The following is a 56,488-nucleotide window of genomic DNA, read 5'->3' as shown; positions in this document are numbered from 1 at the left end:
GCCATGCGCGGGATCGGCTACCACGCCGACGAGCAGTTCGGCCACCGCGCCGTCTATCATTTCCTCGACCAGGAAAGGCCCACCGGGCATGGTGCGTGCCGCATCGGCGACCGCCCCGGGCGTGGTCAGGCCAAGCGCCACCGCCCCGGCTTCTGTCTTGTGGGCGATGCCCTGCGCCTTCAGCACCACCGGCCCGCGCCCCTCGGCCAGCGTTCCGGCTTCTTCGGGCGTGTCGGCCAGCGCCCCGAAAGGAATATCCACCCCCTGGTGCGACAACGCACGCTTCGCCTCGGCCTCTGCCAGCAGGGCAACACCGGGCACCGCCCGCGGCACCATCACAGCGGCGGGATGGCGCAGGGGACGCCCGAGTTCGGTTACCACGCGGATCGCGCGTGTGGCGTTTTCCAGCTCTGCCATCGGGATCAGCCCGTGCCCCACCAACCGGTCAACAATATCTTCGGGCATGGTGTCGGCGATGGAGGACACGACGGCCAGAGGCAGGCCGACGGTCTTCTTGGCCTGCGCGGCGGCCTCGATCAGGCATTCCCAGGCATCGGTCTGGCACCGGTCAGAGCGCGGAAAATCGGCGATCAGGCAAGACAGGACCGCACGCCCCTTCATCATGGCGGCAAACGTATCTGCCATGGCCTGCGTGTTGCCCCAGATGTAGGTGTGATAGTCGAGCGGGTTGGAAACCGTCACACGCGGGCCCAGCACATGCTCCAGCTCTTTCCTCTGGGCCGGCGACAGTTCGGCAAACCGCAGCCCTTGCGCGGCGGCGGCATCGGCCATCAGGCTCGCTTCACCGCCGGAACAGGACATGGACGCGATTTCGCCCACTGGCAGCGGTCCGGCAAAATGCAGCAGTTTCAGCGCCTCCAGCATCACATCCAGCGAATTGACCCGCGCCATCCCCAAGCGTTTGAACAGCGCGTCGGCACCCGCATCGCTGCCCGAAATCGAGGCCGTGTGCGACACCGCCGCGGCCTGGGCCGCGTCCGACCGCCCTGTTTTCAGGACAACGACGGATTTGCCGGAACTGCGCGCGACGCGGGCCATGTCCTCGAACCCTCGCAGATCGCCGATGCCTTCGATGTGCAGGCCAAGGGCGGTCACGCAGGGATCCTCAAGGAACGCGGTGGCCAATTCCGCAAGGCTGGTCTGGGCCTGGTTGCCAGCGCTGGCGAGATAGGCAATTGGCAAGCCCCGGCGCTGCATCGACATGTTCAGCGCAATGTTCGAGGACTGGGTCAGGATCGCAACGCCTCGGTCAACCTTGACCAGCCCGTGAATATCGGGCCAAAGCGCGGCGCGCTCGACCGCGTTGATGAAGCCATAGCAATTGGGGCCGATCACCGGCATGGCGCCCGCCGCGTCCAGCAGGGCGGCGTTCAACTCTTGCCCATCCGTCGTTTCCGAAAACCCGCTGGCAAAGCAGACCGCGCCGCCTGCCCCTATCCGGGACAGTTCGCGCACCACGTCGATGGTTGCATCCCGGTTGACGCCGACAAAGGCCGCATCCGGCGCCTCGGGCAACATGGAGAGACTGCGCCTGGCGCGCACTCCCTCGATCGCCTCTGCCGTCGGATGCACGGGCCAAACGTCCCAAGCATAGCCCATGTTGCGCAAGCCGCGCACGACCGCCCTGCACCAGGCGCCGCCGCCGATCACCGCGACAGAGCGCGGCTTCAGCAGACGTTCAAGCCGCTCCATGCTCACAGCACAGCGCCTCCCATTCACTTCACCGAACTGAATTTATTCACAAAGTCTCGGGAAGGTCACGCCCCCAAAGGGCGCAAAAGCTCGCGCGCGATGATATGCCTCTGAATTTCGCTGGTTCCATCCCAGATGCGTTCAACGCGGGCATCGCGCCAAAACCGTTCCAACGGCAAATCCGCCATCAACCCCATACCGCCATGCACCTGCAAGGCCGCGTCGGTGACCCGCGCCAGCATCTCGCTCGCATAGAGTTTCGCGCTGGCGATTTCACGGTTGGCAGGCAGCCCTTGGTCCAGGCGCCAGGCGCTGGCAAGGGTCAGGTGATCGGCGGCGTCGATTTCCGTAATCATGTCAGCGAGTTGGAAGCCGATCCCCTGGAACTTGCCGATGGGCTGACCGAACTGCTGGCGCTCGGCAGCGTAGCTCAGCGCATAGTCGAAGACCCGTCGGGCGCGGCCCACGCACATGGTGGCCACGGTGATGCGGGTGGCGTAAAGCCATTCGTTCATCACCGCGAAACCGCCATCGACGGCACCCAAGACCTGCGCATCGGGCAAACGACAGTTGTCAAATTCCAGAACGCAATTCTTGTAGCCCCGGTGGCTGACGCTGTCATAGCCCTTGCGCACGGTGAAGCCGGGATGGCCCCGGTCGACCAGGAAACAGGTGATCCGCTTTTTCGGCCCGTGATGGGTTTCATCCACCCCGGTTGCGATGAAAACGATAAAGAAATCAGCATGATCCGCGCCAGAGATGAAGTGCTTTGTGCCGTTCACAACCCAATCGCCCCCGTCGCGCACGGCATTGCATTTCATCCCCCGCACATCCGATCCGGCATCGGGTTCGGTCATCGCCAGCGCGTCCATGCGCTCGCCGCGCACGGCGGGCAGCAGGTATTTTTCGCGCTGTTCGCCGTTGCAAGCCATCAGGATATTCTGTGGCCGGCCAAAGAAATGCGTCAGCGCCATGGAGCCACGCCCAAGTTCCCGCTCGACCAGCGCGAATTCCAGGTGGCTCAGCCCCGGGCCGCCGACCTCTTCGGGAAAGTTCGAGGCATAAAAGCCCAGGTCAAGGCACTTGCGCTTGATCTCTGCGGCGATCTCTTTTGGCACCTCGCCGGTGCGTTCCACCACGTCTTCATGCGGATAGATCTCTTTCTCGACAAAGCTGCGCACCGTGTCGACGATCATCTGCTGTTCTTCGGTCAGACCAAAGTTCATCGTCAGGACTCCTTGTGCCTGGCGGCCAATGCCTCGACCGCGGCCTGGACATGCGGCAAGGGCGGGCAACTGCGCCGGGTCTCAAGGCTGACATGCAGCATGAACTGGTCGCAACTTGCCAAAAGTTCGTTATCAGCTTCGCGCCGCATCTCGTGGAAAACGCGAAGTTTCTTGCCGTCGCCTAGGGTAACGCGGCTATCGACGCGAATGGCCTCTCCGGCATGGGTCTCCATCAGGTATTTCACCGTGGTTTCCACCGTAAAATAGCTGTTGCCCGCCGCCACATAGGCCTCGTCTGCGCCCACGGCGGCCATCAATACCTCTGCCGCGTCGCTGAACACCTGGCCATAGCGGCCCTCGTTCATATGGCCGTTCATGTCGGTCCAGTCGATCGGCACAACACGGCGCTGGGTCACCATCGGCACGCCGTCCGGGTCGAAACGCAAGCCGCGTTCATGGCTGCGCAGCAGCGCGCCCGCGGCCTCCTCCCGGCCTTTCAGGGCGCGCAGCATGGCGACAAGGTTCATGTCGCGCTTGGCTTCCAGCTCGCGGATCGTGAAGGCGCCGGATTGAGCGTCGGACTGGTCCGCGATCAGGTCGACCAGTTCGTCAGTGAATTCGGGCACATCCATCAGCTTGGTCCAGGGCCAGCTAAGGCAGGGACCGAACTGCGCCATGAAGTGCCGCATCCCGGCCTCGCCGCCGGCCACGCGATAGGTTTCGAACAGACCCATCTGCGCCCACCGCAGGCCAAAGCCATACCGGATCGCGTTGTCGATCTCCTCGGTCGTGGCAATGCCGTCCTTGACCAGCCACAGCGCCTCTCGCCACACGGCCTCAAGGAACCGGTCGGCGATATGGGCGTCGATCTCGGCCCGGACATGCAGCGGGAACATCCCGATCTCTGTGAGGATTGTCTTCGCCTTATCAATGACTTCCGGCGTGTTCCTTGGGCTGGGAACCAGCTCGGCCAGGGGCAGCAGGTAGACCGGGTTGAACGGATGCGCGACAAGGATCTGTTCGGGCCGTGCCGCACCGTCCTGAATCTCGGACGGTTTGAACCCAGAGGTCGAGGAGGCGATCACCGCATCAGGTAAGCAACACGCCTGAAGTGACTGATAAACCTTCAGTTTCAGGTCAAGACGTTCAGGAACGCTTTCCTGGATCCAGATCGCGCCCTGCACCGCATCGGCCAGTTCCGCGTGGAAACTGATCCGACCACGTTCGGGCAAAGCGGTATCATACAGCATCGGCAAGGCGCGTTCGGCGTTGCGCATCACCTCGCCCATCTTGCGCTCTGCTTCCGGGTCGGGGTCGAAGATGCGCACATCCCACCCCATCAGGGCAAAGCGCGCCGCCCAACCGCCTCCGATCACACCGCCGCCGATGATTGCTGCCGTTTTCGTCATGACACCATGCTCTCCGTATGTCCGTCGATGGCGATGACCTGGCCAGAGATCATCCGCGCCTGCGGGGATGCCAGCCAAAGCACCGTTTCCGTTACATCTTTCGCGTTGACCCAGGCTCGCAGCGACACCCCGCGAACATATTGTGCGCGCACCTCGTCGGGGGATTTTCCGCTGGCCGCCGCTTCCATCGCGACCACGCGTTCCATCCGATCGCCTTCGACCGCACCTGGGCAGATCGCATTCACCCGCACTCCTGCCGGGCCCAGTTCCATCGCAAGCGTCTTGGTCAGGCCCACGATACCCCATTTCGCGGCGACATAGGGCGACCGCAGCGGCACCCCCCATTGTCCAGAGGTCGAGGATGTCAGGATGATCGCGCCAGACCCCTGCGCCCGCATCAGCCGGGCCGCCCAGCGGCAGGTCAGGAAGACACCGCCAAGATTGACCTCGATGCAGCGCATCCAGTCGGTATAGTCCAACTCCTCGATCCGCCCGGCGGGGCCGCCAATCCCGGCATTGGCACAGACCACGTCTATACCTTGCCAGTCGTCTTCGAGCCCTTTCAGGAACCAGCCCATCGCGGCCTCATCGGTCACGTCGGCCTGTGCGGCACGAATATCGGGACGGTCCGACTGCAACGCCGCGACCGCTGCCGGATCGGCGTCACAAACCGCCACGCGCGCGCCCTGCGCGGCAAATCCTTCAGCCATGGCGCGGCCCAGCCCGGTGGCGCCCCCGGTGATCAAAACCCGTGTCATGCGCCCTCCAGCCGTGTCAGATCGTATCCATACCATTGCAGGATCTCGCGCGCGGCGCGCAGTCGGTCTGGGCTGCCAGAGGCCTGGCGATCCATGATCCAGACCCTTGTTCCCTGCGGGTCCCCCATTGCGACCGTTCGATAGCCCACGTCGATCCAGTACACCCAGAGCGGACCGTCATCCGTGCGGAACCGCCCTGCCCCATCATAAGAATACTTTTCGGATTGTCCCTCAATATAAATGTCTTGCGAGTCGATCCTAATGTCTCCACCGGCCTCAATTCCAGCGCCTTCAACCACGATCCAGTCCCCCAGAAGTGCAGAAAGCGGCACATTCACCTGCGACGCGACCGGTGCGGTCGGATTGCGCAAGGGGATATGGTCCTGACGCGCCGCAGGGCCAAACTGACACGCCGCCAGCAACACGATCAATGCAAGCCCCCTCAAAGGTCGGCCAACCGTGCTGACACGACGGGCGCGAAGGCCTTGCCAAAGGCAACGTGATCGGCAGGGTCCCAATGCACCCCATCCTTGGGCGAAACGGTGACGGTATCCCCGGCCCGAACGAATCCGCAATTCTGGCGTGCGGCAACCGCCTGCAGATGCGCCTCCACCCCCTGTTGGCGCGCCTCGGCACCGGCAAACACATCGACGAGCGTGCCGCATTCACGCACCGGAGCGGGCGCGACGATCATGATGTCCTGCACGACGCCTTCGGCGCGGGTCGCCTGGACCAGGCGTTCGATCGACCGCGCGATCTCGTAAGCGGTGACGGAAAACCGATGCTTCAGATCGTTGGTCCCCAACATCAGGATCATCAGATCAATCGGCTTGTGGGAATGAAGTATCGCCGGCAACACCTTGATTCCATTTCTCTCTCCACCTTCAACGGCATCATCGTGCACCGTCGTGCGGCCGGGAAGACCTTCGCAGATCACCTCGTGACCCGTGCCCAATTCGACGGCCAACGTGTCCGGCCAGCGGGTGCCCTTGGGGTGGCGTTCGGACAGGCCCGCAACGGACATCGGCATCGTGCCGTGCGAATTGCTGTCGCCATAGATCAGGATCACAGACATGAGCGGACCTTTCAGTCGATACACATCTCGACGACACTGCCGTCGAGATCGAGGAAACTGTGACATCCAAACATTGGGGTCACCGTTGAACAGGTGCGTGTTTCTGCCATGCACATGCCGGCGCAGTCACCCTGGCGGGCACAGGCCTGGCCACCGTCCGGGGTTATCAGGAAACACATATAGTCGCCGAACAGCCCGCCGATGCCATAGGTTCCGCCTTTGGCCTCGCAGGCGGCCCGTTCCGTTGGGTCGGGTTGCGGTGTCGGATCACGGTCTTGGGGAAGACAGGCGCTCAAGGTCAAAATCCCTATTGCAGTCAACCCTTTACTGATGAAACCTGAGGTAATTCCGATCACGTCACGTTCCCGCAAAAAAACGTCCTTCACGCATAAGGCCCTTGCGTCTGGCATGCGTATGCAGTCCGAGCGATCGGCCAGATCGCAACATGGTTCACGCCGGGGCCCGCTTGGTCAGGCCCAGCTTTTCGCGCACCTCTTGCGGACCAATGACGCGGGCGCCCATGCGTTCGACGATTCCGACAGCACGATCCACCAGTTGCGCGTTGGTGGCCAGCACACCCTTTTCCAGCCAAAGATTGTCTTCCAGACCGACACGCACGTTGCCACCGGCCAACACCGATGCCGCAACATAGGCCATCTGGTTGCGCCCGAGGGCGAACGCGCTGAACGTCCAGTCGTCTGGAATATTGTTCACCATCGCCATGAAGGTGTTCAGGTCATCCGGCGCGCCCCAGGGGACCCCCATGCACAACTGCACCAGTGCGGGACTGTCAAGGATGCCGTCCTTGACCAGTTGCTTGGCGTACCACAGGTGCCCGGTGTCGAAGGCCTCGATCTCGGGCTTTACGCCAAGATGGGTCATCATCCGGCCCATTGCTTGCAACATACCCGGCGTGTTGGTCATGACATAGTCGGATTCTGCAAAGTTCATCGTCCCGCAATCTAGTGTGCAGATCTCGGGCAGGCACTGCTTGATATGTTCCACCCGTTCCGCCGCACCTGCCATATCCGTCCCGTCCTGCAACGGCAGCGGCCGTTCGGTGGGACCAAAGACCATATCCCCGCCCATGCCCGCGGTCAGGTTCAGCACCACGTCGATTTCTGCCTCCCGGATTCGGTCGGTCACTTCGCGGTAATACCCAAGGTCGCGACTGGGTTTGCCGGTTTCGGGGTCGCGTACATGGCAATGCACGATGGCCGCCCCGGCGCGCGCGGCCTCGATCGCGCTTTCAGCGATTTGCGCAGGCGAGCGCGGTACATGCGGGCTGCGGTCCTGGGTGGCGCCCGAACCGGTCACGGCGCAGGTGATGAAAACGTCTTTGTTCATGGTCAGCGGCATAGGGCACACTCCTCTTGTCGCAACATCATTGCCGCTGGCGCGCTGGTCAACCATGCCGATATGGTCAGGATCATGCCCAAATGGACAGAATCGCCCGCGCGCGAAACTTCGATTGCTGTTCTGATCTTCGACAGGTTTTCAAACCTGTGCTTGGCGAATTGTATCGAACCGCTGCGCGCCGCCAACAGTTTTGCCCGCAATCCGGCCTATCTCTGGCAATTTGCCAGTCTCGATGGCGGGCCGGTTCGGTCATCGTCCGGCATGTCTGTGACCCCAGACAGCCCGCTGGAGGACCTGCCGCGGGTCGACCTTCTGATGATCCTGTCCAGCTATGATCACCTGCGCCACGACAGCCCCCGGACGCGCCGGGCCCTGCGCCGAGCCGCGGGCCGTGCGAAACAGGTGGCGGGCTTCGATTCCGCACCCTGGCTGATGGCCTCTGCCGGGCTGCTGCAAGGGCGACGTGCAACGCTGCATACAGAGCTGTATACAGCGTTTTCCGAACGCTTCCTGGATGTGACCCTGCTGGACGATCCGGTGGTGGAAGATGGCGACCGGATCACCTGCGCCGGGGCCCAAGCTGCATTCGATTTGTCACGCAGGTTTGTCGTGCGCGACCTTGGGCAAGCTGCAGGTGTGGACCTGGACGCGCTGTTCCTGACCGGACGGCCGCAACACACCTCGGCGCGTGCGATGCCGGGCGATGCCATGGTTGGTCGCGCCATTGCCCTGATGCGGTCCAGTCTGGATACCCCGCGTCCGCTGTCGGAAATCGCGGCGCAACTTGGGGTGACCCAGCGCACGCTGGCCCGGCGCTGCCAGGCTGCGCTTGGCACCAGCCCCGGGACGCTTTACCGCCACCTGCGTCTGAGCGCGGCGCGGCAGATGGTCGAGGGCGGCATGTTGCCAGTGTCGGAAATCGCCCTGCTCAGCGGATACGAAGACCCTGCCGCCCTGACCCGCGCCTTTCGCAGGCGGTTCTGCACGACGCCACAGGCGCTGCGGCGGGAAATCTCCGCCTGAGCGACGCATTGTTGCACCGGTTTTCGCCGTATTCATTGAAAATAAAGGGATTTGGCCGAGCGTATCCCCGCGCGGCAGTACATGAGGTTCCGATGCGCCACTTTGCCGATCCCCTGACAAGCGTGCAGTCGCGCCTGCGGCAGCGGCAACATGCGCGGCTTTTCGACCTGCAACATCAGCAGGACATTCAATCCGCCCTGAATGACGAATTCGAGGAAATCGCGGTCGTGTCCCCCTATTTCGCACGCCAGTTCCAGGCAAGTGCCGATGCGTCGCTGCGCGTTTGCTCGGACACCGACCGCCCGTGCGAGGCACCGCCGCGCCGCGCCTTCTGGCTGCGGCGTCAGCGCTGATCGTCTGGCAGCCCTCGGAACCCTGTGGCCACCACGAATTTCTCGGAACTGTCGGCGCGTGATGACGGCGGTTTGACGTTCACCACCTTGGTGAAAGCGGTCTTCAGCAGCTTCTGCAACTCGCCCTCGGCCCCCCCGGCCAGCACCTTGGCAACAAAGGTACCGCCCTCTTCCAGCACATCGAACGCGAGGTAGGCTGCCGCTTCGCACAGGGCGATGATGCGCAAATGGTCTGTCTGCTTGTGTCCCGACGACGCCGCTGCCATGTCCGACATCACCACATCCGCTTTGCCGCCCAGCCAGTCCTTGACCTGTTCATCTGCCCCATCCGCCATGAAATCCAGCTGGTGGATCTCGGCCCCCGCGATCGGTTCGACCTCTTGCAGATCGACACCCAGCACGGTGCCGATCTTCTTGCCGCTCTTTTCCCCCAGCGCGTTCACCCGCGCCACCGCCACCTGACACCAGCCGCCGGGGGCGCAGCCCAGATCAACCACCCGCGCGCCGGGCACGAGAAAGCGGAACTTCTCATCCAGTTCGAGAATCTTGAACGCCGCGCGTCCACGATAGCCTTCGGCCTTCGCGCGCTTGACATAGGGGTCGTTCAACTGGCGCTGCAACCACCGGGTCGAGGACAGCTTGCGCCCGCGCGCGGTCTTGACCTTGACCTTCAGATCGCGCTGGCCGCGCCCCGATGTGTTCTTGCCGTCCGGTCCCTTGGCCATGCCCGGCTCCTCGTTTCTTTGGTTTTCAAAATACCTCGGGGTGAATTGCCCCGAAGCCTGCGAAGGGGCAAGAGGGGCAGCGCCCCTTTTTCCTTCAACCGCCGCGCGGCACCGCTCAGAACGGACCGTCCTCCAGCACGCCATCCGCCGACATCTGGGCGTAAAGCAACCCTTCGCGCAGTCCCCGGTCCGCCACCGACAGCCGATCCGTCGGCCAGCAGCGCAGCAACGCCTGAAGAATCGCCGACCCCGACATGATCAGCGCCTGCCGATCCAGCCCGATCCGCGGATCGCGCCGCCGGCCCTCGGGCCCAAGTTCCAGGTATTTTCCGATCACCGCCTCGATCTGGTCGCCAGTCATGCGCAACCCGTCGACCTTGGTCCGGTCATAGCGCTTCAGCCCCAGGTGCGATGCCGCAACCGTGGTCACGGTGCCCGAGGTGCCGACAATCTGAAACCCCTCGCGGGTCTGCTCATCCTTGTAAGGCGCGAACTCTGCCAGGTTTTCTTCGAAGAACCAGCTCATCAACGCATACCGCGCGGCGTCGTCCTCGACATCGGAAAACTGGTCACGCAGCGTGGCAACACCCAGCGGAACCGAGATCCAGTCAACCACCTTGGCGGCGGGAAACGGGCTGTCAGCGGTGTGGAACCCGGCATGCAGGCGCATGATCGCACGCGGGCGGTCGCGTTTCGGGACAGAGCCAAGGTCGATCCAGACCAGTTCGGTTGACCCCCCGCCGATATCCACCACCAAAAGCTGTTCGGTCTTGGTGCTGACCAGGGGGGCGCAGGAAATGACGGCCAGACGCGCCTCTTCCTCGGGCTGGATGATTTCCAGCTGCAACCCGGTTTCCCGTTTCACTTGCCGGATAAATTCGCGCGCGTTCTTGGCGCGCCGACACGCTTCGGTCGCGACAAGCCGCATCCGTGTGACGTTGTGTCGGCGGATTTTCTGCTGGCACACCTTCAGCGCGGCAATCGTTCGCCCCATGGATGCGCGCGACAGCCGCCCGGTCTTTTCCAACCCGGTGCCCAGTTGCACCGACTTCGAAAAACTATCGACCACATGAAACTGGCTGCCCTTTGGCTGGGCAATCAGCATGCGACAACTGTTTGTGCCCAAATCCAGCGCGGCATAGAGCGCGTGCGGATCAGGCCTGTCAGGCGCGGTGCTCTCGACCGGTTTCGGGAAAGCGCCCGCACCTTTGGGACGCCTTGGCGCCATGATACTGCGCCTTCCGATTTTCAACTTACTATCACGATACGCCCGCCCCGCGCTTGCGGCAAGCCCTTTGACGCACCCCGATGCGCGCCATGAATCCCGCTCAGAATCATCGTGAAGATTTTGGGCCCGACGGCCGGTGGTCCTTTGCTCACCGGTCTTGTTAGATGGCGCAGGTCGCACATGCGACTGCGAAAGTCGAAAATCGACCCTGTGCCGCCAACAGGCTGGATTACGAAGGGTCGTATCGGAGAAAGGGAATCGGACATGCCCGAGGTCACCATCGTCTACTGGCGCGACATCCCCGCGCAGGTCATCGTCGGCAAGGGCCGTCGCGGATCGAAAGCGGTGCTGCCAGAGCGGTTCGAACAAGCCATCGACCGCGCCGCGATGAAGGTTGGGGCGTCGGATACCGACGCGTACCTTGCGGAATGGCGCAAGGCCGCCCCCTATCCGCTGGACGGAGAGCCGTCCGAGCTCGCGCAGGCCGAGGCCGCGCGTCTGGATGCGGAATACGATCAGGACCGGCTGAAGGCCCTGATCGCCAACGATGGCTGGGCCTGAATGGCCAACGGCTTACGGGAGAGACTGATGGCGCTTTTGAACTTTCGCAAACGGGAAGAGCCGCGCACCGCGAACGGTGACCTGGAAACCTTCCTGCATGGCTATTCGATCGAGGTGATGCCGCGCACCGCCGAAAAAGTCGAGGATTTCCGCGAAATCCTGCCCTTGGGCACCCGGGTCTATATTGCCCATATCGACGGCACCCCGATCGAGGACATGGTCGCCACCGCCCGCCGCATCGCCGGCGAAGGCTTTGACGTGATGCCGCACTTCCCGGCCCGGATCATCAAGGACGCAGCGACGCTGGAAAACTGGATCGCCATGTACCAAGGCGAGGCCGGCGTGAAACAGGGCCTGCTGCTGGCAGGCGGCGTGTCCCAGCCCGTGGGCGATTTCCACTGCTCGATGCAGATGATGGAAACCGGGCTGTTCGACAAGGCGGGCTTTACCCGGCTGCATGTTGCTGGCCACCCCGAGGGCAACCGCGACATCGACCCCGATGGCGGCGAGGCAAACGTGATGGACGCGCTGCGCTGGAAGCAGGCGTTTTCCGAGCGCACCGATGCCAAGATGGCGATGGCCACGCAGTTCGCGTTCGAGGCCGCGCCGATCGTCGCCTGGGCCAAAGGGCTTCAGGATGCCGGCATCACCCTGCCGATCCATATTGGCATCGCGGGTCCCGCCAAGTTGCAAACGCTGATCAAGTTCGCCATCGCCTGCGGCGTCGGCCCGTCGCTGAAGGTTCTACAGAAGCGCGCGATGGACGTATCGAAGCTGCTGCTGCCCTATGAACCGACCGAGGTTCTGTCGGACCTGGCCGCGCACAAAGCCGCAAACCCTGGCAGCAATATCGAGCAGGTGCATTTCTTCCCGCTGGGCGGGATCAAGACCAATGCCAAATGGGCCACCGAAAACGGTGGCGCCGCAGGCGTGCCGATGGCCGCACAAGGCTGAGGCGGGATTGGGATTGCGATGACCGGTGCGCTGCTTTTCGATCTGGACGGCACCATGCTGATCTCCGATCCCATTCACCAGACGGTGTTTCGCGACATGTTCGCGGAACGCGGGCGGTCGTTCGACGAAGACGACTACATGACGCTGTTCCATGGCAAGCATAACCTGGAAAGCTTTCCTGTGGTTTTTCCCGGCGAGGACGCGCAGGCGCTGTCCGAACAGAAAGAGGCGCTGTTCCGCGACCGGTTGACCAGCAATGTCCCCCCAATGCCGGGGCTGCATGCACTGCTGGATCAGGCCGCGGCGCAGGGCTGGCGCGTGGCTGTCGTCACCAACGCGCCGCGGGACAACGCCGTGGCCATGCTGGCCGCACTTGGCGTGACCGACCGGATCGACGCGCTGGTGATCGGCGAGGAATGCAGCGCCGCCAAGCCCGATCCGACCCCGTATCGTGTTGCGATGGACCGTCTTGGCGTTGCGCCCGACCGCGCCATTGCCTTCGAAGACAGCGCCAGCGGGATGCGCGCGGCGGCGGCCTCTGGCGCTTTTGCCGTCGGCATCCGGTCCGGCTGCGACGATGCCACGCTGCGGGCCGCCGGCGCGCAGATCACCCTTCAGGATTTCACAGACACCGCGCTGCCAGCCGTGCTGGCGCGCCTTCAGGGAGACATTTCATGACCCGAACCGTCATCGAGTCGAAAACCAAGACCGCCATCATCGGCTTTGACCAGCCGTTCTGCGTGATCGGCGAACGCATCAACCCCACCGGCCGCAAGAAGCTTGCGGCAGAGCTGGAGATGGGTGACTTTTCCACCGTCGAGGCTGACGCCATCGCACAGGTCGCCGCCGGGGCAACCGTGCTCGACATCAACTCGGGCGCCGTGTTTTCCAACAAGATGGCCGAGGACCCGCGCTATGCCGACAACAACTTTGTCGAACCGGGGCTGATGCGGGACCTTGTGACCCGCGTTCAGGCCATCGTGGATGTGCCGCTCTGCATCGACTCGTCGGTGCCCGGCGCGCTGGAAGCCGGTCTTGAGGCAGCCCAGGGCCGCCCGCTGCTGAACTCTGTCACCGGCGAGGAAGAGCGGCTGGAAATCGTTCTGCCGTTGGTCAAGAAATACAATGTTCCTGTTGTTGCAATTTCCAACGACGACACCGGGATTTCCGAAGACCCCGAAGTGCGTTTTGCCGTCGCCAAGAAGATCGTCGAACGCGCTGCCGATTACGGCATCCCGGCGCATGACATCGTGGTCGACCCGCTGGTCATGCCGATCGGAGCTATGGCAACTGCCGGGCAGCAGGTCTTTGCGCTTGTGCGTCGCCTGCGCGAAGAACTGGGCGTGAACACCACCTGCGGCGCATCGAACATTTCCTTCGGCCTTCCGAACCGTCACGGCATCAATAACGCGTTCCTGCCGATGGCGATCACCGCCGGGATGACCAGCGCGATCATGAACCCTGTCGCCCTGCCCATCGGCCCCAAGAAGATCGCCGAGAAGAAGGCCGCGATTGAAGCCGCCGGCATCATCCTGCCCGCCGACATGGACGATGAAACCTTTGTTCAGCTGTTCGGCATGGGGTCGACCAGGTCGCGCCCCGGCAAGGAAATGGAAGCCATCCGCGCCGCCAACATGCTGACCAACAACGACCCACATGGCGGGGCTTGGATCGCGTTCAACAAGGCGCCGGGCGAAGACACCGCCACCGGTGGCCGCCGGGGCGGACGCCGCCGCCGCGCCTGAGTTCGACCCGCCATTCGAGACCCGGAACGCCCGGAGGCTTCGCCCTCCGGGCGTTTTGATGACTCCAAGGTGCGACAATAAATTCCATTTTTTAAATATATGTAAGTTGACGGATCCCGGGCGGCAGGCTTCACTCGGACGCGGAGGGGCGCCGCAAACGCGGCGCAGGGGCAATCCCTTATGTAACCTTGTGGAGGAATTCCGTGACTATTTTCAAACTTGCGATCAGTGCTCTGGCCGTGTCCGCCTCGTTTGGCGCGACAGCGCTTCCCGTTCTTGCAGCGGGCCACGGCGCGGTGGGCGACGAGGTGATCGCAGAACAGCGTGCGGAACTGGCAAGCGCCACCCAGGGCAAGGGCTTCGGCCCGCAATCGCCGCGCGACATCGACGCCCCGTCCGGCATGAATCATCGCGCCTTCGGTTCGGCCCCGGCCTATGCCGAAATGAACCTGTGCAACATCCATTTCCATGAAAACGCCGAACACAAGGGCGGCGAATTTACCCATTACGCCGGCAATGGCGACGGTCACGGCTATGGCTCGGGGTATGAATACAACGGCACGCTCAATGCTGCCGAACTGTCCCCGTTGGACCACAAGGTCGGCGACAGCGAGCACGGCGACCTGGAACCGGGCGATACGATCGAAATCCATTTCGTCTATTCCACCGCGCAGGTGCAGCCCGGTGAGGGGCTGGGGTCCTGCGTGAGCGAGGCGATCGCCAACCCGCAGCTGCGGGTCGAAGCCGTGGTCGCGGTGCTGGTCAACGACCCGAAGGCCGCCAGCCTGACGGACATGGCCGCGGTGAAGACCGTGGAGGGGCTTTACCAGACCGGCTACCTGCCCGACGACCTTGGCCGCCCGGTGGTCTATGATGGCTCGACCACCGGCCCGACCTACAACGAGAAAGCCTCGCCCTTCCAGGTGACGTGGAGCGTGCGGCCGCAGGTTGTGAAGATGGATATCGCGTCCGTCGATGCCTGGCTGAAGGACAACCCGTTCAAGGAAGACCACGCCCATGGCGTGCGCAACCTGGTGATGAACCCCGATCTTCTGTCGCCCATCGTCGGCCAGTAAGCCAGCCGGGCGATCCATGGTGTGCGGCCCCGTGGGGCCGCACGCTTTGACAGCCGGTGTCCCGCCTTCGGCGGATCACCGGCGGATCGGGGGGCGCTGCCCCCCCTGGCGGCAAGCCGCCATTCACCCCGGGAGTATTTTCCAGAAAGATGAAAGCCCTATTTCGGGCAGGGAGCTTTGCACAGGGTTTCACAGGGAATGCCGTCATTGTCTCCATCGCTCCTTGCGCTGGCCGCACTGAAGCAGCTTGTAGCAGGCTTCCTCGCAGGAGCCGAGTTTCTTGCAACTGACATTGCGGCAATCGAAGTAGGCGGTCGACAGCACGGGCGTCTGCAGGCGCGGCACCGTCACGGGCTCGGCCACGACCGGTGCGGCAAGGGTGCACAGGGCAAGAAGGTGCGCGCGGGTCAGGGGCGCTCCTCTTTCCTGGCCGGTTTTGCCGCCACCGCCAGGTCGCGGGCGACGGCGAAGGCGCCCTTGATCCGGTCGGTATCGGATTTCCAGTCTCGGCGGATGACGATCTTGTTGTCCTTGATGCGGGCCAGTTCCCCCTGGCCGCGGATGAATTCGACCAGGCCCGCGGGGTTGGCGAACTTGTCGTTGTGGAACTGGATCGTCGCGCCGCGCGGCCCGCCGTCGAGCTTGGCGATGCCCGCGCGTTTGCACATCGCCTTGATCCGCACGATCAGCAACAGCGTGTTGACCTCTTTCGGCAGCTTGCCGAAACGGTCGATCAGTTCGGCGGCGAAACCTTCAAGTTCGACCTTGGTCGTCAGGTGCGACAGGCGGCGATAGAGGCCCAGGCGGACGTCGAGATCGGGCACGTAAGCCTCGGGAATCAGGACGGAAACGCCCAGGTTGATCTGCGGCGCCCATTGGCCGTCATCGTCCGACAGCCCTTCCATCTGGCCCGAGCGGATCTTGGCGATCGCCTCTTCCAGCATGGATTGGTAGAGCTCGTACCCCACGTCGCGCATCTGGCCGGACTGTTCTTCGCCCAGAAGGTTGCCCGCGCCGCGAATGTCGAGGTCCTGGCTGGCCAGGGTGAACCCCGCGCCCAGCGTGTCGATGCTGCCCAGCACGCGCAGGCGCTTTTCGGCGGCGGGGGTCAGCTTGGCGCGCGGTTTCGTGGTGAGATAGGCATAGGCGCGGGTCTTGGACCGGCCGACGCGGCCCCGGATCTGGTAAAGCTGCGCCAGGCCGAACATGTCGGCGCGGTGCACGACCATGGTGTTCGCGGTGGGGATGTCCAGGCCGGATTCGATGATGGTCGTGGCCAGAAGCACGTCGTATTTGCCGTCGTAGAAGGCGTTCATCTTGTCGTCGAGTTCCCCCGCCGGCATCTGGCCATGGGCGACGGTAAAGCTGACCTCGGGCACCTGGTCGCGCAGGAAGGCTTCGAGATCGGGCAGATCGGCGATGCGCGGCACAACGACAAAGCTTTGCCCGCCGCGATAGTGTTCGCGCAGCAGCGCTTCGCGGATGGTGACTGCGTCGAATTCGCTGACGTACGTGCGGATCGCAAGCCGGTCGACAGGCGGTGTGCCGATGATCGACAGGTCGCGCACGCCGGTGAGCGACAGTTGCAGCGTGCGCGGAATGGGCGTTGCGGTCAGGGTCAGCACGTGGATGTCCGAGCGCAGCTGTTTCAGCCGCTCCTTGTGGGACACGCCGAAATGCTGTTCCTCGTCGATGATCAGCAGGCCGAGGTTCTGGAACCGTATGCCCTTGGCCAGCAGCGCGTGGGTGCCGACGACGATATCCACCGTGCCCTTTGCCAGCCCGTCGCGCGTTTGCGCCGCCTCTTTCGCGGACACGAAGCGCGACAGGGATTTGACCTGCAAGGGGAAACCCCGGAAGCGGTCGGAAAAGCTCTTGTAATGCTGGCGGGCAAGCAGCGTGGTGGGCGCGATCACGGCCACCTGCAAGCCGGACATGGCGGCAATGAAGGCGGCGCGCATCGCCACCTCGGTCTTGCCAAAGCCCACGTCGCCACAGATCAGCCGGTCCATCGGCTGGCCCGAGTGCATGTCGGCGACCACGTCCTCGATCGCGCGCAGCTGGTCGTCGGTTTCCTGATACGGGAACCGGGCGGCAAAGGCATCCCACGCGCCGGGAGGCGGGTCGATAACGGGGGCCTTGCGCAAGGCACGTTCGGCGGCGATGCGGATCAGCTTGTCCGCCATCTCGCGGATGCGTTCCTTGAGCTTGGCTTTCTTGGCCTGCCACGCGCCGCCACCCAGCTTGTCGAGCAGACCTTCCTCGTGACCATAACGGCTGAGCAGTTCGATGTTTTCGACGGGCAGGTAGAGCTTGGCGTTCTCAGCGTATTCGATGTGCAGGCATTCATGCGCGGCACCAAGGGCCGTCACCACCTCGAGCCCGTGGTAGCGACCGATGCCGTGGTCGACGTGTACCACCAGATCGCCGGGCGACAGCGACTGTGCCTCGGTCAGGAAATTTTCGGCCTTGCGGCGCTTGCGCGGCTGACGGATCAACCGGTCCCCCAGCACGTCCTGTTCGGAAATCACTGTCAGGCGGCGGTCGCCCAGCGGTGCCTCGAACCCCTGTTCCAGCGACCAGACGGTCAGGTAAAGCCCCCGTTTACCGATGGCAGAGGCGTTCTGGACATGGATCGTTTCGGACAGGCCTTCGTCCTCGATCAACCCGGACAGGCGTTCGCGCGCGCCTTCGGAATAGCTGGCGATGACGACGGGACCATCCGAAAGTCGCGCCTGAACATGCTTCGCCAAAGCACCAAAAAGGCTGATGTTTTCCCGTTGTCTTTCGGGGGCAAAACTGCGCCCGATGCGCCCGCCCGCATCCACCACACCGGGGCCAGAGGCCTGGGGCAGCGGTTGGAACTGGACGAAACGGTGGTTGGCAACCGCGGCGTCCCAAGCGGCGTCATCCAGATAGAGCGCGTCGGGCTTGACCGGTTTGTAGACCGTATCCATCCGCCCCTTCTGCGTCATCGCAAGGCGGCGCGTTTCGTATTGATCGGCGATCGTGTCCCAGCGGCCCAGACGCGCGGGCGTGACCTGATCGTCCTGGCAGATCGTGGCATCGGGCAGATAGTCGAACAGGGTTTCCAGCCGGTCGTGGAAGAACGGCAACCAATGTTCCATGCCCTGATGCTTGCGGCCCGCGCTGACCGCTTCGTACAGCGGGTCGTCGGCGGTCTGGCCGAACTCGATGCGGTAATTCTGCCGGAACCGGGTGATCGCGGCCTCGTCCAGGATGACCTCGGACACCGGGGCCAGTTCGACCACGTCCAGCTTGTCGGTGGTGCGCTGGGTCACCGGATCGAAGCGCCGCGCGCCGTCCAGCACATCGCCAAAGAAATCCAGCCGCACCGGACCGCCGTCGCCCGGCGGATAGATGTCGATGATGCCGCCGCGAATGGCATAGTCGCCCGGCTCCATCACCGTGGGCGCCATGGAAAAGCCCATGCGGACCAGGAAGGCGCGCAGGTGATCCTCGTTCACACGGCGCCCGACCTCGGCCTTGAAGGCGGCCTCTTTCAGCACCTCCCGCGCCGGGACGCGCTGCATCGCCGCCGACAGCGTCGTCAACAGAATGAATCGGTCCGGCATGCCGTGAACCAACGCCGCCAGCGTCGCCATGCGCGTGGCGGAAATGTCGGCATTGGGCGACACCCGGTCATAAGGCAGGCAATCCCAGCCCGGGAACGCAAAGACCGGCATCGACGGATCGAAGAAGGTCAGCGCCTCGCGCATCTGCGCCAGCCGCTTGTCGTCGCGGGCGATGTGCACCACGGGGCCATTGGCAGCCTCGTCCAGCAGCAGGCGGGCGTCGTAACCTTCGGGCGCGCCGCCCTTCACGATATGGCGTTTGTCGGTCATGGGTCGTCAGATGGCGGCAAATCGCGCCAAGGTCAATTGACCAGAAGCCCATGGCTGAGGTTCTGGAACATGCCCCAAAGCGCGGTCACGAAGATTGACACCATACCGATGGCCTGGATCACGATGCGGTGCCGGGTCAAAAGCTTTGCCAACCCTTCGGGCTGCATTTGTTGTGCGCCGATCCGACGCGCGGTGCGGATCGACAGGCCAAAGACGATCGCCATCGGAAAGGCCAGCAGGAACACAGCCTGTGCAAATTCGACCTTGTAGGCAAAGCCCAGCACGCCGAGCATGGTCAGAATAAAGCTGATCGCGGCGATCAGGATCAGTCCCGACACTCCCGCGATATACAGAAGCCGGTTGCAGTTGATACGCACCATGTCGGCCAGATCGGCTTCGGCCTGCCCGCCCTGCCGGCGCGCCCGCGTGACCATGTCGAACGGCACCCCCATGACCCAATGGCTGGCCGAAGACCACATCACTGCAAGCGCGATCCAGAACCAAAGGTTCGAGAACGACCGCATGTCGATGACTTCAAAGACAATCGTCTGCCAGTCCAAAGTCGGGCCCTTTATCCTTCAAGGCAGAAACGCCGGTGACCCGGCATGGGAGAGGCATCTTGGGCGTCATGGCGACTACGCCCTTGAGATAGCCGTCATTCCATGCCACCCAAAGGCAGCGTTTACAAGGACAGATCCGCCATGACACCGCTTTCCGCCCCGTTTCCCGCCACCCGTTTCCGCCGCCTGCGCCGGTCGCCCGCGCTTCGCGACCTCGTTCGAGAAAACGAACTGTCACCCGCCGATTTCATCTGGCCGGTCTTCGTGCGTAACGGCGACGGCGTCGAAGAACCCATCGCTTCGATGCCAGGTGTGATGCGCCGGTCGGTCGACAAGGTGGTCGAAGCGGCAGAAGAGGCGTGGAACCTTGGCATCCCGGCGATCTGTCTGTTTCCCTACACCGACCCGTCGCTGAAAACCGAATGCTGTTCCGAGGCCTGGAACCCCGAAAACCTGTCGAACCGTGCCACCCGCGCGATTAAGGACGCCGTGCCGGATATCACGGTAATGACGGATGTGGCGCTCGACCCGTACAACATCAACGGCCACGATGGTTTCGTCGAGGATGGCGAAATCGTGAATGACCGCACGGTCGAGGCGCTGATCAAACAGGCGCTGAGCCAGGCCGACGCCGGGGCCGACATCATCGGCCCCAGCGACATGATGGACGGACGGATCGGCGCGCTGCGGGCAGCGCTGGAATCCGCGGGGCACAAGAACGTGGCCTTGCTGTCCTATGCCGCGAAATATGCCAGCGCGTTCTATGGACCGTTCCGCGATGCGGTGGGCGCGTCGGGCGCGCTGAAGGGGGACAAGAAGACCTACCAGATGGATCCGGCCAACACCGATGAAGCGATGCGGATGATCGCGCGCGACCTGACGGATGGCGCCGACATGGTGATGGTAAAACCCGGCATGCCCTATCTGGATGTGTGCCGTCGCGCCAAGGACATGTTTGGCGCCCCGACCTTCGCCTATCAGGTATCGGGCGAATACGCGATGCTGGCCGGGGCGGGTGAACGCGGCTGGGTCGATGGCGAAAAGGTCATGCTGGAAAGCCTGATGGCGTTCAAGCGCGCGGGCTGCGACGGCATCCTGACCTATTTTGCCCCGGCGGCGGCGGAAATCCTCGGCGGCTGAAACCCGCCCGCGGGTCACGTGCCGGGTGACAGGCCCGGCACGCGACGCTATAGTGACGCATAACCGGCGGTACAGCCGGACACAGGCACAGGCAAACAAAAGAGCATTCCCATGACACAGCTCTCCCGACGCGGAGTAATCCTTTCGCTTGGCGCGCTGCCGCTTGTCGCGGCCTGCGGCAACGGTATCGGCAGCAAAGGCCCGGAAACGATCGACGCACGCGTCGATGCCACGCTGGCCCAGCTTTTCTCGCAATACCCCAACACCACGCAGCTGCGCGACAAGTCCGCCGGCATGTTGGTGATGCCACTGGTGACCGAGGCCGGGCTGGGCCTTGGCGGTGCCTATGGCAAGGGCGCGCTGCGCGTGGGTGGGGTCACGGTGGATTTCTATTCGACCACCAAGGCCAGCGCGGGCTTGCAGATCGGCGTTCAGCAATATGCGCATGTGCTGTTCTTCATGACCGAAGACGCGCTGCTGAACTTCCGCCGTGCGCCTGGCTGGGCCGCGGGGGCGGATATGGAATATGCCATCCCGGAAGGTGGCGGCAGCCTTGCGGCCGAAACAACCACGTCCATGGCCCCGGTCATCGCCGTGGTCTTTGCCCAGGCTGGTCTGCGCGCAGGTGTGACGTTGGAAGGCGTGAAATACACCCGGATCATTCCCTGATCCGGTTTCCTGCCTTGGCACCGCAAGGATGGGCGTGAATATCCGCCCATCTTTGCTGAAGAGCCCTATTTCGCCTTGAACAACCCGCCGAGGATGCCGCGCACGATGCGGCGACCGGTGGTGCCGGTCAGTTCCTTCATCACCATGTCGCCCATCGCCTCGCCAAAGCTTTTGTCGCGGCTTGATTTCGTGCTGCGCACAGGCTTGGACGTGGATCGCCCGACCCGCGTCCCGGTATAGCGGCGCCCTGCGGAATAGTCCCTTTCCTGCGCGGCCTGCGTCTCTTCTTTCAGTTCAGCCTGTTCGGCGGCGGCGGCGGCTGTTTCAGCCCTCTGGCGCAGGATTTCATAGGCCGACCGCCGGTCGATCACCGTGTCGTATTTCCCGCCGATGGGCGAGGTGGCGATCAGGCCCGCGCGCTGGTCATCGGTGATCGGGCCAAGTTGCGAAGACGGCGGACGGATGAGCGTGCGTTGTGCCACGCCTGGAACGCCTTTCTTCTCCAGCATCGAGGTCACGGCCTCGCCCACGCCGACCTCTCGGATCGCGTCTTCGATGTTGAAATCGGGGTTCTCACGATAGGTTTCCGCGGCCAACCGCAGTGCCTTGCGATCGCGGGCGGTGAATGCACGGAGCGCATGCTGAACCCGGTTGCCCAGCTGGCCAAGGATGTCTTCGGGGATGTCATCGGGGTTCTGGGTGATGAAATAGACGCCCACTCCTTTCGAGCGGATCAGCCGCGCCACCTGTTCGACCTTGTCGATCAGCGCCTTGGGCGCATCATCGAACAGCAGATGCGCCTCGTCGAAGAAGAAAACCAGCTTGGGTTTGTCGGGGTCGCCGACCTCGGGGAGTTCCTCGAACAGTTCCGACAGCAGCCACAGTAGGAATGTCGCATAGAGCCGGGGCGCGGCCATCAGGCTGTCGGCTGTCAGAATATTGACCTGCCCCCTGCCCTGCGCATCGACCTGCATCATGTCGGCCAGGTCCAGCGCCGGTTCCCCGAACAGCCCCGCACCGCCCTGGTTTTCCAGCACCAGCAGCCGCCGCTGGATCGCGCCCACCGACTGGACCGAGATATTGCCATAGCGCAAAGACAGATCGGCCCGATTTTCACCGACCCAGACCAGCAGCGATTGCAGGTCTTTCAGGTCCAGCAACGGCATGCCGTCCTCGTCCGCCAGCCGGAAGGCGATGTTCAGGATGCCTTCCTGTGCCTCGGACAGTTCCAGCAGCCGCGACATCAGCAGCGGCCCCATCTCGGCCACGGTGGTGCGCACCGGGTGCCCCTTTTGCCCGAACAGGTCCCAGAACACCGTCGGAAAAGCCTGATAGCTGAAGTCGTCAAAGCCGATCTTCGCGGCACGGTCGGTAAAGGCACCGTGCAGCTTGAAGGTTTCGCTGCCCGGCTTTGCCAGCCCTGACAGGTCGCCCTTTACATCGGACAGGAACACGGGGACGCCCGCGTTGGCAAAGCCTTCGGCCAGGATCTGCAAGGTGACGGTCTTGCCCGTGCCGGTCGCGCCCGCGATCAGACCATGGCGGTTGGCATATTTCAGGTCGAGCCATTGCTTCTCGCCATAGTCCGCCCCGCCGCCCCCGACGAACACGCCGTTTTCCATGATCCAGCCTCCTTCAACTCAAACCGCTCGGGCTCACCATACTTGCTTAACCAATTGGTGCCAGTGTCAACGCTGTCCAAAACCCGATGTCCTCTGGGAATTGGACAGACTTCCTCCCTGTCAGACTGGCCGCGTCACAAGGCGCGGCCTTTTTTTGCTGAACAGGGAAAGTTTTGCCGCGCCGCAGCAAGAAATTTCATTCAAAATCAAGCGCCCAGAGGAAATTTAATTTCTCTGTTTCGCAGTTTTCTACAGCCAGACTTGGCATGAAAATTTTTTTTCTGCGAATGACCGTAACGGCAAAGAATCCCTGTTGACCGGTCGAAAATAGTTTCGTAGCGTCCCGTCAATAACAAAGTCGGCCAGTCCGACAGGGAGCGATAAATTTCAAAAAAGGGGGCGGTGACGTCCCCTTTTTCTTTTTCTTCTCAGCGTCTTGTACCCACTATTGGGTATATTCTGTCTGGCAGGTTATCGCCCATCTCACGAACCCGTGCGACGTTTTGGCCCTGACACCCGGCGATGTCCGTGTTAGGTGGCGAAGACATAGACGATAGCCTCTCAGGGAAGAATTTTACGATGACCAAACACCTGTTTGCCGCAACCGCCCTGGCTGCCCTTCTGGCAGCGGCACCGGGCATCGCGCAGGACGCCGCCCAGGCCCCCGCAGATCAGACCGAAGGGGGCGATGTGCAGCTTCTTGGCGAACTCGACACCGGCGAAAGTGTTCCCGCCGAAGGGGATGCCGCCGCGCCTGCGCCGCAGCAGGCGCAGAGCTATGTTCTGGAAACCAACGGTGACTGGCAGGTACAGTGCCTTCGGGTCCCTGAAGGCCAGACAGAACCCTGCCAGATGTACCAACTGCTGAAAGACGCCGAAGGCAACCCGGTGGCCGAAGCCAGCCTGTTCCGGCTGGAAGGCGGTGGTCAGGTCGTGGCCGGTGGCACCTTTGTTGTGCCGCTGGAAACGCTGCTGACCCAGCGCCTGACGATCCAGGTCGATAGCGGTCAGGCCAAACGCTATGACTACAGCTTTTGCACCCAGGGCGGCTGCTATGCGCGCGTCGGCTTTACGGCCGAAGACATTTCGCGCTTCAAGGCCGGCGCTGCGGCCAAGCTGACCTTGGTGCCCGCGCTGGCACCGGATCAGAAGGTCAGCGTGTCGATGTCGCTGAAGGGCTTTACCGCCAGCTTCGACAAGGTCACGCCGGTCAAGCAAGGCGGCTGACCGCGTCCGGGACCCTGGATTTCAAAACCCCGCCCGAACTGGCGGGGTTTTTTGTTGTCCGGTTGGGACACCGCGGGCCTACCGGCGGGTCTGTGCCTTGGCCAGCCCGTCCAGGACGGCCCGGGCTGCGCGCAGACCGGGCGCTTCGCCGCCACGGCCCAGCCGCTCCATCGTCAGAGCCATGGCATCGATCTGAGGCTGCGGTTCGGCCAACACCTGTTCCAGCGCCGGGGCAATGCGCTCGGGCAGACACGCCTGGCCGATGAATTCCGGCACCGCGCGGGTGTCCGACACGAGGTTGACCAACGTCACCGTATCCACGCGCAGCATCCGTCCGATGATCTGACGGCTAAGCCAGTTCATGTCGTAGGCAATCACCATCGGCGTGCCCGCCGCAGCCAGTTCCAACGACACGGTGCCCGAGGCTGCCAGCGCCACATCGGCCGCACGGAACACCGCCGCCTTGGTCCGGCGGGAAGCCTGTTCTTCGTCGTCGCGTGGGTCGATCAGGATCGGGCGCACAGGCCAGTCTGCCACCGACGCCTGCACCAGGTCCGCCACGGGCCGCGCTGCCACCACTCCAAAGCGCAGTTCCGGGCGCGCCTTGGACAGACCGCCCGCGACATCGCCGAACACCGGGGCAAGGCGGCTGACCTCGCTGCGGCGCGAGCCGGGCAGGATCAGGCAGAACGGAGCATCCCCCAGCCCCCGTGCGGCGCGAAACGCCTGCGCCTCTGCCTCGGTCGCCTGCGGGTCGGTCACCACCGGGTGCCCGACGAAATCGCAGCGCATCCCGGCGGCTTCCATATAGGGCGGCTCGAACGGCAGAAGCGCCAGTACCTGGTCGACATGCGCCGCCATCTTGGCCGCACGTCCCGGGCGCCAGGCCCAGACCGTGGGCGCAACATAATGCACGGTACGGATCGCGCTGGCCGCCTTGACCAGCCGCGCCACGCGGAGGGAAAACTCCGGCAGGTCGATGGTGATCAGCACGTCGGGTTTCTGGCGCACGACCTCTTCCGCCGTCTGACGGATCCGGGCCTTGAGCGCGCGGTATTCGCGCAGGATCTCGGTGATGCCCATGATCGAGATCTCTTCCATCGGGAACAGGCTTTGCAGCCCCTCGCCGATCATGCGTTCGCCGCCGATCCCGTCAAAGGTGACATCCGGCACCAGCTCTGTCAGCCCGGCCATCAGCGCCGCGCCCAGCTTGTCGCCCGAAGGTTCGCCCGCGATGATGAAAACGCGCATCAGACCGGCCTTTCCCGAACCCAGAGAAACAGCCCGGCAGCGTCGAGAATGTCCTGCACGACAGGCAGGTCCAGCACCATGACGCCGCCCGCCTCGATCACCAGGCCGGACAGGCCGGCGGCAACGGCGTTGCGCGCGGTGTCGGGGCCGATGGTGGGCAGGTCGGCGCGGCGGTCCTGATCGGGTTTGGGGGCCTTGTACAGCACGGCCCCGGCTTGCCCCTGCCCCACGATCAGCGCATCCGTCCCGGTTTCGGTCTCGGTCGCCAGCACGGCGCCGTGCCGCACCAGGCAGGCCTGGCCCAGATCCGCGCGCCCCATGGCCGCGATGGCCGCATCCCCTGCCCGGGCGTCTGCCTCTGCGCTGTCAGACAGGGGCGCGGCGGTCAGCACCCCCGCCGGCGGCAACAGGTCGGGCGCGGCCTCGTGCGCGGCCTCGACGGCAAAGCCACCGGCCTCGAACAGCGCGATGACAATGCGCAGCGCGCCGTCGTCACCCAGTTTCAGCGCCTTCAACATGCGCGGCAGCATCAACGCGGTGCGCCAGTCCAGCCGTTTCAGGGAAATGTCGGGCCGGTCGACCTTGCCACACAGGCAAATCCGGGTGACCCCCGCGCGTTTCAGACGGCGCAGCAGGCTGCCCAGGTGTTCGACGCGAAACGTGATGTCCGGCGTCAGCCCGTCCGGCGCATGACCGGCCAGCGCGCAGACCAGCGGCGGCACGTCCTGCGCCGCGGCCACCGCGCGGGGCAGCGCGCCGTTGCCGACGATCAGGGCCAGCATCCGGATCAGCCCGGCGTCAGGAACGACCGGTCGCTGTCGCCCAGGATGAAATCGGTGATCTGGCGGACATAGTCGCTGTCGGTTTCCGCCCCAAGCCGCTTGGCGCGCTCGTGGAAACTGCCTTCGCCCTGCGCCAGCATCTGGAACGCGGCCCGCAGCGCGGTGATATCGGCGCGCGACACGCCCTTTCGCTTGAGCCCGACAAGGTTCAGCCCGTCCAGCTGTCCGCGCGGTGCCTGCACCAGACCATAGGGGATCACGTCGTTGGTCACCATCGTGACCGCACCGATGATCGCCCCGCGCCCGATGCGCACCCATTGATGCACGCCCGACAGGCCGCCGACGATCACGTCATCCTCGATCACGCAATGCCCCGCCAGGGCCGAGTTGTTCACCAGGATCACCCGGTCGCCGATGATCACGTCATGGGCCACGTGGCAGCCCGCCATGAACAGCCCGTCATCGCCCACCTTGGTCAGCCCGCCGCCGCCCTCGGTGCCCGCGTTCATGGTGACATGTTCGCGGATGCGGTTGCGCTTGCCGATTTCCAGCCGGGTCTTTTCGCCCCGGAACTTCAGGTCCTGAGGTACCTCGCCGATGACGGCAAAGGGAAAGATCACCGTGTCGTCGCCGATCGTGGTGTTTCCGGTGATGACGACGTGGCTCTTGATCTCGACATTGGCGCCCAGCGTCACCTCGGGGCCGATGTGGCAGAACGGGCCGACATAGCAGCCCGGCCCGATTTTCGCGCCCTCTTCGACGATGGCGCCGGGGTGAATGGTCGGTCCGGTGGTCATGCCGCTGGCAGTTCCATCATGGCAGAGAATTCAGCCTCTGCCGCCATTTCACCGTTGACCGTGGCCTTGCCGGCAAATTTCCAGACCTTGCCGCCGGGCTTGCCGCGCAGGGTGGTCAGGTGCATTTCGAGCACGTCCCCGGGAATGACCTTGCGGCGGAACTTGCAGCCGTCGATTGCCATGAAATAGACCTTCATTTCCTTGTCGGCCATGTCCAGCGCGGTGCCCACCATGACAGCGGCGGTCTGCGCCATCGCTTCGACGATGGTGACGCCGGGCATGATCGGCATGCCGGGAAAATGCCCCTGGAAATGCGGTTCGTTCATCGTCACGTTCTTGATGCCACGGGCCGATTGGGTGCCGTCGATATCGACCACCTTGTCAACCAGCAGGAACGGATAGCGGTGCGGCAGGATGCGCTGGATCAACTGAATGTCGGCGCTCAAAAGCGTGTCGGTCATGGTTGGGTCCTTTCGGGTTTCGCCCTGCTCCTAGCAATCGGGCGCGGCTTGGGCAAGCGCACTACTCCTCCGGCGGGGTCAGATCGCTGCCGTCCCCCAGTGCGGCGTCGATCTTGGCGATGGCTTCGTCGGTGATGTCGATGGCATCCGACGCCAGAAAGACCCCGCGCCGTTCCAGGATGATCAGCGCGCCCGCATCGCGCATCAGGTCGCCCAAGACCGGCCGCGCGGCCAGAAGAAACCGCCGACGCGCTTCATCGCCGCGCTGGCCAAGCGCGCGTGCCTTGGCATCCTGTTCGCGGCGCAGTGTCTGGACCTTTTCATCGAACGCATCTGCGAGGGCGCGGAACTCTGTGGCCGGCAGCGTCGGGCGCTTGTCGGTCAGGGCCTTTTCCTCGTCGGTCAGCTCTGCCTCGATCCGGCGGTTTTCTGCAGCGATGTTTGCGCCTTCCGCCTCGACCTCGGCCGAGACCCGTTTGCCGAACGCGCTGTCACTGAAGAACCGGTCCGAGTCGATCATCAGGACCTGGCTTTGCAGAACCCCCTGCTGGAAATCCTGCGCTGAAAGCGGACCGCCGCCCATCGACAGACAGGCGGCGGTCAAGATTGCGGAAATCAGGCGTGTCACGTCAGAACTTGGTCGAAATGGTCAGATCGAACGTCTGTTCCTGATCGAAGCGCTCCTTGGTCAGCGCCTTGGTCCAGTTAAACCGCAGCGGGCCGATTGCCGTGTCCCAGAAGATCGACGCCCCGATCACGTGGCGCGGCGTGAAGTCCTCGTAGTAGACGGTGCCGGTGCTTGTGGTCGTGTTGTCCAGCCCCCAAAGCGAGCCGACGTCATAGAACACACCGCCAGAGATGCCGTACTCCTCGGGCACCGGCAGCGGGAATTCCGCTTCGAACCGGGCTACGGCGAAGTAATTGCCGCCAAGCGCGTCGTTATACGCTGCTCCGCCCGCGGTGGTCCCGATTTCACGGGGACCGATCCCGGCATAGTCGAAGCCACGCAACTTGGACGGGCCCAGCAAGAAGCGGTCAATGGCGCGGCCGCCGCCACCGGAATAATCCAGCGCGCCGCCTTCCAGCGTAGCCCGCAGCGTCACTTCCTCGTTCATGATCTTGGTTTGGGCAATCGCCCGAACCGAGGTGATCAGGAAATGCTCGTCGTTGTCGTCGATACCGAAATCCTGACCGAATTCCAGAAGCACACCCGAATTCGGATCAAGCCCGGTGCGACGGGTGTCGTAGCTGAAGCTGTAGCCCAAGGACTGTTGCCAGACCTTGCCAACAGCAACTTCGGCGGCGGTGATATCGCCAACGTCACCGGGATTCTTCATTTCCTTGAAGTCCGCAGTGTAGCGCAGGTTCAGACGCCCGCTTTCCGAAATCGGGAACGACAGCGACGGAGAGAACGTGCCCGTCGCGGTGTCATAGCCCACTGACAGGTTGTCGGTCTCGACATAGTTCAGCGCCAGCCCGAAGCCCACCTTGCGCCCAAGGAACGCCGGTTCGTAGAAATTGAACTTGTAGTTCTGGCTTTCCGACGCGGTGGTTACACCCAGCGTCAGTTGCTGGCCTCGGCCAAGGAAGTTGCGTTCGCTGAATTCGACCGTGATGCCGGTGCCGGTGGTCGACGAATAGGTCGCCCCAAAAGACAGCGACCCGGTCGGCTGTTCCTCGACATTGACGTCGACAACCACCTGCTGCGGGCTGGAGCCTTCACGGGCTTCGACCTGCGCATCCGCAAAGAAGCCAAGCGCGCGGATGCGTTCGGCGCTTTCGCGGATTTCGCGCGGGTTGAACGGATCGCCCTCGACGGTGCCGAACTGGCGGCGCACCACTTGGTCCAACGTCGTGGTATTGCCTTCGATATCGATGCGTTCGACAAAAACACGCGGCCCCTTGGTCAACAGCAGTTCGACATCCAGCGTCAGATCGCGATCGTTGCGGGTCACGCGGGGTTCGACCCGGATGAAATTCAAACCTTCGCGAATCGCCAACCGTTCCAGCCGCGCGATTTCATTTTCCACCAATGACGGGGAATAGACCTTGCCCGGGCGCACCTTGATGGCGCGCTGGAACAGATCCGTGTCGACTTCGGGCAGGTCCGAGGTCGCGGTGATCTCACCGAACTTGAACTGCTGTCCTTCCTCAACGTTGAAATTCACGAAATAGCCGTCGCGCTCTTCGGCCAGTTCCGCATTCACGCCGGTGATACGGAAATCGACGTAGCCCCGCGACGAATAGAAATCGCGCAGCACCTGTTTGTCGAACTCGATCCGGTCGGCAATGAAGGTATCGCTGCGGATCAGCGCGCGGAAAATACCAGCCTGTTTGGTCGCCAGTACGCGACGCAGACGGCTGTCGGAATAGGCCTTGTTGCCGGCAAAACCGATGCGCTCGACCTCGACCACGCCGCCTTCGAACACTTCGAAGATCAGGTCGACGCGGTTGTCGCTTCGGCGAATGACGCGCGGCTGCACCCGTGCGGACAAACGGCCCTGCTGGGCATAAGTCTCGGTAATCCGGGCGGCATCCTGCTCGGCCAGCGACGGGCTGAAGACGCGGCGCGACTGCGATTGCACGACCGCCGACAGGTCTTCGTCCTTGATCCGCTTGTTCCCTTCGAAACTGATGCGGTTCACGGTGGGGAACTCCACCACCTTGATCACAAGGCGCGATCCACGCGGTTCGATCTCGACAGATTCGAACAGGCCGGATGCAATGATACGCTGATAGGCATCGTTCAGCTCGGCAGCGCTGACACGCTGGCCACGGGCGATACCGGCATAGCTGAGAATGGTGCCCGGCTCGATCCGCTTGTTGCCTTCAATTGCAACAGTGTTGAAGCTGTAGGTCTGCGCCAACACCGGCGCAGGCAGGGTGGCAGCCCCGAGGCCCACTACGATGGCGGTTGCGCCGATCAGCGTCCGAACGCCTGCCTTGGACGAGAGCTTCTGCCCCCGGAATTTAATGGTCATTGCGCCAATCCAAAAGTGACATCCCTTGAGGATCGGTGGTATCCGCATCGGCTGCGCTTGTCAAAAGGCCGACGGGCCGGATGGGCAGGAAATCACCATTTGTGCCGGGCTCGCAACGGCCCGGTCGCGGTCACCGGATCAGAGCCACGTTCCAAGGTACGCACCCAGCCAAAGCGCGAAAAAAATGGTAAAGACGTAAAGCAGGCGATCCCAGTTCAGTTTGAACAGCAGGCGCAAGCCTCGGTATCCGCTCTGAATCGTTTGCATGGTGCGACTCTTCCCGTTCATGTTTCACGACCGGGTATAGAGGGCGAATATGGCCTGATTTTGACCCGAATTCACCGCTTTGGTGACGGTCCGTCGACAATTATCCGCAGAACAGGTCGCTTGTCGTTCCCAGCACCATCAATCCAAGGATCAGGGTAAGACCTATCGACATCAAGACCCGCAGCGCCATGTCGCTCGGCGGTCGCCGGGTCACCGCCTCGTAGGCGTAAAACACCAGGTGGCCGCCATCCAGCACGGGAATTGGAAACAAATTCAGCATCCCCACCGCCGTCGACAACACCGCGATGAACCAGATGAAGCTGGACGTGCCCTGGCTGGCCATCGCGCCAGACGTCTGGGCGATGCCGATCGGGCCGTTCAGGTTACAGGTGGAAATCGCACCGGTCACCATGTGCCACAGGCCCGAAAGTGACCCCGAGATGATGGCGCCAAGTTGCGCAAATGCTCCGGTGAACGCGGCAACAAAGCTTTGCGGGGCGGTTTGAGGTTCAAAGAACAACCCGCCCGCAATGCCGATGCGATAGACGGTTTCAAACGTGTTGTCGGGGCGCTGTTCGTCCGTGCGGCGCGGCGTCAGCGGAATGTCCAGCGTATCGCCGTCGCGCCAGATCGTCAGGTTCAGGGTCCGCCCTTCAGAGGCTTCGACCGCCACTTTCAGTTGGTCGAAGGCATAGATGTCTTGCCCATCGATCGCGGTGATCACATCGCCTGCCTTGATCCCGGCCTCGTAGGCGGCCGAACGTGGCACCACCTGCTGCACCAGGGGCGGATACGGATGCGGCCCGGCCACGACGGTTTCAGAGCCGTCACGCTCGACCGTGTAGCCCAGCAAAGGCTGGTACGGCAGGGTTTTCAGCAACGCCTCGAACTGGGTCGGATTGTCGAAGCTGGGCAGCGCCATGCCGTCGATCCCCAGCAGAACATCGCCAGGCTCCAGCTGTTGGGCGGCAGGCAGCGGGCGCAGGTCACCAACGGTCAGCGGTTCGGTCACCGTGCCACGCGCCATGAAAATGCCCGTGAAGATCACGATCGACATGATGAAGTTGAAGATCGGCCCCGCCGCAACCGTCGCCGTGCGTGCCCAAAGCGGGGCGCCGTGCATGGTGTGGCGCAGGTCTTCGGCGGTCATATGCGACATCGCGTCTTCATCCACACCGCCCGACGCGTTGGCATCGCCGGAGAATTTCACATAGCCGCCAAACGGCAAGGCCGCAATCTGCCAGCGGGTGCCCCGCTTGTCGACGCGGCTCCACAGCACCGGCCCGAATCCAAGCGAGAAGATATCGGCCTTGATCCCCGACCACCGGCCCACGATGTAGTGGCCGTATTCATGTACGGCGACGATGATCGACAGGGCGACGACAAAGAACAGAAGCGTCCAAAGCGCGCCTCCGAACTGCGGAATCAGGTTGGCAAAATCCACTCGTTTGACCTCTTACAGTGCGATGATCTCATCGGCCGTTTGTCTGGCCACATGGTCTGCTTCGGCGACGTTATCAAGGGTAATGTCGGCATGAATAAGGCCCGCATCCGCCGAAAGACGGGACAAAACGCGTTCAACAATCCGTGCCATGTCCAGAAAACCGATGCGCTTGTCGATAAACGCATCCAGCGCGCGCTCCTTGGCGGCGTTGAAAACAGCCCCTGAAAGACCGCCCGCCTGCATCACTTCGCGCGCAAGTCGCAGCGCGGGCCAGCGCGTTTCGCACGCGGGTCGGAAGCTGAGCGTGGCAACCTGCGCCAGGTCCAGCCGGTCCACGGGCAACGCGCGCCGCTCGGGATAGTGCAGGGCATAGCCAATCGCATGACGCATGTCCGGCGGGCCGACATGGGCCATCAGCCCGCCGTCGTTGAACCCCACGAGAGCGTGGATCAGGCTTTCAGGGTGCACCACGGTTTCGATTTGGTCCGGTCGCAAGCCAAAGAATTCCCGCGTCTCGATCAGTTCCAACGCCTTGTTGAACATCGACGCGGAATCGATGGTGATGCGCTGCCCCATGTCCCAGTTCGGATGGGTCGCCGCCTCTTCCGGCGTGGCATGTTCCAATGCCGACAGCGGCCAGTAGCGAAACGCCCCGCCACTGGCGGTGATGATCACCCGTTCGACCGACTCGATCTTCTCGCCGGTCAGGGCCTGGAAGACGGCCGAATGTTCGCTGTCCACCGGCAAAACCGCGCCGCCATGCGCCTTGGCTGTGGCCATGACCAGCGACCCGGCGCAGACCATGCTTTCCTTGTTGGCCAGCGCCAGCGCCGCGCCCTGTTCAAGCGCTTTCAGCCCAGGCGCCAGCCCTGCCGCACCGACAATGGCCGACATCACCCAATCGGCAGGCCGCTCCGCGGCCTCGATCAGCGCACCCTGCCCGGCCGCGGCCTCTACCCCGGTTCCGGCCAGCGCATCTTTCAACGCGGCAAAGCAGTCATCATGCGCGGTCACCGCCACTTCGGCCCCCAGCCGAACCGCATCTTCGGCAAGCTGCGCGATGTTGCGCCCGCCGGTCAGCGCAACAACCTGATAGGCGTCGCGATCGCGCGCGATCAGGTCGATCGTGTTCTGCCCAATAGAGCCGGTTGCACCGAAAATCGTGATCCGCCGCGTCATTGTATGGCCGTCTCGACCAACCCAAACACGAAAACCGCCACGCCCAGGACCAGCGAAGCCCCTATCAGCGCATCGAACCTGTCCAGCACCCCGCCATGGCCGGGGATCAGGTTCGAGCTATCCTTGACGCCGGTCTTGCGCTTGATCGCGCTTTCCGCGATATCGCCCAACTGCCCGGCAAAGCTCATGCCCACAGACACCAGGATCACCGTCAACGCCCCGCCGGGGATCAGCATCAGCCCGACGACGGCGGCCCCGATCCAGCCCGCCAGCGTCCCGCTCCAGGTCTTTTTAGGGCTGATTGCCGGCCAGAACTTCGGCCCGCCCAGGATACGCCCGGCGAAATAGCCCATGATATCCGACATCACGACCACCAGTACCAGCCACAGCGTCAGATTCAGATCAACCGCCCGCAGCATCAGCAGGAATACGCTGGCCAGAACGACAGCCACGGCATAGGCGGCTGTCGCCGGTTTCAACCGGCTCGCCGCCAGCGCCGCGACCAGGCCCAATACAAGGGCGACCCCCGCGTTCATCCAGAGGCCAAGATAAGGCGCACCGGCCAGCGCGCCCGCGCCCATTGCGCCCAGCCCGACCGCAACCGCGGGATTGCCTGGCGCGGTCATCCGCATCAATTCCCAGATCATCAAACCGGCGCAGGCTACGATCAACAGGTGAAAGGCCACGCCGCCCAGCCAGATCTCTCCCAGCCCGACCACGGCTATGGCAATGCCCGACAGCACGCGCGCACGCAGATCGCCCCAACGTCCCGCGCTCATGCCTTCACGCCCCCGTACCGGCGGTCGCGGGCGCCATAGCTCTCGATCAGCCGCGCGAATTCCGCCGCCGAGAAATCGGGCCACAGCGTGTCGATGAATTCGTACTCGGCATAGGCGGACTGCCACAGAAGAAAGTTGGAAATCCGCGCCTCGCCGCTGGTGCGGATCACAAGGTCCGGATCCGGCAGCACATAAGTATCAAGATAGCGTGGCAGCGTTTCCTCGTTCACGTCGGCCGGGTTCAGCTTGCCATCCGCCACGTCCTGCGCGAGCCGCTTGGTGGCCCGCGCCACCTCGTCCCGGCCTCCGTAGTTGATCGCGATCGTCAGGTTCACGCCAGTACAATCGGCGGTCATCAGTTCCAGTTCGTCCATCAGGCTGACCAGTTTGTCGTCCAGCCGGATCCGGTCGCCGATGAACCGCACCTGCACGTTTTCGGCCCGCAGCGCGCGCGCTTCCTTGGTGATGTAGCGGCGAAAAAGGCTCATCAGACCGGCCACTTCGACCTGGGTCCGCCTCCAGTTCTCGGTCGAGAAGGCAAAGATCGTCAGATATTTCACGCCCAGGTCCGGGCAGGCCTCGACGATCTCGCGCACGCGCTTGGCGCCGGCATGATGCCCGAACAGCCGCGGACGACCACGCTGCGTGGCCCAGCGGCCATTGCCATCCATGATGATGGCTACATGGCGCGGGCCACGCGTGTCGCGGATCGGTTTCACCATGGGGCGCTGCCTTTCGGAAAAATCATGCGGGTCCTCAGACCTGCATGATTTCTTCCTGCTTGGTTTCCAGAGCCTCGTCGACCCGCTTGATATACTGGTCGGTCAGGTCCTGGACTTCGGATTCCCAGAATTTCTGGTCGTCCTCGGACATGCCGTCGGCCTTTGCCTTCTTGATCTGGTCCATGCCGTCGCGGCGCACGTTGCGGATCGACACGCGGCAATGCTCGGCATAATGGCCGGCCACTTTCGTCAATTCTCGGCGGCGCTCTTCGTTCAACTCTGGGATCGGCAGCATGATGATCGTGCCGTTCAGCTGCGGATTGATGCCCAGCCCGCTTTCGCGGATCGCTTTCTCGACCTTGCCGACAAGGCTCTTGTCCCAGACGTTGATCGTCACCATGCGCGGTTCCGGCACGTTCACCGTACCGACCTGGTTGATCGGCGTCATCGACCCATAGGCGTCGACCTGTACAGGCTCCAGCATCGAGGCCGAGGCGCGCCCCGTGCGCAGTGATGCGAATTCGGTCCGCAGGTTTGCGATGGCGCCGTCCATACGGCGTTTGAGATCGTCGGTATCGAGTTCGAAATCGTCTGACATGGTAATTGCCCGCTCAGGTGGTCTTTGTTTCGCCAGCGTTCTAAGGCAGGCGCGCCCGGATGTATAGGCATTTGCACAGGCAACCCCGTCCCCGAAGCGCCGCTCCCGGCTTCTTCTGGCCACAAATATCCCGGGGTGAATGCCGCCGGCGGCGGCAGAGGGGCAGCGCCCCTGCCCCGGCATGCGATCAGCCGATGACCTTGGTATAGGTGCCCTGCCCGGCAAGGATGCCGCGGAACCCGCCGGGTTCATCCAGGCTGAAAACGATGATCGGCAGGTTGTTGTCGCGCGCCAGCGCGATGGCCGAGGCGTCCATGACCTTCAGGTGTTTGGCCAGCACGTCGTCATAGGTGATCGTGTCATAGCGCACCGCGTCGGCATGTTTCACCGGGTCCTTGTCATAGACGCCGTCCACCTTTGTGCCCTTGAAGATCGCCTCGCAGGCCATTTCATTGGCCCGCAGCGTCGCGGCGGTGTCGGTGGTGAAATAGGGGTTACCGGTGCCCGCGGCAAAGATGCAGACCCGCTTCTTTTCCAGGTGACGGACGGCGCGGCGGCGGATGTAGGGCTCGCAGACCTGGTCCATCGGGATGGCGGAAATCACCCGGGTAAACACCCCAAGCGCTTCCAGCGCGGATTGCATCGCCAGCGCGTTCATCACCGTCGCTAGCATGCCCATGTAGTCCGCGGTGGTGCGTTCCATGCCCTGGGCGCTGCCGGACAACCCGCGAAAGATGTTGCCGCCGCCGATCACCATACAGATTTCGACGCCCAGCGAATGCACCGATTTCACCTCTTCGGCAATGCGCTGCACGGTCGGCGGGTGAAGACCGAATCCCTGATCCCCCATCAGCGCCTCCCCCGAAATCTTCAACATTACGCGCTTGAACTGGGTTTTCGGGGCTTCCTCGGTCATTGTTGCGCTTCCTTCCGGGCCGGGTCTAAGGTTGGGTTGGAAAATGTCAAAAAATGCCGGGGGATACAATCCGCGAAACCGGTTAATTTGCCTGCGGGAGAGTGACGGTTGTGCCTTGACGTGAAAGCCCTGGACCCGGCGCGCCCGGTGCTGATCGCCGGGCCCACCGCCAGTGGAAAATCCGCGCTGGCGCTGGAAATCGCCCGCACGCAGGGCGGCGTGATCGTCAATGCCGACGCGATCCAGGTCTATGCCAACTGGCGCGTGCTGACCGCGCGCCCCGATGCCGGCGACGAAACCCAGGCGCGGCACGCGCTTTACGGGCATGTCGCCTGGGATCACCCCTATTCCGTCGGCCATTGGCTGCGCGACCTGGAGCCGCTGCTGACCGGGCCGGATCGGCCGATCATCGTCGGAGGCACAGGGCTGTATTTCATGGCCCTGACGGAGGGCCTGGCCGAGATCCCGCCGACCCCAACTGCGATCCGGGCCATTGCCGACGCCCGCCTGCGCGACGAAGGGCGTGCGGCGCTGCTGGCCGAACTCGACTCCGCCACGGCGGCGCGGATCGACCGGCTGAACCCGATGCGGGTGCAACGCGCCTGGGAAGTCCTGCAAAGTACCGGGCGTGGAATTGCCGACTGGCAGGACGATACACCGCCACCGCGCCTGCCATTGGGCGACTGTGTCCCGATCCTGTTCGATGTCGACAAGGACTGGCTGAACCGCCGCATCGCGCGACGTTTCGATCAGATGATCTCGCGCGGTGCACTGGACGAGGCGCGCGCGAACCTGCCGATCTGGGATCCGGCGCTGCCCTCGATGAAGGCGATCGGCGCCCCGGAACTGATCGCCCACCTGAAAGGAGAGATTTCGCTGTCGGTCGCAAAAGAACGCGCCACCATCGCGACCCGCCAGTTTGCCAAGCGCCAGCGCACCTGGTTCCGCGCACGGATGTCGGATTGGTTGCGCTATCACCCGCAGAAGCGTACCGACGAAACGACCCTAGCGAATCCCTGATCCGATGATGCCTCCGCGCCCCGCCTTCCTGAGCAAACCGATGGCCGCCGCCACATCCGGCGCGCCCGCACCGGTGTCGGGCGGTGTCCGGCTGGTTCCGTTGGCGCAGCTGACCGCCAGCAATTCCTGGCGGTTGTCGCTGCAGCATGACCGACCGGAAAATCTGCTGGTCTGGTTTACCCGCGGACAGGGCCGTGTCACCGTAAATGGTGTGCGCCGGGGCATCGGCGCGCACAACGCGATCTACCTGCCGGCGCGCACGCTGATCGCGATCGAACCGGGGCCGCAAAGCCTGGCGCAGGTGCTGATCTCTCCGACCGGACTGACCGGGCAACTGCCGCACCGGCCCGTGCACCTGAGGGTGCGAGAGTCATTGGCGCAGGGCGAATTGACCGCGGAACTGGACGCAATCCAGCGCGAGTTGCGCGAAGATCGCCCCTATATGGCAGCGGCTTTGCAGGCCCGGATCGGGCTTGTTGCGGTCTGGCTGCACCGGCAGGTTGAAGCCGGCAGTTCCGACGCGCCGCGCGAAACCGCCGCGCACCGATTGGTGAAACGCTTTGCCGCGCGGGTCGTGGCGCAATACAACACCGATCAAACCATGGCCGAGCATGCCGAGGCACTGAACGTCACCCCCACGCACCTGACCCGCGTCTGCCGCGAGGCCTGCGGCCTGACCGCTGCCGACATCCTGACACAGCGCCGTCTGTACGAGGCGCGCCTGCGCCTGGCTCAGCCCAGGCCCGCGATTCAGGACATTGCCAGCGACCTTGGCTTTACCTCTGCCGCATATTTCACGCGCTTTGTGCAACAGCACACCGGCATGACACCGTCTGCGCTGCGCGCGCAGGGGGCGCAGGTCCGCTAATTTGCCTGTCAAGCAGATTTAACGGTTGCGGCACGCGCCCGTGTCGTTTTTGAATGTGCAGTATGTCGCATTTGGCTCGCAAAATGACGAAAGCGGTCGTTGACGGTTGGGCAATTCTATTGCCGAATGCTGGCGAGCGTTGGTTGAGACGCCAGGGGATTGCGGGGGAGAGCAATCTTATTAAGCCAAGCCCCGCGAAACGCGCATGAAAATAACACCAGGGAGAAAGAAATGACCAACAAGACCGAACAGCAGCGGCTTCATCCCGCTGCAAAGATGTATGCGAAAGAATTCAAGGAAGGTCTGTTGGACCGCCGCGAATTCCTTGTGCGTACGACGGCGCTTGGCGTCAGCGCCGCAGCGGCCTATGCCCTTGGCGGGCTGACCGCGCCGACCAAGGCACAGGCCGCGACGATGGGCGGCAGCGTACGCATGCAGATGGAGGTGCGCGCGTTCAAGGACCCGCGCACCTATGACTGGACCCAGATTGCCTTCTTGACCGCTGGCACACTGGAATACCTGGTTGAATACAACTCGGACGGTTCGTTCCGCCCCATGCTGCTGGAAGGCTGGGACGTCAACGACAACGCCACCGAATACACGCTGCACGTCCGCAAGGGTGTGAAGTGGAACAATGGCGAAGACTTTACCGCCGAGGATGTTGCCCGCGTGATCACCGACTGGTGCGACAAGACCGCCGAAGGCAACTCGATGGCGGGCCGCATGGCAACGCTGATCGAAGGCGACGGCGCAGCCCCCGGTGCAATCACCGTTGTCGACAGCCACACCGTGTTGCTGAAGACCAGTTCGCCCGATATCACCATCATCCCCGGCATGGCGGATTATCCGGCGGCGGTTTACCACAGCAGCCTCGACGCCGCGGCGCCCATGTCCGACCTGGTCGGCACCGGCCCGATGAAGGTGACCGAGCACGAAGTGGGCGTGAAAGCCGTGTTGGAAAAGACCGATCATGCCTGGTGGGGCGACACCGCCCTGGACGGTGGCGGCTTCTACCTCGACCGGATCGAATACATCGACTACGGTCAGGACCCCGCAGCCTGGGTTGCGGCGGCAGAAGCCGAGGAAGTCGATGTGTTCTATGAAACCGTTGGTGACTTCATCGACATCATGGATGCGATCGGCTGGGAAAAATCCGAGGTCGCTTCGGGTGCAACCATCGTCGTGCGTCCGAACCAGCTGGCCGAAGTTGGCGGCATCAAACCCTATGCCGACAAGCGCGCACGCCAGGCGCTGATGATGGCGGTCGACAATTCGATCTGCCTTGAACTCGGCTATGCCGATCGCGGCCTGGAGGCGAACAACAGCCACGTCGGCCCGATGCATCCGGAAAACGATCCGACTGTCGAACGCTTCCCCTACAATCCCGATGGTGCGTTGGCGCTGTGGAAAGAGTCCGGGATGGACCCGGACTTCGAGATCGAGATCCACTCGATCGACGACGACTGGCGCAAGAACACCACCGACGCGGTGGCCGCGCAACTGCGCGACGCCGGATTCAACGTCAAGCGAACCCTGCTGCCCGGGTCGACCTTCTGGAACGACTGGACGAAATACCCGTTCAGCTCGACCAACTGGAACCACCGTCCGCTGGGCACCCAGATCCTGGGTCTGGCATACCGGTCTGGTGAAGCCTGGAACGAATTCGGCTGGGCCAACCCGGAATTCGATGCCCTTCTGTCCGAGGCCAACGCCATCGCAGATGCCGACAAGCGTCGCGAGGTCATGGGCAAGATGCAGCGCATGATCATCGACGAAGGCGTGACGGTGCAGCCCTATTGGCGGTCGCTCTATCGTCACATGCGCCCGGGGGTGAAAGGTGCGGACATGCACATCGCCTACCTGCCGCAGATCTACAAGTGGTACGTCGAAGGCTAACCCTTCGTCACCGGGGCCGCGCAGAAATGAGCGGCCCTTTTTGCCCTGCGGCCAGGTACCCTAAGGCCGCACACACAGCCGACAAGGCCCGTTGACGACGTATCGACCGGCCACAGCCACCAACAGGGGCGCTTATGGGACTGTTCATCTTACGGCGTGTCGGGATCATGATCCTGACGGCGCTTTGCCTGACCTTCATCGTCTTCTTCCTGACGAACCTTTACCCGAACCTTGAAAAGCTGGCCAAATCCGAAGGCAACTTCCGCATGTCGGATGCCGAGGTATCGAGCTGGCTGGAAAAGGGCGGATATCTTCAGCCACTTCCGGTCAAGTACGGCGAATGGCTTGGGGTATTGCCGTCGCACCGATACGAAGCGCCGGATGGCAAGGTTACGGGCCGCTGCATCGAACCCGGCATGTCCGCTGAAGAGGCGCCCAATTTCTGTGGCATCCTGCAAGGCAAATGGGGCCGGTCGACGGTGTTCAAGGACGGTGTCGGAGACATCCTGTCGGTCCGTGGATGGCAGACCGCCAAGCTGATGTTCTGGGTCATGGTCGTGATGGTGCCCTCGGCGCTGATCATCGGGGTTCTGGCCGGGATGCGCGAGGGATCGGTGACCGACCGTACCCTGTCGACAGTGTCGATCACCACAACGGCCACGCCGGAATATGTCTCGGGCGTGATCTTCATCGCGGTGTTCGCCTCTTCCGCGGTAGGGTTGAAATGGTTCAAGGGGACAGCGACCAGCGCGATGGAGGATATCACCTTTGCCAACTTCACCTTACCGGTGCTGACCATCGCGCTCTACGGTATGGGATATATCGCGCGGATGACGCGCGCCAGTATGGCCGAGGTCATGACAGCGCAATACATCCGCACCGCCCGGCTGAAGGGCGTGTCGTTCCGTAACATCGTCATCAAGCACGCGATGCGGAACGCGCTGATCGCACCATTCACGGTGATCATGCTTCAGTTTCCGTGGCTTCTGAACGGCGTTGTGATCGTTGAAACGCTGTTCAACTACAAAGGCTTTGGCTGGACGCTGGTGCAGGCGGCCGGCAACAACGACATCGAATTGCTTCTGGGCGTGTCGGTGGTTTCGGTTGTCGTCGTCCTTGTGACGCAGCTGATTTCCGACATCGGCTATGTCTACCTCAACCCGCGTATCAGCATCAGCTAAGGAGAGACCAGATGGAACCGCTTTCCTGGGCTGAAATCATCACCCGCATCCTGACACAGCTGACGCCGGTCTGGATCGCGCTGGTTGTCACCTTTGTCGTGTCGATCAAATTCAAGCGCAAGCTGGGGCTTTACGGCAAACTGTTCGACAGCACGATCGGCATGATCGGCTTTGCCATCGTCATGTTCTGGGTCTTCACCGGTGTCTTTGCCGCCATGGACCTGCTGATCACCCACGACCCGATCCGACAGGTGTCGGGCATGAAAAACAAGCTGCCGGGCACGCCGCTGCGCGGTGCCGAGGCGGGGGACTATCCCTATTATCTGCTGGGTGGCGACAACCTGGCGCGCGACATCTTCAGTCGGGTGGTCAAAGGCAGCTGGATCGTGATCCAGATCGCGCCGCTGGCCACGCTGTTCGCCTTCATGGTGGGGATCACTCTGGGCCTGCCGGCGGGTTACTACGGTGGCAAGCTGGACACGACGCTGTCGTTCCTGGCCAACCTGATCCTGGCTTTCCCGGTGATCTTGCTGTTCTACCTGCTGGTCACGCCGGAAATCGTGCTGACCGGGTTGCCGCAATACATGGCAGCCGTCTTGTTCCTGTTCCCGCTGATCTTCTTTGGCGTGCTGATCAACGCACGCTACCGGACCCAGCCAGGCAAGAACTATACCTGGCTGGCCCTCGTGCTGATCCCTCTGGTGGTGCTTTATGGCTCGGCGATCAATGCCGAAGGGACCAAGATCGCCTTCTGGCCCGTGGACCTGTTCGACATCCCGCCGGGGATCCTGGTTGTGTTCGTGTCGGTGGTCTTCGTCAATTCGCCCACGGTTTTCCGCATCGTTCGCGGACTGACCATGGACATCAAGACACGGGACTACGTGGCTGCCGCCCAGACCCGGGGCGAGCGCCCCTGGTACATCATGCTGTGGGAAATCCTGCCCAACGCACGCGGACCGCTGATCGTCGATTTCTGCTTGCGGATCGGATACACCACGATCCTGCTGGGGACCTTGGGGTTCTTCGGACTGGGCCTGCCGCCGGAAAGCCCGGACTGGGGGACCACGATCAACGACGGGCGCAAGCTGCTGTCGATCTATCCGCACCCCGCGCTGCCACCGGCGCTGGCGCTGCTGTCGCTGGTGCTGGGCCTGAACTTGCTGGCTGATGGGCTGCGCGAGGAATCGTTGCGCGATTGATGAACGGTGCCGGGGGGCCAGCCCCCCGGACCCCCCGGGATATTTTCCGCCAGAAGAGGCGCAGATGCGGGCTCTCTGGTGGCTCCGAAAGGGAGAGAACTGATGAAACAACCTGACTATGACGGGCCAATCCTTGAAATCGACAACCTGTCGATTTCCTTCTTCACCCGGCTGCGGGAAATCCCGGCGGTGATGGATTTCTCGGTCAAGGTGCAGCCTGGCGAGGCGGTGGGGCTTGTCGGCGAATCCGGCTGCGGGAAGTCCACCGTGGCGCTGGGAGTCATGCAGGATCTGGGCAAGAACGGGCGCGTCGTCGGTGGCTCGATCAAGTTCAAGGGCCGCGACCTGGGTCAGATGAGCGCCGACGAGTTGCGCGATATCCGGGGCAACGAAATCGCGATGATCTATCAGGAGCCGATGGCCTCGCTCAACCCGGCAATGAAGATCGGCAGACAGTTGATGGAAGTGCCGATGATCCACGAAGGGGTCAGCGAGGCCGAGGCCTACAAGCGCGCGCTTGAGGTGGTGACCGACGTGAAGCTGCCCGACCCCGAGCGGATGCTGAAAAGCTATCCGCACCAGTTGTCGGGAGGACAGCAGCAACGCATCGTCATCGCCATGGCGCTGATGTCGAAACCGTCACTGCTGATCCTCGACGAGCCCACCACCGCGCTGGACGTGACGGTCGAGGCGGCGATCGTCGAACTGGTCAAGGACCTCGGGCGGAAATACGGCACCTCTATGCTGTTCATCAGCCACAACCTTGGTCTGGTTCTGGAAACCTGCGACCGGCTGTGCGTGATGTATTCCGGCGAGGCAGTGGAGCGCGGCAGCATCAAGGACGTGTTCGACGAGATGCAGCACCCCTATACACAGGCACTGTTCCGGTCGATCCCGTTGCCGGGGGCGGACAAGAATGCCCGCCCTTTGGTTGCCATACCCGGCAACTTTCCCCTGCCCCACGAACGTCCGCCGGGCTGCAATTTCGGCCCGCGCTGCGACTATTTCGAGGCCGGGCGTTGCGACGCACAGGATATTCCGATGTTCGACGTGCCCGGCAACGACCGCCATGCAACGCGCTGCCTGAAGTACCAGGAAATCGACTGGCACGCACCGATCACCCTGGGAGAGACCCGGGAAAAGGGTGAGATCGGCAAGGTCGTCCTGAAGATGGACAACCTGAAGAAATATTACGAAGTCGCGGCAAATGCGCTGTTTGGCGGGTCTGGCACGATGAAGGTGGTCAAGGCCAACGAAACCCTGTCGTTCGAGGCGCGCGAGTCCGAGACCCTGGCCATCGTCGGGGAATCCGGCTGTGGCAAGTCCACGTTTGCCAAGGTGCTGATGGGGCTCGAAACCGCAACCGACGGCCAGATCCTGCTGGACAACCGAAACATCGAATCCACCCCGATCCAGGCGCGTGACACCCAGACCATCGCCGATGTCCAGATGGTGTTTCAGAACCCCTTCGATACGCTGAACCCGTCGATGACCGTCGGGCGGCAGATCGTCCGGGCGCTGGAAGTTTTCGATGTGGGCGACAACGATGCCGACCGCTGGGGCCGGATGCTGCGGCTGTTGGACCTTGTGAAACTGCCACGCGAATTCGCCACGCGGATGCCGCGCCAGTTGTCGGGCGGGCAGAAACAGCGGGTCGGGATTGCCCGTGCCTTTGCGGGCGGTGCACGGATCGTGGTGGCCGATGAACCGGTGTCGGCGCTGGATGTCAGCGTGCAGGCGGCGGTGACGGATCTGCTGATGGAAATCCAGCGCGAACAGAAGACGACGCTATTGTTCATCAGCCATGACCTGTCTATCGTGCGCTACCTGTCGGACCGTGTGATGGTGATGTATCTGGGCCATGTGGTCGAACTGGGCACCACCGATCAGGTGTTCTCGCCGCCCTACCACCCCTATACCGAGGCGCTGTTGTCCGCCGTTCCCATTGCCGACACCAGCGTCAAGAAAACCGAGATCGTGCTGGAAGGCGACATTCCGTCCGCCATGAACCCGCCGCCGGGATGCCCGTTCCAGACGCGCTGCCGGTGGAAATCGCATGTGCCCGGCGGCCTGTGCGAGCGCGAGGTGCCACCGCAGCGCACCATGGCCAACGGCCACCAGATCAAGTGTCACCTGTCAGAGGAAGACTTTGCCAGTATGGAACCGGTGATCAAGATCGCGGCAGAATAAGAAAGGGCGCCTGCTCATACCCGGCACGGGCGCCCCTGGTTTGACGGAAGCTGTGGGTGGGCACATCGCGAGTGAACACATGGGACACCAGATGTGCCATGTGAGCGATGGGCGCGAGCAATCTGCACGCGCATCCTGTTCAGGAAGCGCAGTCACCCCTTGCGTCATATGCGTTGGAAGGGGCGGCACCCGATCAAAGGCGCACGGCAAGCAGCCGCAGTGAACGCATGAGCCGTAGCGATGGTGTCGGCGGAAGAACAATGTGTCGGGCGAGCGACGGCCCAGGTCAGACCCGGAGCGCCCCTCAGCTTCCCCAGATCTTTTTCACATAATTCTTGGTCTCGCGGTATGGCGGCACACCGCCGTGTTTTTCCACCGCCCCCGGCCCCGCATTGTAGGCCGCAAGCGCCAGCCGCCAGGATCCGAACTTGGCGTGCATCTGTTTCAGATAGCGCGCGCCACCTTCCAGGTTTTGCGCCGGGTCGTGCGGGTCAACGCCCAGTTTGCGGGCGGTGAACGGCATCAGCTGGGCCAGACCGATCGCGCCTTTGTGTGACTTGGCCGAGGGGTTCCAGCCGGATTCCTGTTGCACCAAGCGCAGGAACAGGTCTTCGGGCACGCCGTGCTTGCGCGCAGCCTCGCGTGCCATGCCGGCATAGACGCCCTTGTAGCGCCCGCGATAGGCCGGCGAGACGCCGTCATCGCTGCCCCATTTTGTGGGCGTCACCACCTTGGGCGGCTGCAACCTGACAGAGTTGTTGTATTGCTGCGCCGCGCGGGTATCGAGAACGCGGGTCTGCGATGAAAACAGCCGAGCGCGGTTCTTGGACGACAAGACGTCTGCCTGCGCCTGTCCGGCCACAGCCAGCGCAATGATCGCTGCTACGGTGCTTGCCCGTCCTGCTGCCATAACCTTCAGCCCTTCGCGCCCCTGAACTCTGCGCGAAACTATAGCGATTTTGACGCATGGTGCCACCCCATCTTGTGGCAATCGGCGGTCTCTGGCCCGACGAAGGCCCGTTAATCGGAAATTCACTCTGTCCCCTCAGTCTCTGCCCGGCTATAGCATCTGGAACAGTCCACGAGGGCACGGAATCGAGAACCACCGCAGGGGGAAATGATGGCAGGATCCGTCAACAAGGTCATTCTGGTCGGCAATCTGGGGCGCGACCCCGAAGTGCGGACCTTCCAGAACGGCGGCAAGGTCTGCAATCTTCGTATCGCAACATCTGAAAACTGGAAAGACCGCAACACCGGCGAACGACGTGAACGCACCGAATGGCATTCGGTCGCGATATTCTCGGAACCGCTGGCGCGCATCGCGGAACAGTACCTGCGCAAAGGCTCCAAGGTTTATATCGAAGGCCAGTTGGAAACCCGCAAGTGGCAGGATCAGTCCGGCCAGGATCGCTACACGACCGAGATCGTTCTGCGGCCCTACCGCGGGGAACTGACCCTGCTGGATGGGCGCAGCGAGGGCGGCAGCGGCGGCGGTGGCAGTTTCGGCGGCGGCTCCTCGGGCGGTGGGTATGACCAGGATTACGGCGGCGGCTCGGGCGGCTTCGGCGGCGGGTCCGGTGGCGGTTACGGCGGTGGTTCGGGCAGTGGCGGCGGTTCGCGCCCGCCGTCGCGCGACATCGACGACGAAATCCCGTTCTGATCGTTCAAACATCCGCAAACAAAAACCGCCGGGTCCAACCCGGCGGTTTTCTTTTGTGCCCCGCTGTCCGGGGGGCAGCGCCCCCGGAACAAGAGTGTCAGAGGCCTCAGTTCATTCCCAGCGCCTGCTTGACCTGCGTCAGCGCAGCCTTCAGAGCGTCAGGGTTGTCCTGGGCCTGACGCAACACTTCCTTCAGCGTAGCCTTCTGGATCGCGCCCATGTCGGCGCCGTCGATCATCTCTCCGACCTTGTCGAAGTTGAAGCCATCGACGGTCAGCAGATCGGCGATCCCGGGCTGCGCCGCGTCCGCAGCCCCCGTCACCGTGTCCTGAGCCGCGGCCTCGGTCGTGGCCTCTGCGGCATCGGATGCCGCTTCGACCGCTCCGTCAGCCGCTTCGGTGGCATCGCCGGCCACTGTGGCGGCGGCTTCGGTCGAGTCTTCGACTGCGGCTTCCACGGCAGTCTCTGCGCTGCTTGCGGCCTCTGTCGCGGCTTCGTTCGCCGCTTCCGCCGCCTGTTCTGCGGTCTGTGCGGCATCGGTGGCCACGCTCATTGCCTCTTTCGCAGCGTCCGTGGCGGCATCAACCGCCGAAGACGCGGCCTCTCCTGCCGCCGCGGCGGCGTCGGTGGCGGCGTCAGTCGCGCTGTGCGCGGCTTGCTCTGCGGTGTCCGCGGCCTTTTGCGCCGCATCGTCCAGTGCGGCGGCAGCATCGCTGGCCGCCTCTTTCGCGGCGTCAACCGCCTGTTCCGCCGCGGTGGTCGCCGTGTCTGCGGCTTGCTCTGCGGCGGATGTTGCGGCCTCGACCGCCTGTTCCGCGGCCTGCGCTGCTGTCTCGGCAGGGGTTATCGCCTTGGGTGCGGCGGCTTCAGGCGCGGGGTCCGCCGCCGGAGTATCCAGCGGCGCGGGCGCCGTCACCTGCGCGTCAGATGCGGGAGCGGCCGCTTCGGTCTCCAGCAAGCTGCGGGTGTAGTAGAAATACGCACCAGCCGTACCAGCCGCGATCACCGCGGCGACGAGGATATTCTTCATTGTCCGGTCTCCTTTGTCCGGGCAGGCCGCGAAGGCCCGCGTCATCTGTCCCGTGACTTGTGCCCATCCGGGTCGAAGGACAAGGGGAAGTTCCAACATCAATCGGCATATCCGCGACAAACCGCCGGGAATCCGCTTGAATCACACCGATGGCAAGTCTACCTTGCGCAGCTAGTAAGAACCACGACAAAGGAACGTTACCATAGCCCGCAGACCGCACAACGCGCCACCCGCGCGCGACACAGGCCCCCGCGTCAATGAGCGCATCCGGGCCCCCGAAATCCGACTGATCGGCGCCGAAGGTGAAAACCTTGGGGTTGTTCACCCGGCCAGGGCAATGGACCTTGCCGCCGAAGCGGGTCTTGATCTTGTCGAGATCTCGCCGAACGCGACTCCGCCGGTGTGCAAGATCATGGACTTCGGCAAGTTCAAGTATGAACAGCAAAAGCGTGAAGCCGAGGCCCGAAAGAAGCAAAAGATCATCGAGGTGAAAGAGGTCAAGATGCGGCCCGGCACCGACGATCACGACTTCGAGCGCAAGGTGAGCGACGCGATCAAGTTCCTGGAAAAGGGCGACAAGGTCAAAGTCACGCTGCGGTTCCGTGGCCGTGAAATGGCGCACCAGAACCTTGGACGTGAATTGCTGGAACGTGTGGCCGCAAAGATCGAAGGCCATGGCAAGATCGAAAACATGCCGAAAATGGAAGGCCGTCAGATGATCATGATGATCGGCCCGGTTGCCAAGTAATCTCGACATGCTGCGACGACTCCGGTGGCCCCAATTCGGGGCCACTTCGTTTTTCAAGCCCAGGCAACAGGACACGACCGATGTGGGAAGCCCGCTTTGACCGCCCCGACTATCTTTTCGGCACCGCTCCTACGGCCTTTCTGCCGCGACGGGCGGACTGGTTTCCGAAGGGCGCAACGGTGCTGTCTGTGGCCGAGGGCGAAGGCCGCAACGCGGTTTGGCTGGCGCAGCAGGGACTGAAGGTCACCGGCCTTGAAAACGCGCCTTCCGCGCTGAAAAAGGCCCATGCGCTGGCCCGTCGCTTCGGCGTCGATCCGACCTTTGTCGAGGCCGATGTCCTGGCACATGACTGGCCCGAAGCCGCCTTTGACATCGCACTTGGTATCTTTATCCAGTTCGCTGGCCCTGCCGATCGAACGGTGATCGTCGATGGCATGAAACGCGCGGTCAAACCGGGCGGGCTGCTGATCCTGCACGGGTACACGCCGAAACAGATCGAGTATGGCACCGGCGGCCCGCGTGCCGTGGAAAACATGTACACGCCGGATCTGCTGCGCAACCTTGTGCCCGGCTGGACAGTCGAATTGTGCGACGCTTATGAAGATGACCTTGACGAAGGCGTCGGCCATTCCGGCCGCTCCGCGCTGATCGACTTCATCGCTCGCAAACCGGTTTCGTAAGACCCCGACCCTAGGCGCCCTGTCGCAAGACCCGGGTCATCTCGGCCAGGATCGAGACCGCGATCTCTGCCGGGCCAGATGCGCCAATGGCCAGTCCCACGGGGCCGCGAATGCGGGCGATTTGAACGTCGGTAAAGCCGCGCTCCTGCAACCGGGCAACGCGTTTTGCATGGGTCCGGCTGGACCCAAGCGCGCCGATATAGAAGCAGTCCGATTTCAGCGCCGCCCCAAGCCCGGGATCGTCCAGCTTGGGATCGTGGGTCAACAGCACAAGCGCGGTACGCGCATCCAGCCCTTCGGCGGCGATGGCATCGTCAGGCCAGTCGTGCACCAGCTTTTCACCAGGAAAACGGCTTTCCGAGGCGAACGCCTCACGCGGGTCGATGATCACCGGGTCATAGCCCGCGATCCGCGCCATCGGGACCAACGCCTGCGCGATATGCACCGCGCCGACCACCAGCAGTTTCAGCGGCGGGTTATGTATCGCGACGAAGGTACGGCTGTCTTCCTCAAACCCTGACCGGTCCATCCGGAATCTCTCGTCATGACCGGCACGGTCGAGATGACGCGCGCCGGTGTCCAGATCGACGACATAGGCCATCGGGTGCCGTGCGGCCCGTGCGGCCACCAGTTTGGCCAGCATCGGTTCGGGCAGGACCTTGCCTATCGGTTCCACCAACACCCGGATGGTGCCGCCACAGGCCAGCCCCACGGCAAAGGCATCGTGATCGCTGACGCCAAATTCCAGTTCTCGCGCGGTGCCTTCTTCCAGCGCTTCCAGCGCCTCGACCACCACCGCGCCTTCGACGCAGCCGCCGGACACCGACCCGGCGATTTCGCCGTCACCGGATATTGCCAGTTGGCTGCCGACGCGGCGCGGTGCGCTGCCCCAGGTCTGGATCACGGTTGCCAGAACCGCGCCCTTGCCAGCCCGGTGCCAGGCCAGCGCGGTTTCGGGAATGTTGTCAAAACGGTCCATCGGTGGCCTCCCTCGTTTCGCTAAGCAGGACAGCGGATGCCGGCAAGGTCAAGGGGGAAACCGCCCTTGAAACGGCAAAGGCCGGCCCCGGATTGTCCGGAACCGGCCCTCCCCAACACGTCGGGTTTCCCCAGGACGTTCTTATTCGGCAGGCACTTCTGCGGTCTGCTGGCCACCGGCCAGGCTATCGGGCAGCACGAACGCCACCACGACAAAGACAACGCCCAGAATGATCCCGAGAATGTCGCCCGACATCGCCATAAGACCGTCATAGCTGGACCCCGGGACCGTGCCCAACGTGACCTTGCCGCCGGCAAGGTCTGTCAGCAGGCCCGATGCTTTCCATGCCGGATAGGTCACCATGTAGGCCGCAGCGCCCAACAGGCCGCCCAGAATGAAGAACAGCGCGTCCTTGCGGCCCGTCGCAGCGGCGCACACGCCGGTACCAGGGCAATAGCCGGAAGCCGCCCAGCCCGCGCCCAACATCAGCCCCCCGATGAACACGCCGACATAGGCGGCCTTGACCGACATGTGACCGACGTCGACAAGCCCGACCATCTGGCCGCCGAACATCAGGATCGACCCGGTGCCGATGGCCAGCAGGATGGTCTTCATCAGGTGCAGGCGACGCAGGGTCAGCATGCCGCCAATCCAGTTCGGGTTGGTCGCGCCGATCCGGTCCAGAACCGCACCAAAGGCCGCGCCGATTGCGATAGCGAGAACGATTTGCATGGCTCAGCCCTCCTTGTACATCATCATGGCAACGGGGATCGCGGCCGCAAAGGCACCCGCGGCAAAAATGTAGCCCGACAAAGAGGTCTGCATCATGCCCGACATCATGTGACCCGAGGTGCAGCCCCCTGCCAGACGCGCGCCGTACAGCACGATGAACCCGCCCAGGAACGCCACCGCGTAGCGCTTCATCGGGCTGTCGCCGTAGTTGGCCCGCCAGATCGCCGGGGCTGCGCGTTCCGCCTTGCCCACGCCGCCACGCGCCACGGCCGACGCGAAGGACCCAGCCATCATCGCCAGGACAAAGATGAAGCTGTAGTTGATCGGGTTGGCGGCGGACTTGGCGTATTTCCCGCTCGACTTGGCCATATAGGCATTGGTCGAGGTGTATTTGCCATCGTCGGTCTGGGTGATGAATTCCGAATTGACCACGTCCGCCACGATCCCGTCCAGGATCACGAATTGCGTCGAAACGCCGATCGGTTTGACCAGAAGGACCGCGGCAAAAAACACCGCGCCCAGCAACAGGCCACCGATTTTCCAATTGAGCGTCATAAGACCCCCTTTCCCTTTTGTGTGTCGGAACGGGGATAGGTCAAATTCGGAGGTCGGAATATGACCCAGATCAAAATATGCAGAAATCCAAATGTAATTCGCTTACAGCAGAACCATGCAGACCCCGCAGCACCGCGCAAGACCCTGGCAGAGCGCTACAAAAGCGCCATGAGCCGGGCCTTTTCGCCGCTGTCGGCAGGACGCGAAATTGCCTCGGCCAGCGCCTCCAGAGACTGGATCGAATGACCGGCACGGAAGCTGTCGACATGGGGCAGCATGGCGCGAATGCCGCTGGCCTTGGGCGCGAACCCTTCCCAGCGCAGCAGCGGGTTCAGCCAGATCAGGTGACGCGCCGACAGGTGCAACCGCTCCATTTCCTTTTCCAGAGTCCCGCTGTCGTCGCGGTCCAGCCCGTCGGTGATCAACAGCACCACCGCCCCCTGCCCCATGACCCGCCGCGACCAGTCACGGTTGAAGCCGTGCAGGCATTGCCCGATCCGCGTGCCGCCCTCCCAGTCCTGCGCCTCGGCCCCGGCGGCCTTCAACGCGGCATCGACATCGCGGGTTTGCAGGTGGCGGGTGATGTTGGTCAGCCGCGTGCCAAAGGTGAAGGCGTGCACCCTGGCCCAGCCCGCGCCCTTTTCATTTGCCACCGCGTGCAGAAAATGCAGCACCATCCGGCTGTATTGCGACATCGACCCCGAGATATCGCAAATCACCACGAGGTTTGGCCATCGCGGCCGCGGGGTCAGCCGCTTGAGATCGCGGATCTCGCCGCCCTGCCGCATCGCCGCCCGGATCGTCCGGCGCCAGTCCATCCGCGCGCCGGTCAGCGCCGGCTTGCCGCGCCGCGACGGGATCGGTTTGACCGGCAGCGTCAACCGCGCCAGCATCCGCTTGGCCTGCGCGACCTCTTCGGTCGACATCTGTTCGAAATCCAGCGTCCGCAGCTTTTCCTCGGCCGACATGGTCAGTGTCATGTCCACCTCGATCGCGGTCGGTTCTTCCTGGTCCTGCGGCTCTGGCAGGTCCGGCACCTTGCCGTCCAGCAGCGCCTCTGCCGCGCGTTTCTCGGCGGCCTGGGCGGTGCGGTCTTCGGCGACGCCGCGCACCGCGGGCAGCATCAGCGACATCATGTGTTCCATGAACCGCGGGTCGCGCCAGTACAGCCGGAAGACCTGCCCGAAGACCGCGCGCTGTTCGGGGCGGTTCACGAAACAGGCCTGAAGCGCGTAGTAGAAATCCATCCTTTCGGTAAACCCCGCCGCCTCGACCGCGCGGATCGCGTCAAGGACGCGCCCGGGGCCGATCGGCAGACCGGCCCGACGCAGGGCGCGGGCGAAATGGAGGATGTTCTGCGCCAGGCGCGGGGTCTCGGGCAGGTCGAGCGGGATGTATTCGGGCATTACATACCCGACCGGGGGCTCTGCCCCCGGACCCCCGAGGTATTTGGAAAACCAAAGACGGGAAAGCCGATGTGCCGGGATGGCAAAAGGGTCATGCCGGTTCCAGCGCGGCCCGGGCATCGTCGAGGATGCGCCTGGCCTCGGAGCCTTCGATCCTGGCGATGTCGTCCTGGTATTTCAGGATCGCGCCCAGCGTGTCCGAGATCACCTCGGGCGACAGGTCGATCACGTCGAGCGCCAGCAGGCATTTCGCCCAGTCGATGGTTTCCGCGACGCCGGGTTTCTTGAAGATGTCCTCGGTCCTGAGGCCCTGCACGAAGGCGATGATCTGGCGGCTGAGGGTTTCGGCCACTTCGGGGGCGCGGGCGTGCAGGATATCCAGTTCGCGGTCGAACGTCGGGTAGTCGACCCAGTGGTAGAGGCAGCGACGCTTGAGCGCATCATGCACCTCGCGGGTGCGGTTCGAGGTCAGGATCACGATGGGCGGTTCCGGCGCCTTGATCGTGCCGAGTTCCGGGATCGTCACCTGGAAATCCGACAGCGCTTCGAGCAGGAACGCCTCGAACGGTTCGTCGGTGCGGTCAAGCTCGTCGATCAGCAGCACCGGCGCGCCGGCAGGATCGGGGCGCATGGCCTGCAGCAGCGGGCGTTCGATCAGGTAATCGGGGCCGAAGAGTTCGCGCTGGAGGACATCCTTGTCGGCATTTCCCTGGGCTTCGGCGGTGCGGATGGCGATCATCTGCGCCGGAAAATTCCATTCGTAGACGGCGCTGGAGGCATCGAGCCCTTCGTAACATTGCAGCCGGATCAGGCGGCGGCCAAGCGCCTGTGCCAGCGCCTTGGCGATCTCGGTCTTGCCGACGCCGGCCTCGCCTTCAAGGAACAGCGGGCGGCCAAGCCGCAGCGAGAGGAACACCACCGTGGCCAGCGAGCGACCGCAGACATAGCCAGTGTCGGCCAGAAGGGTTTGCACGGCGTCGATACTGTCGGGCATGGTCATGGCGGTCCTCCTGCCCCTTTGTGGCCGGGCCGCGGGCGCGCGGTCAATAGCGCTGCCGCGCCCTTGTCATAAAATCACCCAAGTGAATTGCCATACCCGACCCCAGATGCGACCATCGTCGCAAGAATGCCGGGGCAAACCCGGCCAAACCGGCAACGGGCAGACCATGACGAACCCAAGGGCAGAGGCGCGATTGCGCATCACCGCCGTGACATGCGTGAAGAACGAAGGCCCGTTCCTGCTGGAATGGATTGCCTTCAACCGGCTGTTGGGGGTGACCGATTTCCTGTTCTATTCCAATGACTGCGACGACGGCACCGATGCGCTGCTGGAGGCGCTGGCGGACTGGCGGGTGGTGCATCTGCCGAACCCCGCGCAAGGGCGCAATTATCAGATGGAGGCGCTGAAGGACGCGGCGCATCAGCCGGTTGTCACCGCTGCCGACTGGGTCTGGATCGCGGATGTCGACGAGTTCCTGAACATCCACGCCGGGGATCACACGATTCCCGCGCTGATCGCGGCCTGTGGCAACCCGCAGGCGATTTCGGTCACGTTCCAGTTCTTCGCCAACGCGCAGGTCTGGGATTTCGCTGACCGACCGGTGATCGAGCAGTTCACCCGCAGCCACAATCCCGACCTGTGGTGCGCCGAAAGTGCAATCGAGGTGAAGACCCTGGTCCGCGCCGATTTCCCGCTTCAGTATTATGGCGCGCATCGGCCGTTCTTTCCCGGGCGCACCCCCGAGGACAAGCGCCCGGTCTGGACCGACGGGTCGGGCCGCCCGGTGCCAGAGGCGTTCCTGCTGACTGCCAACAAGCGGCGGATCCGCAAGTTTCCGGCCCATGGCGCGCGGCGCCATGCGACGCTCAACCACTATGCGCTGCGGTCGCTCGACAGCTACCTGGTGAAAAACGACCGCGGCGACGTGAACCGGGAACACCGGGCGTTCGACGATACCTATTGGCGTGAACGCAACGATCCGGCGTGGCAGGATAGGTCGATCCATCGCTACCTGCCGGCGCTGCGCGCGGAAATGGCGCGGATGATGGCGGACCCGCGCATCGCCGTTTTGCACAGGGCAGCGGTTGCCGCGCATGTCGCAAAGCGGGACATGCTTCTGGCACAGCCAGCCTATCGCGCGATGTATGCCCAGCTGAAAGCGGCACCGATGTTGCCGCCGGGCGAGCCGGAACTGCGCAAGGCGCTGGGGTACGCGCGATGATCATCAATCTTGGCCTGCCGAAATCCGGGACCACCACGCTTGATCAGGCGCTGCAAAGCGCAGGGCTGAAAGTGGCCGACCACAAGATGCGCCGCGAGGACGCGGCCGCGCCCGATCTGGCCGGGCGGCCCATCGCGCGGCTGCTTTATGACGGGTATTTCCAGACCGGCGATCCCCTTACGCATCTGGGCCAGTATGACGCGCTGGGGGAAATCAGCATCCTGCGCCCGAACCTGTCGCTTTGGCCTCAGATGGATTGGGGACTGTTGTCGGCGATCCGCGCGCACCACCCGGACACGCTGTTCGTGGCCACGCGCCGCCCCGCCGCTGCGATCTCGGACAGCATGATGCGGTGGCGCAACCTTGGCACCCAGCGCATCCCGAACGGGGTGATCCCCGGCCTGCCCGCGAGCTATGGCGCGACGCCGGATGAACAGATGCGCTGGATCGAGGGGCACTACGCGTTTCTCAGCCGGGTTTTCGAGCGCGATCCGCAGTTCCTGATGCTGGATGTGGGGGTCGAGGATGCGCGCGACCGACTGGCAGCCTTTTCCGGGCTGACAATCCCCTGGTGGGGCCGCGCCAACGTGAACCCGACATCATGAAGATCATTCTGCATATCGGCCCCGACGCGGTGCATTCCGACCGGCTGCAACAGGTGTTGGAGGACAAGCGCGCCCAACTGATCGAGAAAGGCGTACTTTTCGCCCGATCCCCCGGCGGGCGCAACCACACCCGCCTTTACATGGGTGTCAGCGATCCTGACGCACCCGACAGTCTGCGGGCGGGCCGGGGCTTTGCCAGCCCAGAGGCGCAAGAGGCGTTGCGCCAGGACATCGAGACATCACTGGAAGCAGAGGTGATGAAATACCGCCCTGCGCTGCTGATCCTGTCAGCGCATCAACTGGGCGCCAACCTTTGCCATCGGTCCGAAATCGCACGCCTGCATGCGCTGCTGGCACCGATTTCGCCGGACATCACCATTCTGGCCCATGTCGAGGACCCTGCGCGCATGGCGCTACGAGCCTATGCTGCGCAGATCATGGATGGCCGGGTACGCGGTCTGGGGCTGGAACTTGGCCTGCTGGACAGGCCCGATTGGTGGCAGGCCTGCGTCGGCACGCGCCCCAAACCCGCTCTGCAATTCGGAATCTTTCCAGAGGCGCAGATGGCGTTGCACTGGCTCGACTTCGCGGCATTGGTGCGTGAATGGGATGCGGTTTTCGGGAAGGGCGCCACGCAACTGCGTGCGCTAGACATCGCCCGGCTCTCCGGGCCAGATGCGACTGCGGAAATCCTTGCGGCCTTTGGCCTCGACACGCAGATCGGCAGTGCCGTGCCCACGAATGTCCTGCCCGATCCGTCTGCCGCCTGGCTGTCGCGGGCGCGCAGGTTCAATGACGCGCTGATCCGCCTGATGCGGGTTGAGGACCAGACCATTCCCCGCAGCTTGTGGCGTCGGCTGCTGGGCGAACTGCGCATCGACGGCCCTGCATCGGATCCCGGGGCACTGTCGGCCCTTTCCGACCGGTTCGCGCCAAGCCATGCCGCCCTTTTGTCTGCCCATCCCGGCCTGACCACGGCGGCCCTGGCGCCTTGCGCGCGCAAACCCGGCTGGATCGAGGCTGACGCGGGTCAGGGCTTCCGCGCCACGCA

General features: G+C 63.4%; 56 protein-coding genes (2 of these 56 only partly in view). 22 read left to right on the top strand and 34 right to left on the bottom strand.

All coding sequences use genetic code 11. From position 1 onward, the window contains the following. The 8 genes from VK792_RS04795 to bcoG all read right to left on the bottom strand — a co-directional run. Window positions 1–1,713, bottom strand: partial view of an acetate--CoA ligase family protein gene (locus tag VK792_RS04795; protein WP_326296266.1) — the 5' portion only. It extends 342 nt beyond the left edge of the window; 1,713 of the gene's 2,055 nt are visible here — the first part of the coding sequence; the start codon lies at window positions 1,711–1,713; the stop codon falls past the left edge of the window. 65 nt (window positions 1,714–1,778) lie between these two features. Next, complete coding sequence (locus VK792_RS04790) at window positions 1,779–2,939, bottom strand: acyl-CoA dehydrogenase family protein (RefSeq protein ID WP_326296213.1); 1,161 nt, start codon at window positions 2,937–2,939, stop codon at window positions 1,779–1,781. 2 nt (window positions 2,940–2,941) lie between these two features. Further along, window positions 2,942–4,348, bottom strand: coding sequence for a carnitine 3-dehydrogenase (locus tag VK792_RS04785; RefSeq protein ID WP_326296212.1), 1,407 nt, complete (start codon window positions 4,346–4,348; stop codon window positions 2,942–2,944). Next, window positions 4,345–5,106 carry an SDR family oxidoreductase gene (locus VK792_RS04780; RefSeq protein WP_326296211.1) on the bottom strand — a complete coding sequence of 254 codons (762 nt, stop codon included), beginning with the start codon at window positions 5,104–5,106 and terminating at the stop codon, window positions 4,345–4,347. Before VK792_RS04780 ends, VK792_RS04785 begins: the two co-directional genes overlap by 4 nt. Beyond that, window positions 5,103–5,477 carry a lipocalin family protein gene (locus VK792_RS04775; RefSeq protein ID WP_326296210.1) on the bottom strand — a complete coding sequence of 125 codons (375 nt, stop codon included), beginning with the start codon at window positions 5,475–5,477 and terminating at the stop codon, window positions 5,103–5,105. The genes VK792_RS04780 and VK792_RS04775 overlap by 4 nt, the downstream gene beginning before the upstream one ends. A gap of 71 nt (window positions 5,478–5,548) precedes the next feature. Continuing rightward, window positions 5,549–6,181: an SGNH/GDSL hydrolase family protein gene (locus VK792_RS04770; RefSeq protein WP_326296209.1), complete on the bottom strand. Its 633-nt coding sequence runs from the start codon at window positions 6,179–6,181 to the stop codon at window positions 5,549–5,551. A gap of 11 nt (window positions 6,182–6,192) precedes the next feature. Further along, window positions 6,193–6,567, bottom strand: a complete 375-nt coding sequence (locus VK792_RS04765; RefSeq protein WP_326296208.1) for a hypothetical protein — start codon at window positions 6,565–6,567, stop codon at window positions 6,193–6,195. A 64-nt stretch (window positions 6,568–6,631) separates the two neighbouring features. Continuing rightward, window positions 6,632–7,540: a 3-dehydrocarnitine:acetyl-CoA trimethylamine transferase BcoG gene (bcoG, locus tag VK792_RS04760; RefSeq protein WP_326296207.1), complete on the bottom strand. Its 909-nt coding sequence runs from the start codon at window positions 7,538–7,540 to the stop codon at window positions 6,632–6,634. Between the two features lie 72 nt (window positions 7,541–7,612). On the opposite strand from bcoG, the gene VK792_RS04755 reads away from it, so the two are divergent. Continuing rightward, window positions 7,613–8,563 (top strand): GlxA family transcriptional regulator, encoded by a 951-nt coding sequence (locus tag VK792_RS04755; RefSeq protein ID WP_326296206.1) that lies wholly within the window; start codon window positions 7,613–7,615, stop codon window positions 8,561–8,563. A 92-nt stretch (window positions 8,564–8,655) separates the two neighbouring features. Further along, entirely contained in the window at window positions 8,656–8,916 is a 261-nt protein-coding gene (locus VK792_RS04750; protein ID WP_326296205.1) for a hypothetical protein, read from the top strand. On the opposite strand, the gene VK792_RS04745 is transcribed toward VK792_RS04750, so the two are convergent. Then, window positions 8,907–9,641, bottom strand: a complete 735-nt coding sequence (locus tag VK792_RS04745; RefSeq protein ID WP_326296204.1) for an RlmE family RNA methyltransferase — start codon at window positions 9,639–9,641, stop codon at window positions 8,907–8,909. The two genes, VK792_RS04750 and VK792_RS04745, sit on opposite strands and share 10 nt — an antisense overlap. A gap of 115 nt (window positions 9,642–9,756) precedes the next feature. Further along, window positions 9,757–10,869, bottom strand: a complete 1,113-nt coding sequence (locus tag VK792_RS04740) for a Ppx/GppA phosphatase family protein (protein ID WP_326296203.1) — start codon at window positions 10,867–10,869, stop codon at window positions 9,757–9,759. 264 nt (window positions 10,870–11,133) lie between these two features. On the opposite strand from VK792_RS04740, the gene VK792_RS04735 reads away from it, so the two are divergent. The 5 genes from VK792_RS04735 to VK792_RS04715 all read left to right on the top strand — a co-directional run bounded on the left by VK792_RS04735 (window position 11,134) and on the right by VK792_RS04715 (window position 15,205). Beyond that, complete coding sequence (locus VK792_RS04735) at window positions 11,134–11,430, top strand: virulence factor (protein WP_326296202.1); 297 nt, start codon at window positions 11,134–11,136, stop codon at window positions 11,428–11,430. A 27-nt stretch (window positions 11,431–11,457) separates the two neighbouring features. Continuing rightward, window positions 11,458–12,384, top strand: coding sequence for a methylenetetrahydrofolate reductase (locus VK792_RS04730; RefSeq protein ID WP_326296201.1), 927 nt, complete (start codon window positions 11,458–11,460; stop codon window positions 12,382–12,384). A gap of 18 nt (window positions 12,385–12,402) precedes the next feature. Continuing rightward, window positions 12,403–13,062: an HAD family hydrolase gene (locus tag VK792_RS04725; protein WP_326296200.1), complete on the top strand. Its 660-nt coding sequence runs from the start codon at window positions 12,403–12,405 to the stop codon at window positions 13,060–13,062. Further along, the gene (locus tag VK792_RS04720) at window positions 13,059–14,129 is read left to right on the top strand and encodes a methyltetrahydrofolate cobalamin methyltransferase (RefSeq protein ID WP_326296199.1); all 1,071 of its coding nucleotides are present in this window, start codon (window positions 13,059–13,061) and stop codon (window positions 14,127–14,129) included. Before VK792_RS04725 ends, VK792_RS04720 begins: the two co-directional genes overlap by 4 nt. A 203-nt stretch (window positions 14,130–14,332) precedes the next feature. After that, a complete protein-coding gene (locus VK792_RS04715; protein ID WP_326296198.1) occupies window positions 14,333–15,205 on the top strand; it encodes a delta-class carbonic anhydrase in 873 nt (290 codons plus the stop codon). 158 nt (window positions 15,206–15,363) lie between these two features. Here the strand turns inward: VK792_RS04715 and VK792_RS19510 are convergent, their stop codons facing one another. From VK792_RS19510 to VK792_RS04700, 3 genes are all read right to left on the bottom strand, one after another. Further along, window positions 15,364–15,498, bottom strand: coding sequence for an excalibur calcium-binding domain-containing protein (locus VK792_RS19510; RefSeq protein ID WP_353962934.1), 135 nt, complete (start codon window positions 15,496–15,498; stop codon window positions 15,364–15,366). Between the two features lie 114 nt (window positions 15,499–15,612). Then, window positions 15,613–19,071, bottom strand: a complete 3,459-nt coding sequence (gene mfd / locus VK792_RS04705; RefSeq protein ID WP_326296196.1) for a transcription-repair coupling factor — start codon at window positions 19,069–19,071, stop codon at window positions 15,613–15,615. Window positions 19,072–19,103: 32 nt separating this feature from the next. Further along, entirely contained in the window at window positions 19,104–19,631 is a 528-nt protein-coding gene (locus VK792_RS04700; RefSeq protein WP_326296195.1) for a component of SufBCD complex, read from the bottom strand. A gap of 141 nt (window positions 19,632–19,772) precedes the next feature. On the opposite strand from VK792_RS04700, the gene hemB reads away from it, so the two are divergent. Both hemB and VK792_RS04690 read left to right on the top strand, forming a co-directional pair. Next, complete coding sequence (hemB, locus tag VK792_RS04695) at window positions 19,773–20,771, top strand: porphobilinogen synthase (protein WP_326296194.1); 999 nt, start codon at window positions 19,773–19,775, stop codon at window positions 20,769–20,771. 111 nt (window positions 20,772–20,882) lie between these two features. Further along, window positions 20,883–21,440, top strand: coding sequence for a lipid-binding SYLF domain-containing protein (locus VK792_RS04690; RefSeq protein WP_326296193.1), 558 nt, complete (start codon window positions 20,883–20,885; stop codon window positions 21,438–21,440). Window positions 21,441–21,505: 65 nt separating this feature from the next. On the opposite strand, the gene VK792_RS04685 is transcribed toward VK792_RS04690, so the two are convergent. Next, a complete protein-coding gene (locus VK792_RS04685; RefSeq protein ID WP_326296192.1) occupies window positions 21,506–23,062 on the bottom strand; it encodes a helicase HerA-like domain-containing protein in 1,557 nt (518 codons plus the stop codon). Window positions 23,063–23,641: 579 nt separating this feature from the next. On the opposite strand from VK792_RS04685, the gene VK792_RS04680 reads away from it, so the two are divergent. Next, complete coding sequence (locus tag VK792_RS04680; RefSeq protein ID WP_326296191.1) at window positions 23,642–24,289, top strand: invasion associated locus B family protein; 648 nt, start codon at window positions 23,642–23,644, stop codon at window positions 24,287–24,289. 78 nt (window positions 24,290–24,367) lie between these two features. On the opposite strand, the gene lpxB is transcribed toward VK792_RS04680, so the two are convergent. From lpxB to pyrH, 13 genes are all read right to left on the bottom strand, one after another. After that, window positions 24,368–25,540 (bottom strand): lipid-A-disaccharide synthase, encoded by a 1,173-nt coding sequence (gene lpxB, locus VK792_RS04675; RefSeq protein ID WP_326296190.1) that lies wholly within the window; start codon window positions 25,538–25,540, stop codon window positions 24,368–24,370. Further along, window positions 25,540–26,322 carry an LpxI family protein gene (locus VK792_RS04670; RefSeq protein ID WP_326296189.1) on the bottom strand — a complete coding sequence of 261 codons (783 nt, stop codon included), beginning with the start codon at window positions 26,320–26,322 and terminating at the stop codon, window positions 25,540–25,542. Before VK792_RS04670 ends, lpxB begins: the two co-directional genes overlap by 1 nt. Window positions 26,323–26,327: 5 nt before the next feature. Beyond that, window positions 26,328–27,119 carry an acyl-ACP--UDP-N-acetylglucosamine O-acyltransferase gene (lpxA, locus tag VK792_RS04665; RefSeq protein ID WP_326296188.1) on the bottom strand — a complete coding sequence of 264 codons (792 nt, stop codon included), beginning with the start codon at window positions 27,117–27,119 and terminating at the stop codon, window positions 26,328–26,330. Beyond that, complete coding sequence (gene fabZ, locus VK792_RS04660) at window positions 27,116–27,580, bottom strand: 3-hydroxyacyl-ACP dehydratase FabZ (protein ID WP_326296187.1); 465 nt, start codon at window positions 27,578–27,580, stop codon at window positions 27,116–27,118. The genes lpxA and fabZ overlap by 4 nt, the downstream gene beginning before the upstream one ends. 61 nt (window positions 27,581–27,641) lie before the next feature. Continuing rightward, window positions 27,642–28,208, bottom strand: a complete 567-nt coding sequence (locus tag VK792_RS04655) for an OmpH/Skp family outer membrane protein (RefSeq protein WP_326296186.1) — start codon at window positions 28,206–28,208, stop codon at window positions 27,642–27,644. 1 nt (window position 28,209) lies between these two features. Beyond that, entirely contained in the window at window positions 28,210–30,561 is a 2,352-nt protein-coding gene (gene bamA / locus VK792_RS04650; protein ID WP_326296185.1) for an outer membrane protein assembly factor BamA, read from the bottom strand. Window positions 30,562–30,699: 138 nt separating this feature from the next. Next, on the bottom strand, window positions 30,700–30,828 hold the full coding sequence (locus VK792_RS04645) for a hypothetical protein (protein ID WP_326296184.1): 129 nt from the start codon (window positions 30,826–30,828) through the stop codon (window positions 30,700–30,702). 100 nt (window positions 30,829–30,928) lie between these two features. After that, window positions 30,929–32,272 (bottom strand): RIP metalloprotease RseP, encoded by a 1,344-nt coding sequence (gene rseP / locus VK792_RS04640; protein ID WP_326296183.1) that lies wholly within the window; start codon window positions 32,270–32,272, stop codon window positions 30,929–30,931. A 12-nt stretch (window positions 32,273–32,284) separates the two neighbouring features. Continuing rightward, window positions 32,285–33,451 (bottom strand): 1-deoxy-D-xylulose-5-phosphate reductoisomerase, encoded by a 1,167-nt coding sequence (gene dxr, locus VK792_RS04635; protein ID WP_326296182.1) that lies wholly within the window; start codon window positions 33,449–33,451, stop codon window positions 32,285–32,287. Then, on the bottom strand, window positions 33,448–34,230 hold the full coding sequence (locus VK792_RS04630) for a phosphatidate cytidylyltransferase (protein WP_326296181.1): 783 nt from the start codon (window positions 34,228–34,230) through the stop codon (window positions 33,448–33,450). Before VK792_RS04630 ends, dxr begins: the two co-directional genes overlap by 4 nt. Beyond that, complete coding sequence (gene uppS, locus VK792_RS04625; RefSeq protein WP_326296180.1) at window positions 34,227–34,952, bottom strand: undecaprenyl pyrophosphate synthase; 726 nt, start codon at window positions 34,950–34,952, stop codon at window positions 34,227–34,229. The genes VK792_RS04630 and uppS overlap by 4 nt, the downstream gene beginning before the upstream one ends. A 34-nt stretch (window positions 34,953–34,986) precedes the next feature. After that, a complete protein-coding gene (gene frr / locus VK792_RS04620; RefSeq protein ID WP_326296179.1) occupies window positions 34,987–35,550 on the bottom strand; it encodes a ribosome recycling factor in 564 nt (187 codons plus the stop codon). Window positions 35,551–35,737: 187 nt separating this feature from the next. After that, a complete protein-coding gene (gene pyrH / locus VK792_RS04615; protein WP_326296178.1) occupies window positions 35,738–36,466 on the bottom strand; it encodes a UMP kinase in 729 nt (242 codons plus the stop codon). A 120-nt stretch (window positions 36,467–36,586) separates the two neighbouring features. Between pyrH and miaA the strand changes: the two genes are divergently transcribed. The 6 genes from miaA (at window position 36,587) to VK792_RS04585 (ending at window position 44,820) form a co-directional block, all read left to right on the top strand. After that, the gene (gene miaA, locus VK792_RS04610) at window positions 36,587–37,486 is read left to right on the top strand and encodes a tRNA (adenosine(37)-N6)-dimethylallyltransferase MiaA (protein WP_326296177.1); all 900 of its coding nucleotides are present in this window, start codon (window positions 36,587–36,589) and stop codon (window positions 37,484–37,486) included. A 40-nt stretch (window positions 37,487–37,526) separates the two neighbouring features. After that, the gene (locus VK792_RS04605) at window positions 37,527–38,354 is read left to right on the top strand and encodes a helix-turn-helix transcriptional regulator (RefSeq protein ID WP_326296176.1); all 828 of its coding nucleotides are present in this window, start codon (window positions 37,527–37,529) and stop codon (window positions 38,352–38,354) included. A gap of 231 nt (window positions 38,355–38,585) precedes the next feature. Further along, window positions 38,586–40,250: an ABC transporter substrate-binding protein gene (locus VK792_RS04600; protein WP_326296175.1), complete on the top strand. Its 1,665-nt coding sequence runs from the start codon at window positions 38,586–38,588 to the stop codon at window positions 40,248–40,250. A 134-nt stretch (window positions 40,251–40,384) separates the two neighbouring features. Next, window positions 40,385–41,431 (top strand): ABC transporter permease, encoded by a 1,047-nt coding sequence (locus VK792_RS04595; RefSeq protein ID WP_326296174.1) that lies wholly within the window; start codon window positions 40,385–40,387, stop codon window positions 41,429–41,431. 11 nt (window positions 41,432–41,442) lie between these two features. Next, window positions 41,443–42,630, top strand: a complete 1,188-nt coding sequence (locus VK792_RS04590) for an ABC transporter permease (protein ID WP_326296173.1) — start codon at window positions 41,443–41,445, stop codon at window positions 42,628–42,630. Window positions 42,631–42,732: 102 nt separating this feature from the next. Further along, entirely contained in the window at window positions 42,733–44,820 is a 2,088-nt protein-coding gene (locus tag VK792_RS04585) for a dipeptide ABC transporter ATP-binding protein (protein ID WP_435404828.1), read from the top strand. Window positions 44,821–45,124: 304 nt separating this feature from the next. On the opposite strand, the gene VK792_RS04580 is transcribed toward VK792_RS04585, so the two are convergent. Continuing rightward, window positions 45,125–45,730, bottom strand: coding sequence for a lytic transglycosylase domain-containing protein (locus tag VK792_RS04580; RefSeq protein WP_326296172.1), 606 nt, complete (start codon window positions 45,728–45,730; stop codon window positions 45,125–45,127). A 210-nt stretch (window positions 45,731–45,940) separates the two neighbouring features. On the opposite strand from VK792_RS04580, the gene ssb reads away from it, so the two are divergent. Beyond that, window positions 45,941–46,480, top strand: coding sequence for a single-stranded DNA-binding protein (gene ssb / locus VK792_RS04575; RefSeq protein ID WP_326296171.1), 540 nt, complete (start codon window positions 45,941–45,943; stop codon window positions 46,478–46,480). A 106-nt stretch (window positions 46,481–46,586) separates the two neighbouring features. Here ssb and VK792_RS04570 read toward each other — a convergent pair whose 3' ends face one another. Beyond that, window positions 46,587–47,510 carry a translation initiation factor 3 gene (locus tag VK792_RS04570; protein ID WP_326296170.1) on the bottom strand — a complete coding sequence of 308 codons (924 nt, stop codon included), beginning with the start codon at window positions 47,508–47,510 and terminating at the stop codon, window positions 46,587–46,589. A gap of 202 nt (window positions 47,511–47,712) precedes the next feature. Here VK792_RS04570 and infC point away from each other — a divergent pair, with 202 nt between their 5' ends. Both infC and VK792_RS04560 read left to right on the top strand, forming a co-directional pair. Continuing rightward, window positions 47,713–48,258, top strand: coding sequence for a translation initiation factor IF-3 (infC, locus tag VK792_RS04565; protein WP_353962935.1), 546 nt, complete (start codon window positions 47,713–47,715; stop codon window positions 48,256–48,258). An 80-nt stretch (window positions 48,259–48,338) separates the two neighbouring features. After that, window positions 48,339–48,938, top strand: a complete 600-nt coding sequence (locus tag VK792_RS04560) for an SAM-dependent methyltransferase (protein WP_326296169.1) — start codon at window positions 48,339–48,341, stop codon at window positions 48,936–48,938. Window positions 48,939–48,948: 10 nt separating this feature from the next. On the opposite strand, the gene VK792_RS04555 is transcribed toward VK792_RS04560, so the two are convergent. From VK792_RS04555 to VK792_RS04535, 5 genes are all read right to left on the bottom strand, one after another. Beyond that, window positions 48,949–49,917 (bottom strand): XdhC family protein, encoded by a 969-nt coding sequence (locus tag VK792_RS04555; protein ID WP_326296168.1) that lies wholly within the window; start codon window positions 49,915–49,917, stop codon window positions 48,949–48,951. 141 nt (window positions 49,918–50,058) lie between these two features. Continuing rightward, the gene (locus VK792_RS04550) at window positions 50,059–50,649 is read right to left on the bottom strand and encodes a YeeE/YedE thiosulfate transporter family protein (RefSeq protein WP_326296167.1); all 591 of its coding nucleotides are present in this window, start codon (window positions 50,647–50,649) and stop codon (window positions 50,059–50,061) included. A gap of 3 nt (window positions 50,650–50,652) precedes the next feature. Continuing rightward, the gene (locus VK792_RS04545; protein WP_326296166.1) at window positions 50,653–51,204 is read right to left on the bottom strand and encodes a YeeE/YedE thiosulfate transporter family protein; all 552 of its coding nucleotides are present in this window, start codon (window positions 51,202–51,204) and stop codon (window positions 50,653–50,655) included. Window positions 51,205–51,359: 155 nt separating this feature from the next. Beyond that, window positions 51,360–52,610: a vWA domain-containing protein gene (locus VK792_RS04540; RefSeq protein WP_326296165.1), complete on the bottom strand. Its 1,251-nt coding sequence runs from the start codon at window positions 52,608–52,610 to the stop codon at window positions 51,360–51,362. Window positions 52,611–52,701: 91 nt separating this feature from the next. Beyond that, a complete protein-coding gene (locus tag VK792_RS04535) occupies window positions 52,702–53,610 on the bottom strand; it encodes an AAA family ATPase (RefSeq protein ID WP_326296164.1) in 909 nt (302 codons plus the stop codon). A 193-nt stretch (window positions 53,611–53,803) separates the two neighbouring features. On the opposite strand from VK792_RS04535, the gene VK792_RS04530 reads away from it, so the two are divergent. The 3 genes in view from VK792_RS04530 to VK792_RS04520 are tightly spaced (each overlapping or abutting the next) and all read left to right on the top strand, a layout consistent with a single transcriptional unit that may run on beyond the window. Beyond that, window positions 53,804–54,832 (top strand): glycosyltransferase family 2 protein, encoded by a 1,029-nt coding sequence (locus VK792_RS04530; RefSeq protein WP_326296263.1) that lies wholly within the window; start codon window positions 53,804–53,806, stop codon window positions 54,830–54,832. Further along, window positions 54,829–55,437 (top strand): sulfotransferase family protein, encoded by a 609-nt coding sequence (locus tag VK792_RS04525; protein WP_326296163.1) that lies wholly within the window; start codon window positions 54,829–54,831, stop codon window positions 55,435–55,437. Before VK792_RS04530 ends, VK792_RS04525 begins: the two co-directional genes overlap by 4 nt. Further along, on the top strand, window positions 55,434–56,488 hold the start of the coding sequence (locus VK792_RS04520; RefSeq protein WP_326296162.1) for a glycosyltransferase family 2 protein. Its footprint extends 1,291 nt past the window's final position; 1,055 of the gene's 2,346 nt are visible here — the first part of the coding sequence; the start codon lies at window positions 55,434–55,436; its stop codon lies beyond the right edge, outside the window. Before VK792_RS04525 ends, VK792_RS04520 begins: the two co-directional genes overlap by 4 nt.

It is taken from the genome of Mesobacterium hydrothermale, assembly GCF_035818635.1.
Lineage (GTDB): Bacteria > Pseudomonadota > Alphaproteobacteria > Rhodobacterales > Rhodobacteraceae > Mesobacterium_A > Mesobacterium_A hydrothermale.
Note: the sequence above shows the minus strand (reverse complement) of the source record. Positions and strands in the feature narration are given on the sequence as shown.

Bases quoted from the DNA above. Each gene is read 5' to 3' on its own strand.
- VK792_RS04670 (WP_326296189.1), bottom strand. From the start codon at position 26,322: ATGCTGGCCCTGATCGTCGGCAACGGCGCGCTGCCCCGCGCGGTGGCC.
- VK792_RS04590 (WP_326296173.1), top strand. From the start codon at position 41,443: ATGGAACCGCTTTCCTGGGCTGAAATCATCACCCGCATCCTGACACAG.
- VK792_RS04570 (WP_326296170.1), bottom strand. From the start codon at position 47,510: ATGAAGAATATCCTCGTCGCCGCGGTGATCGCGGCTGGTACGGCTGGT.
- VK792_RS04540 (WP_326296165.1), bottom strand. From the start codon at position 52,610: ATGCCCGAATACATCCCGCTCGACCTGCCCGAGACCCCGCGCCTGGCG.
- VK792_RS04785 (WP_326296212.1), bottom strand. From the start codon at position 4,348: ATGACGAAAACGGCAGCAATCATCGGCGGCGGTGTGATCGGAGGCGGT.
- pyrH (WP_326296178.1), bottom strand. From the start codon at position 36,466: ATGACCGAGGAAGCCCCGAAAACCCAGTTCAAGCGCGTAATGTTGAAG.
- VK792_RS04605 (WP_326296176.1), top strand. From the start codon at position 37,527: ATGGCCGCCGCCACATCCGGCGCGCCCGCACCGGTGTCGGGCGGTGTC.
- VK792_RS04600 (WP_326296175.1), top strand. From the start codon at position 38,586: ATGACCAACAAGACCGAACAGCAGCGGCTTCATCCCGCTGCAAAGATG.
- VK792_RS04585 (WP_435404828.1), top strand. From the start codon at position 42,733: ATGAAACAACCTGACTATGACGGGCCAATCCTTGAAATCGACAACCTG.
- VK792_RS04555 (WP_326296168.1), bottom strand. From the start codon at position 49,917: ATGGACCGTTTTGACAACATTCCCGAAACCGCGCTGGCCTGGCACCGG.
- VK792_RS04780 (WP_326296211.1), bottom strand. From the start codon at position 5,106: ATGACACGGGTTTTGATCACCGGGGGCGCCACCGGGCTGGGCCGCGCC.
- VK792_RS04755 (WP_326296206.1), top strand. From the start codon at position 7,613: ATGCCCAAATGGACAGAATCGCCCGCGCGCGAAACTTCGATTGCTGTT.
- hemB (WP_326296194.1), top strand. From the start codon at position 19,773: ATGACACCGCTTTCCGCCCCGTTTCCCGCCACCCGTTTCCGCCGCCTG.
- VK792_RS04750 (WP_326296205.1), top strand. From the start codon at position 8,656: ATGCGCCACTTTGCCGATCCCCTGACAAGCGTGCAGTCGCGCCTGCGG.
- lpxA (WP_326296188.1), bottom strand. From the start codon at position 27,119: ATGACCACCGGACCGACCATTCACCCCGGCGCCATCGTCGAAGAGGGC.
- VK792_RS04790 (WP_326296213.1), bottom strand. From the start codon at position 2,939: ATGAACTTTGGTCTGACCGAAGAACAGCAGATGATCGTCGACACGGTG.
- VK792_RS04725 (WP_326296200.1), top strand. From the start codon at position 12,403: ATGACCGGTGCGCTGCTTTTCGATCTGGACGGCACCATGCTGATCTCC.
- VK792_RS04690 (WP_326296193.1), top strand. From the start codon at position 20,883: ATGACACAGCTCTCCCGACGCGGAGTAATCCTTTCGCTTGGCGCGCTG.
- VK792_RS04595 (WP_326296174.1), top strand. From the start codon at position 40,385: ATGGGACTGTTCATCTTACGGCGTGTCGGGATCATGATCCTGACGGCG.
- fabZ (WP_326296187.1), bottom strand. From the start codon at position 27,580: ATGACCGACACGCTTTTGAGCGCCGACATTCAGTTGATCCAGCGCATC.
- bamA (WP_326296185.1), bottom strand. From the start codon at position 30,561: ATGACCATTAAATTCCGGGGGCAGAAGCTCTCGTCCAAGGCAGGCGTT.
- VK792_RS04735 (WP_326296202.1), top strand. From the start codon at position 11,134: ATGCCCGAGGTCACCATCGTCTACTGGCGCGACATCCCCGCGCAGGTC.
- VK792_RS19510 (WP_353962934.1), bottom strand. From the start codon at position 15,498: ATGTCAGTTGCAAGAAACTCGGCTCCTGCGAGGAAGCCTGCTACAAGC.
- ssb (WP_326296171.1), top strand. From the start codon at position 45,941: ATGGCAGGATCCGTCAACAAGGTCATTCTGGTCGGCAATCTGGGGCGC.
- VK792_RS04680 (WP_326296191.1), top strand. From the start codon at position 23,642: ATGACCAAACACCTGTTTGCCGCAACCGCCCTGGCTGCCCTTCTGGCA.
- VK792_RS04545 (WP_326296166.1), bottom strand. From the start codon at position 51,204: ATGACGCTCAATTGGAAAATCGGTGGCCTGTTGCTGGGCGCGGTGTTT.
- mfd (WP_326296196.1), bottom strand. From the start codon at position 19,071: ATGACCGACAAACGCCATATCGTGAAGGGCGGCGCGCCCGAAGGTTAC.
- VK792_RS04645 (WP_326296184.1), bottom strand. From the start codon at position 30,828: ATGCAAACGATTCAGAGCGGATACCGAGGCTTGCGCCTGCTGTTCAAA.
- VK792_RS04550 (WP_326296167.1), bottom strand. From the start codon at position 50,649: ATGCAAATCGTTCTCGCTATCGCAATCGGCGCGGCCTTTGGTGCGGTT.
- VK792_RS04740 (WP_326296203.1), bottom strand. From the start codon at position 10,869: ATGGCGCCAAGGCGTCCCAAAGGTGCGGGCGCTTTCCCGAAACCGGTC.
- VK792_RS04630 (WP_326296181.1), bottom strand. From the start codon at position 34,230: ATGAGCGCGGGACGTTGGGGCGATCTGCGTGCGCGCGTGCTGTCGGGC.
- VK792_RS04580 (WP_326296172.1), bottom strand. From the start codon at position 45,730: ATGGCAGCAGGACGGGCAAGCACCGTAGCAGCGATCATTGCGCTGGCT.
- VK792_RS04560 (WP_326296169.1), top strand. From the start codon at position 48,339: ATGTGGGAAGCCCGCTTTGACCGCCCCGACTATCTTTTCGGCACCGCT.
- VK792_RS04720 (WP_326296199.1), top strand. From the start codon at position 13,059: ATGACCCGAACCGTCATCGAGTCGAAAACCAAGACCGCCATCATCGGC.
- VK792_RS04535 (WP_326296164.1), bottom strand. From the start codon at position 53,610: ATGACCATGCCCGACAGTATCGACGCCGTGCAAACCCTTCTGGCCGAC.
- bcoG (WP_326296207.1), bottom strand. From the start codon at position 7,540: ATGCCGCTGACCATGAACAAAGACGTTTTCATCACCTGCGCCGTGACC.
- frr (WP_326296179.1), bottom strand. From the start codon at position 35,550: ATGTCAGACGATTTCGAACTCGATACCGACGATCTCAAACGCCGTATG.
- VK792_RS04730 (WP_326296201.1), top strand. From the start codon at position 11,458: ATGGCGCTTTTGAACTTTCGCAAACGGGAAGAGCCGCGCACCGCGAAC.
- uppS (WP_326296180.1), bottom strand. From the start codon at position 34,952: ATGGTGAAACCGATCCGCGACACGCGTGGCCCGCGCCATGTAGCCATC.
- VK792_RS04685 (WP_326296192.1), bottom strand. From the start codon at position 23,062: ATGGAAAACGGCGTGTTCGTCGGGGGCGGCGGGGCGGACTATGGCGAG.
- VK792_RS04770 (WP_326296209.1), bottom strand. From the start codon at position 6,181: ATGTCTGTGATCCTGATCTATGGCGACAGCAATTCGCACGGCACGATG.
- VK792_RS04745 (WP_326296204.1), bottom strand. From the start codon at position 9,641: ATGGCCAAGGGACCGGACGGCAAGAACACATCGGGGCGCGGCCAGCGC.
- VK792_RS04525 (WP_326296163.1), top strand. From the start codon at position 54,829: ATGATCATCAATCTTGGCCTGCCGAAATCCGGGACCACCACGCTTGAT.
- lpxB (WP_326296190.1), bottom strand. From the start codon at position 25,540: ATGCGCGTTTTCATCATCGCGGGCGAACCTTCGGGCGACAAGCTGGGC.
- dxr (WP_326296182.1), bottom strand. From the start codon at position 33,451: ATGACGCGGCGGATCACGATTTTCGGTGCAACCGGCTCTATTGGGCAG.